Below are 45,557 nucleotides of genomic sequence, written 5' to 3'. Positions count from 1 at the left end.
GATGAAGGTGACGGAGTTCGAGCCGATCGACACCACGGCCAGCGTGCGGTGGTCCGGCGAGAAGCCCATGCCGTGCACCAGCACCTGGCCCTTGTAGAGCGGGCTGAAGTTGCCGGGCGACGGGTCGCCCAGGCGAATCACGCCGAGCAGCTTGTTGTCGACCGGGTCGGTGACCGACACCGTGTTGGAGAACTGCTCGGCGGTGTAGACGCGGTCGCGGTGGCTCATGGGAACGTCGGCATTGGCGGCTGCGCCCGGCGCCTGGCCGGCCTGTGCGCAGGCGGCCGTGGCGGCCAGCGTGGTGGCGGCGAGCAGATGGGAGAGGCTGTGCTTTTTCATGGTGTCGCTCTGGGGGTTGATGCGTGGGTCGATGCGTGGGTTGATGCCTGATATGCGCGGGAACGGGCGTGAGCCGCGAGAACGGCGGCAGGCCTACATGCGGCCGGCCTGCGTGGGCGCAGGGGTAGAGGGCGGCAGCGGCTGGCCGAGCGAGAGGCGCATGGCGGCAATCTCCTGCTGTTGCTCGACGATGATTTCCTGGGCGATGCGGCGCAGCTGCTCGTTGCCGCTATGGCGCAACTCGGCCAGCGCCATGTCGATCGCGCCCTGGTGGTGGGCGATCATCATGTCGGCGAAGTCGCGGTCGACGTCGCCGGAGGGCTTGATGTTCATGCCGGCCATCATCTTGGTCATGGCGGCGTCGTTCTCCGCAGCGAAGCCGGCCTCGGCCGGGTCGCGGCTGGTGCAGATGTCCATCAGCCCGGCCATCGCGGCCGCGCTTGGGCTGCCGGGCGGCATGTGTGTCGCGGCAAGAGCCGCCGCGGCGCAGGCGATGGCCGCGGTGCCGGCAGCCAGTGCGCCGGGGCGCAGCGGGCCGCGTCTGAATTTCATCTGCATCGGTGTCCTCTTGGTGGATGGCACTGAGCCGTCACAGAGGTAGACACCGCGGCCGGGGGCTTATTCCGGCGGGGCGAAAAGAAATGCGTCGCCGGGCGTGCCGCTGCGCTGCGGCACCGCCGGGCCGGCCGGTCGCGTCAAGCCCCGACGCGGCCGGCGCAAGCCTCGTTCACAACAGGTCAGCGGGCTGCGTCTGCCCGCACCGGCAGCACCCAGCCAGGCCGGATGAAATGGCAGGTGTAGCCGTCGGGCCGGTGCTCCAGGTAGTCCTGGTGCTCCGGCTCGGCCTGCCAGAAGTCGCCTGCGGCAGCGACCTCGGTGACCACCTTGCCCGGCCACAGGCCCGAGGCGTCGACGTCGGCGATGGTGTCCAGCGCCACGCGCCGCTGCTCGTCGCTGGTGTAGTAGATCGCCGAGCGGTAGCTCAGCCCCACGTCGTTGCCCTGGCGGTTCTTCGTGCTCGGGTCGTGCAGCTGGAAGAAGAACTCCAGCAGCTTGCGAAAGCTGATGCGCTCGGGGTCGAACAGGATCTCGATCACCTCGGCATGGGTGCCGTGGTTGCGGTAGGTGGCGTTGGGCACGTCGCCGCCCGAATAGCCCACGCGGGTGGAAAGCACGCCGTCGTAGCGCCTGAAAAGCTGCTGCATGCCCCAGAAGCAGCCACCGGCGAGCACTGCGCGTTCTTGACTCATGAGATCTCCTTGACTTGGTCCAGATAGGCTTCGTAGCCCTCTTGCGCCATGCGGTCCCGGGGAACGAAGCGCAACGAGGCCGAGTTGATGCAATAGCGCAAGCCACCCTGCGCCTTGGGGCCGTCCGGGAACACATGGCCCAGGTGGCTGTCGCCCTGCGCCGACCTGACTTCGGTGCGAACCATGCCGAGGCTGGCGTCCTTCAGTTCACTGACGTGCGCCGGCTCGATCGGGCGGGTGAAGCTGGGCCAGCCGCAGCCGGACTCGTACTTGTCCGACGACGCGAACAGGGGCTCGCCCGACACCACGTCGACGTAGATGCCGGGCGCCTTGTTGTCCAGGTATTCACCGGTGCCGGGGCGCTCGGTGCCGTTCTGCTGGGTGACGCGGTACTGCTCGGGGCTCAGCCTGGCAATGGCGTCCGGGTCTTTTCGATAGTCGGGCATGGGGGTCCTTCAGAGGTTTCGGGCTCCAGCTATCTGGGTCCGTGCGTGTCGATATTCAACCGGTGCATGGATTTCACCCGAAATCGCCAGGCCCCGCAGCGAACGCGGTGTTCCAGACCCCACGATGCCGACGCGGCCTGCCCCTTGCCATCGGCCCAGCGCCTGATGACCCCAGTGGTCCAGTCGACGGGGCTCACTCCACCTTGCGATTCAGACGTCGACCCGACCCGTGGCCGAACCCGCCTCCAGGCGATGGTGGATCGCGCGGATCAATGCCGTGTCGTCGCTGCACGCGTCGGCCACGACCATCACCACACATGCTTCGCCGTTCAGACGAGCGTGCGTGGCTGCGTCCAACGCGGCGCGCACGCACGCAGCGATGGACAAGCCCTCGTCATGGGCAGGGATGGCGATACCGAGCATGCGGCGGCCTTCGCAAAGTGTCGTTGGCCGCCAGCGCGGCCTGGGCAAGGTCGACCCGCCTGCCGAGGCACTTCGGCAGGTGCATCAGGCGGTCTCGCCCATTGGCAGCGGCGGATTGGCCTCACGGGCGAAGTCCCTCGGTTTGCCAAGCGCATCGATGAACAGCGCCGTGGCCTCGGTCGCCGCGGCGGCCTCCGCCAGGATCAGCGCAGCGTCCGGTGACCCGTCCGCCAGGGTGAGCGGGATCTGCGCCTCGACGAGCAAGGCCTCGGACGCGCCCAGCACCAGGATCGGCTTGCAATGCCAGTACTGATCCCGCAGGAATTCGAGCGTGTGGGCATCCGCGGCGAGCGCTTCCACCCCGGCCGCGCCGTCGGGCAGGACCAAACCATCGAACAGGAAGCCAGGCGAGTTCTCCATGGTGGCATCGGCGTGGAATGTCTCGCCGCCGGCTGCGGTGTAGGTGCCCAGCCGGGGGGCGATCAGCCGCGGCACGGCGCCTTGGGCGAACAGTCCCGCCACCAGGGCCTGAAGCGATGCGCCTTCCACCCCTTGGGCGACCAGCACGGCGACCTTGCGCGTGCGGACGCTCCCGTCTCCCGGCCGCGCCAGCAGCGACAAGGCGGGCGAGTTCTGCACTTCGGCCGCCGCGGGTGTCTCGATCGCTGGAGGCAGCGCCTCGGGCAGCGCCATGCCGAGGTCTTGGGCCACCTGCGCAGCGAGCGACTCGGACGCATTGCGAAGCATCGCGACTGTGCGCTCCCGGATCGCAGGGACGGTGACCTTGGACAGCTCGAAGCGAAACGCCCGAGCGATGTGCGCCTTCTCGTCGTCCGTCTGGCTCTCGAAGAACAGGCGCGCCTGCGTGTAGTGGTCGGCGAATTTCTCGGGCTTGATGCGCACCTTGTCGGCGCTCTCATTGGCATCGATGCGTCGCGCCACGCTGGCAAAGCCTTGCGCCGCGCCCGCCTGGAAGGGGCAGCCGCCGGCGAGCGAATTGGGCTCATAGGCCACGCGTCCGCGGTGGATGGCCTGACGGTGCATGCCGTCTCGCTGGTTGTTGTGAACCTGGGCAATGGGCGCATTGATCGGCAGTTCGTGGAAATTCGGGCCGCCAAGCCGGCTGATCTGGGTGTCCACGTAGGAGTGGATGCGGCCTGCGAGCAACGGGTCGTTGGTGAAATCCAGGCCCGGCACGATGTGGGCCGTGCAGAACGCGACCTGTTCGGTCTCGGCAAAGAAATTGTCCGGGTTGCGGTTGAGCACCATGCGGCCCACGATCTGCACCGGCACGAGCTCCTCGGGGATCAGCTTGGTGGCGTCCAGGATGTCGAAGCTGAACTGCTCGGCCTGCGCTTCAGTGAAGATCTGCAGGCCCAGCTCCCATTCGGGGTACTCGCCCGCATCGATCGCCTCCCACAGGTCGCGCCGGTGGAAGTCCGGATCCGCACCGGAAATCTTGACTGCCTCCTCCCACACCAGCGAGTGAGTGCCCAGCTTCGGCTGCCAGTGGAACTTGACCAGCACCGACTCGCCCGCCTCGTTGACGAGCCGGAAGGTGTGTACGCCAAAGCCTTGCATCATCCGGTAGCTGCGCGGAATCGCGCGGTCCGACATCTGCCACATCAGCATGTGCGTGGACTCCGGCATGAGCGACACGAAATCCCAGAAGGTGTCGTGCGCACTGGCCGCCTGCGGCATCTGGTGATGAGGCTCGGGTTTGACAGCGTGGATCAGGTCCGGGAACTTGATCGCGTCCTGGATGAAGAACACCGGCATGTTGTTGCCCACGAGGTCCCAGTTGCCCTCGTCCGTATAGAACTTCACGGCAAAGCCGCGCACGTCGCGCGCGGTGTCCTTGGAGCCGCGCTCGCCAGCGACGGTCGAGAAGCGCACGAATACCGGTGTCACCTTGCCGGCCTCCTTGAAGGGCGCTGCCTTCGTGTACCGGGTGAGCGGCTCGTAGCACTCGAAGAATCCATGCGCGGCCGAGCCGCGCGCGTGCACGATGCGTTCGGGAATGCGCTCGTGGTCGAAGTGCGTGATCTTCTCGCGCAGGATGAAATCCTCCAGCAGGACCGGACCGCGCGCGCCCGCCTTCAGCGAGTTCTGGTTGTCGGCAACAGGCACGCCCTGGTTGGTCGTGAGCACCTGCCCGCTTGAATCGACGCGCACGTGATCGAGCGTGCCGATCGTCGCGTTGACACCTTCCACGGCGGCGGTGCCGACCTTGTCCGACGCGTTGGCCTCCGAGAGCGTGCTGCCCGTGGGCAGGCGCGAAGGCGAGCTCACGTGCAGGCCCACCGGCGCTTCCTGGCCATGGTTTTCGTGTTCGAAGGCTTTGTTCGAGTTCTCGGGCATGGACGCGGCAAGCGCCTGTGTGTCGATCGCCCTCTGCGCGGGTGCGTCGCCTGACCCGGCGGCAGCAGGGGCCGGTTGCGAAGGTGCGCTGTCGGTGTTTCGGGCGGCAGCTCGTGCGGCCACGAGCTCGGGGGTGGGTCTTTTGGCCATGATGGAATGTGGGGTTCGAGTGGCATGCGGCAACGGCGCCGACATGCAGCGTAGAGACCGCGCCGCGCCTCGTGCTGTAGGACGCAATCCCTCTGCACGGCAACCCCCAAATTCAGGTTCAATCTTGATCTGGGTTAATGCAATGACCTCCGACATGACGCACGATGGCGCCCTCGCCCGACCTATGCTGACCAAATCCGTCCTCCTGAACCGCGCCACCACGCTGCCCGATGCCGAGCGCGACCGGCTGGAGTCGGCCATCTCGAGCGTTCGGACATTCAACGCGGGTGAGATTGCGGTCCACCAGGACAGGCCGATCAACATCAGCCTGCTGCTCGTCGAAGGCTTCATGACACGGCACGTGGACGCACGCGATGGCAAGCGGCACCTTGTCGCCGTGCATGTGCCGGGCGATTTCGTCGACCTGCATGCGTTCACGCTGAAGCGGCTTGATCACGACGTGGGCGCGCTCACGGATGTGCGCGTCGCGGTCTTCACGCATGAAGCGCTCGAACAGATCCAGCATGACGACAGCGACCTGGCACGGCGCCTGTGGTTCATCACGATGCTCGATGCCGCGCAGCATCGCCAGTGGATCTATCGGCTGTCCAGCCTCACCGCGCTGCAACGAGTGGCTCATTTCTTATGCGAGACCCATGCCCGGTTGCTGGCGGTGGGCCGGTCTCGCGACCATGGGTTCTCGCTGCCGATGACGCAGTCGGACATCGGCGAGGTGTGCAGCCTGACGAACGTGCACGTCAACCGTGTCTTGCGGGACCTGCGCGAGATGAGGCTGTGCCAGGTGCGCTCATCGCAGGTGCAGATCCTCGACCTCGCCGGGTTGGTGAAGGCGGCGCTGTTCGAACCTGGATACCTTTATTTGAATGCGCGCGTGGCCGCCGAGGCGGTTGGGCAAACTGGAGAGTCCCATGATGGATAACAAGACCGCGCTTCATCCGCGCGAAGACGCGGGCGTGGCCACGGCGATCGATGGCGTGGTGGTACTGGATGGTCCCGACGGCGTGGCCGTCACCATGACCGCGGATGCCGCCACCCGGACGGCCGACAGCCTGCACGCCGCGGCGAACGAAGCCCGTCGGCACACAAGGCAGGGCCCCGACGCTGCACACGCCGTCGTCGGCGGGTCGTGAGCCTTGCTGCATCCGCAACGCCCATCCCGGACGGCCTGTGACGGTGATTCACGAGCGTGTCTCGCGTGCGAAGGCCTCGGGCCTGCGCAAAGCCGTGCGGCTGTTTCTCTTCTGAAGGCAATGGCCAACGTCCGGAGGCGTACGCCGCATGGCTAAGGATTTCTTGCGCAAGATCGAGCATGCGGCTCTTCCGATCGAGGTTCGAAATCCCCAGGACATTCGCAATGCTGCCATCTTGCGCGCTGCGGGGATGCTGGAGGCGATCCTGCCGCCGGAGCCGTTCGACGCTCACAGCACAGGCACCATCCTGCGCATCACGCCGCTGGGACGCGCAGAGCTCAGGCGCGGCACCGACGCGGGAGGCCGCGCAGGCCACACATAGGCGGCACGACTGGTGGACTGCGGGCCTTGTCCGTGCGCACGACGGCCGATCGGTGGCTCCTGAAGACATCTCGCGTGTGATGCATAGCGAGCTTCAGCGAGTCAGCGTCCGGCGAACGGACGAAAAAAACCGGCCCCGTCAGGCCGGTTTTTCAGAAGACATTCCCGGGGTCAGTAACGACCGCCGCCAAAGCCGCCATTGCCGTAGCCGACGTCCGAGCGTTTGGCTGTGCTGTAACCGGCCGCGCTGTAGCCACCCGAGCTGCTTCCCTCTTCGCGGGGACGGGCCAGGTTCACCACGATAGAGCGCCCATCGACGGACATCCCGTTCAGGCCGGTGATGGCGGCCTGAGCAACCTCGGCAGAGCCCATTTCCACAAATGCGAAGCCCTTGGAGCGGCCGCTTTCGCGATCCATCATGACCTTGGCCGAAGAAACCCGGCCGAACTCGGCAAAGTTGCTTTCCAGAATGGAATCGGTCACGGAAAAGGGCAGGTTGCCCACGTAAATTTTGACGCTCATGAAAAGAGCCTTTCTGAATGAAGGTGCGCGACGATTAGCGCGACGGTGGAACCAGGATCTTCGGATCGGGAGTCCGCAGCAACTGGCACAAGTGAGTGGGATCTATGCCGGTAGCGCATCAGCACTCAGCGGGTGAGGCATGCACGTTTGCAGCCACGCCTGCGTGACCGCAAGAAGCCGGGCAGCTTCGCGCGAGGCAAAGGCCTTGTCGAGCTGGAATACCCGACATGAGCTGCCATCGCTCCGAGATCGATGGACCGAGAAAGAGGCGCGAAAGCGGCCGCAGTCGGTCGGATGTGTCGCGGGCGAAACGACGAACTTGCCCATGGAAATGCCGATATTTGGAATCTAATTTGTCCGGGACCGCAGGTTTGAATCAACGTGCGTGAGCCAACTAGGAACTCGGTTGGCTGCAGCTCTACAGACCAACAGGCGACGACAGTCGCGACACAGGGCCTGCAGGGTGAGGGTGACCTCATGAACAGGCGTTGCGAGGAGGCACTGAGGCTGCCGTTGCAACGGCAACTATTATAACCCCCAGCAGCAATAGACGCCGCTCATTAATATTTTTGGTATTAAAGGGACGCGTCAGCCAGCCGCGGACATTCCCAAGAACCAACGCTTGCTGCATCTTCGTTGCACACCCACCGGGTCGACTCACCATGGCGCGCCGCGGTTGCAGTGTGCGGAGCCAACGTGTGCATCTGGGGCGGCTGTGCCTGCAGGAGCCTCGCCGCCGGTGGCCACCCCAAATATGCGCTTGCTGCCAAGCCGCTACCCGCGCCCCCCCGCAATGCGGACCCGACCGCGCCTACCGGGCGGACGGAGCGGCATTGACGTAGCAGCCGCCGCCCTCACCCGCCGCAGCGCGTCGCGCGCCAGGAGATAGGCTTCGATCTGCTTTTCGCCCATGACGATCAGGCCTTGCCGATGCGACGCCTTGACAGGGGACTGGCGGTTCGCCGAAAAGATTGAGCCGAAACCGGAAGACATGTTGACTCCTTTCCTCAAGCGGAACGTTGGACTACGGGTTACAAGGGCCGTCGCCGCACCTGACGGGTGCTTCCCTACTGCGGTCTTGCAGGCTCACGCGAAGCCGAGGACGAAGCCGAGGACGCAGCCGCGGAGCGGCCGAAGGCTGCCGTCTTGATCCTTGGCATCTGGAACCTCCAGCGCGGCGGGCGCGACTCGGGAAAGTCGAACTTCGAGAGCTCTTCGCGCCCCTTCTGGGTGACCGCAAGCACCTGGGCAGCAGGGTGCGACCCCGACAGGGTCTGGGAACCCGAAGAAGAGGGAACCAGTGCGACGACGAGGCCGGCGGCCCGAAGCACCCTGACGCTGTCGATGTCCTCGTTGCGGTAGAACGAAACGGGCAGTCGAGAGCCCGCAATTTGCCTGAGCAAGTTCATGGTCATTTCAGTACCTCCTTGTCGGTCGACCAAATTTCGACGGCAAGTAAGATAGACCTTCCTGCGGCAGATTTCAAGAGGTCGGACGCAGCGAGTGGCAGCCTCTCGCATGCGAAAAAAAGACCGGCCGCCCAGGCGCGCCATCGCAGCGTGTGGCCCAAGGTCCGTCGATGCAGGTGAGGCCTGCGTCCGCGACAAGTCTTTGACGCGACTTTCTTTCGTGTGCGATTCGGTTCGGCGCAGGTCGTACTCGACAGCTTGCCATTGCGCTCGGCGCCCAGCGCGATCTTCTGGATGGTGTGCGGCCGGTAGCCGTGCCCGGTGAACATCTGCGTGCGCGTGTAGACCACCTTGACGGGTCGCTTGAATTCGCTCCCATGAAGCGACCACTGCCATTCGCAGATCCGGCGGCATTGGCAACGACGACACAGCGGCAAGCACCGAAGCGCGGCACTCGGGCGTGCCACGTGCACATGGGCACGGCTGGTCGACGACGCAATGCAGCCCATGCCCGCTCGCAGCCCTCAATCTGATCCGGTCCTTTGGGCCCGCAACTGATCACACAGGCGGCGCAGTTTGCCGAGCAGACTCCCCGCATGGAACATGCCCCGGATCAGCGAATGTCTTGCAGCGATGGCGCGGTGCCCCTGTCTGCGGCGAGCCGCGTCCCGCCAGCTGCCGAACGCGCGCTCCACGACGTGCTTGATCGACTGGGGCCATCGGTTTTCGCTGGTCTGCTCGACGCCGATGGCGTTCTTCGCTACGCCAACCATGCGGCGCTGCGAGCCGTCGGCTGCACGCCGGAGCAGGTGATCGGCCGGCGCTTCGACACCACGCCCTGGTGGCAGGGGTGCGATTTGTCACGACAGCGGCTGCAGGGGGCATTGGCAAACGCCTTGCGCGGAGAGGCCTCGCGCTTCGATGCGCGCATCGTCACGGACGGTGTTCACACACTCGTCATGGATTTTTCGCTGCTGCCTCTGTATGGCCCTGATGGACGGGTGGTATGGCTCATACCTTCTGCGTGCGACGTCAGCGAGCGGGAGCAGGCCCAGCGCCAATTGCTGTTGACCCGCCATGCCGTTGAACAGGCCAACGATGCGCTGTTCCTGGTGGGGCCCGACAGTGCCTTTCACGATGCCAACGCAGCCGCCTGCCGACTGCTGGGCATGGACCGCCGACAGGTGCTGCGACTGCGCGTGGCGGACGTCGACACTCAGATGGAGGGGGCGGCATGGCCCCAGTGCTGGCGCCAGCTGAGCGAGCGAGGTTCGCTGCGCTTCGAGACCAGCGTTCGCCACAACGAGGGTCATGAGATTCCGGTCTCTGTCTCCGTCAGTCTTGTGACGAGTGACGGCGAGACTTTCGCACATGTCTGCATGGACGACTTGCGGGAGCGCCGAACTGCCGAACGCCGCATTCAGCAACTGCTGCGCTTCGACGAACTGACGGGTCTTCCGAACCGCCAGGGCCTCTTTGAAAGCTTGGTCGCCACGTTGCAGACCAGCGCCCAAACGGCGGTCCTGGTCGTGGAACTCGACCGCTTCAAGCGCATCAACGATGGCCTCGGCCTCCAGGTCGGCGACGCGGTGTTGCGTGAAATGGCACAGCGAATAATCGCCACCGTGCGCGGCGTCGACCTGGTGGCGCGCCGGGGCGGCGATGAGTTCGTGATCGTGATGCCCGCCCCTTCGGATTCGACGCTTCCCACGGCGCAAGCGCTGCTTGGGGCCATCGCCCAACCCCTGACGATCGAAGGCCACGAGATCCACCTGACCTGCAGCATCGGCGTCGCGGTGGCACCAGAAGACAGCGACAGCGCCGATCCATTGATACGCCGCGCCAATGCCGCGCTGCAACAGGCCAAGCGGCTGGGCCGCAACCAGGTCTGCGTCTACGCCGGCGCGGAGCACGATGACGACCCCGAACGGCTGACGCTGGAGACTGCGCTGCGCCATGCGCTGCGCGACGAGCAATTCGAACTGCACTACCAGCCACAAGTCGACTTGAAGCACGGACGCATCGTGGGCGTCGAGGCCCTGCTGCGCTGGCAGCACCCGACGCTGGGCAATATCGCCCCCGATCGTTTCATCCCCATCGCCGAAGAGACCGGCCTGATCGTCGCCATCGGTGACTGGGTATTGCGTTGCGCGATAGAACAGGCAGCGGCCTGGCAGCGTGCCGGGCTGCCGCCGCTGCGCATGGCGGTGAACCTGTCTGCGCGCCAGTTGGTGCAGCCTGACCTGGCATGGCGCATCGAAGGACTGCTCGCCGCGGCCGGGTTGGACCCCCGACTTTTTGGTGTCGAGGTGACCGAAAGCACGCTGATCGTCAATTTCAATCAAGCGGTACAACACCTGCAAGCGCTCCGGGCGCTGGGCGTCGAGGTCTCGCTCGACGACTTCGGCACTGGCTACTCAAGCCTGGGTTATCTGCGCCGTCTGCCAGTGGACGTGGTCAAGATCGACCGCTCGCTGGTGCCGGACGTGGCGGCACCGGCTGACGATGTGTCGATCACGCGAGCCATCATCACCATGGCGCACCGGCTGCAGATGAAGGTGCTTGCCGAAGGCGTCGAGAGCGAAGGCCAGGCAGCCTCGCTGGCCGCCAACCGATGCGACCAGATGCAAGGATATTGGTTCAGCGCCGCAGTGACGGCTGCCCAGATCGAGACGATGCTGCTCGAGGGACGTCAGGTTGATCCTGTGCTGCTCGGACAAGGCTCCGCGCAGCGTACCTTGCTGCTGGTTTGCAGCGATGAGAGCAACGTCGCAGCGCTGCGCCGGCATCTGCTCACCGACGGCTGGCAGGTACTCGACGCCCCCGACGCCGAGCAGGCACGGCAGCTTATGTCACGGCAACAGGTGGACGCGGTCCTTTCGGAGCACCGTATGCCGAAAACGGCCGGCCTGTAAATGCTGGGTGGGGACAAGGAGCATTGCTTGCCGCCCAAAATCGACCCAGTGTTGGATTCCGCCGCTCTTTGACCCTAGATTGCCGCTCGCGCTGCGCGACGCTCTTCTCGACGGGCTCAATGTCATGGGCGGGTGCTGCCGCCTCTGGCAGCCAAGGCCGAACGAGCGTGCATCAGCCGCTGCTACGCCGCCGAGTCGCTGCGCCCTTGCCGATCCCCCTGCCCCACTTCACACAACGCGACCAATCCGCCGCGCTCAGGTCAAGGCCGGAAATACAGATCGGAGAAACTCCCGCGAATGTGTTCGCCCGTCGGTGCGTAATCGCGCACCTTCTTCGCCGCCACCGTGATAGCCGGGTTGGCCCCCAGCTCGATCGACGGAATGTCCCGATGCACCGCCTGCTGGAAGTCGATGAAGAGCTGCCGGCGCCGGGCCTCGTCCACCTCGACGGCGGCCGCTTCCAGCAGCCTGTCGACCTCCGGGTTCACGTAGTGCGCCGCGTTGGAAAAAGGCAGCCCGATCTTGAAGTTCTTCGACCAGAACACGCGCTGCACGCCCACCGTGGGGTCGAACAGGTTCGTCAGGCTCTCCAGCGTGATGTCGAAGGCGCGCTCGGTGTAGGCCTTGGTGACGTAGGTGGCGAAGTCGTAGCTTTCCACCGCCGCGTCGATGCCGATGCGCCCTAGCGACTGCCGCACGAAGTCGGCGGCGCGCCGCTCCTGGAAGGGGTTGTAGAGCACGCGCAGCTTCAGCCGGATGCCGCCCGCGCCTCGCTTGAAGCCCGCTGCGTCCAGCAGTGCCTCGGCCTCCTTCGGGTTGAAGGGGTAAGGCTGGATGCTCGCGTCGTGGTAGCGGCCGATGCCCTTGCCGATGGGCGATGCGGACAAGGTGCCGTAGCCGTACCAGACGGTCTTGGCGAAGGCGTTCACGTCGATGGCCTGCGCAATGGCGCGCCGCACCTCGATCTTCTGCAGCGCCGGCGTGTCCAGGTTGAAATAGATCTGCTGGTGGCTGCCCAGGTACGGCGAGATGCGCGTGTCGATCTGCACGCCCGGCAGCTTGCCGAAGCGCTCCACGTCCGACAGCGGAATGCCGCCCGTGCCGTTGGCCAGGTCGGCCGCGCCCGACTCCAGCGCGGCCGCACGCGCCGCCGAGTCGAGCACGAAGCGCACCACCACCCGGTCGAGATAGGGCTTGGGCTTGTCCCAGTAGTCCGGGTTGCGCTCCAGGATGATGTGGCTGCCCTGCACCCACTCCTTGAAGACGAAGGGGCCGGTGCCCACGGGCGCGCTGTTGTACTTGTTCGACGCGATGTCCGTGCCCTCGTACAGGTGCTTGGGCACGATCGGCGATTCGGTTGAGGCCAGCGCGGTCAGCAAGAACGGCGACGGCTTGCTCAGCACGATGACGGCCGTGTGCGGGTCCGGCGTCTTCACGTCCACCACGTTGGCGAAGGTGCCGCGCCCGCGCGGGTGCACCTGCTTGAGCGTGAGGATCGAGAACGCGACGTCGGCCGAGGTGAAATCTTTTCCGTCGTGCCACTTCACGCCCTTGCGCAGCGCGAAGGTGTATTGCAGGCCGTCCTTGCTCTGCGACCAGGCGGTGGCCAGCAGCGGCTTGGGCTTGAGGTCGTAGTCGTAGGTGAGCAGCCCCTCGACGATCTTCGGGCCGATCTCGGCATTGCCGCCGGCCGTGGTGGTGAGCGGCACGATCGATGCGGGCACCGGGTTGACCAGCCAGGTCAGTGTGCCGCCCGCGCGCGGCTGCGCCGCCACCGTCCATGCGGTGAAGACCGCGAGCACGGCAACCGCCGCGTGGCGCACGACCGAGCGTGCCCCTTTCCATTGCTTCATGTGAACCTGTCGCTGTTGTGTGGAGTCGAGAGTCGAAAAATCCCGGTGCCCTCACGCCGGGAGACGCGCGCGGCGCTCAGAACGCGGGAATGACCGCGCCCTTGTATTTGTCCTGGATGAACTTGCGCACCTCCGGCGTGTGCAAGGCCGCCACCAGTTTCTTCACCGCCGGCGAGGCCGCGTTGTCCTTGCGCGCCGCGATGAAGTTGGCGTAGGGCGAGTTCTGGCCACTCTCGATGAAGAGCGCGTCCTTGGCCGGATCGAGCTTGGCTTCGAGCGCGTAGTTGGTGTTGATCAGCGCCAGGTCGACGTCGGGCAGCGCGCGCGGCAGCTGGGCGGACTCGAGTTCGCGGATCACCAGCTTCTTCGGGTTCGACACGATGTCGCGCGCGGTCGACTTGATGTTCGACGCGTCCTTCAGCGTGATGAGGCCCTGCTTGGCCAGCAGGGACAGCGCGCGGCCCGAGTTCGACGGGTCGCTCGGTATCGCGATGACGGCGCCGTCGCGCAACTCCGACGTCTTCTTGATCTTCTGCGAGTACGCGCCGAAGGGCTCGATGTGCACGTCGCTGTTCGGCACTTCGACGATGTCGGTCTTGCGGTCCTTGTTGAAGGAGTCGAGGTAGGGCCGGTTCTGGAAGAAGTTGGCGTCCAGTTGCTTGTCGCTCACCGCGAGGTTGGGCTGCACGTAGTCGTTGAAGACCTTGACCTCCAGATCCACGCCCTGCGCCTTGAGCTGCGGGCGAATGAACTCGAGGATCTCGGCGTGCGGCACCGGCGAGGCGGCCACGCGCAGCGCTTCCTGCGCGTGCACGGAGGCCCCCAGGCCGGCGACAGCCAGCACCATCACGGACAGCGCGCGTTGAAATGGAATCGTCATCGTTAAGTTCCCTCGAAGAAAGTTGGTGTAACGCCGCGCAGGTTAGTGGCGTGGCGTGCGCCGCCCAAGCGATGAATTGGCGGTTGCTTATCTGTTTTGGGAGCAAGGCCGCGTGCAAGGCTCGCCACGGTCTGCGACGATGCATGGCAACGAAAACAATGGAAGCACCCGATGCCACAGACCCTTACCGCGGACATGGCCGCACGCTTCGCCGACATCGCACTCGGCCATGTCACCCGCGAGTACCCCAACAAGCCCGACCACACGCTGGCAGGGCCGCTGGACGCGCGCACCCCGAGCGACATGCACCCGGTGTTCTACGGCAGCTACGACTGGCATTCCTGCGTGCACGGTTACTGGATGCTTGCGTATCTGCTGCGGCGCTTTCCGGGCATTGCGCCGGCAGAAAAAATCGAGCGCCTGTTCGACCAGCAGTTCGTTCACGACAAGGTCGCGGTCGAATGCGCCTACCTGGCGCAACCCACGGCCCGCGGTTTCAAGCGCCCCTACGGTTGGGGCTGGCTGCTCAAACTGGCCTCGGAGTTGGCGCAGCATTCCACGCCGCGGTGGGCCATCGCACTGGCCCCGCTGGCCGAGGTGTTCGCGCAGCGCTACCGCGACTTCCTGCCCCTGTCCATCTATCCTGTGCGCGTCGGCACGCACTTCAATACCGCCTTCGGCCTTCGCATGGCCGCCGACTATGCGCAGGTGACGTCCGACACCGCACTGGCCGACCTGCTGCTGGGCACCGGCCGGCGCTGGTACGGCGATGACACCGATTGCCCGGCCTGGGGCGAACCCAGCGGCGACGACTTCCAGTCTTCCGCACTGATCGAGGCCGAATGCATGCGGCGCCTTCTGCCGGCCGCCGAATTCATTCCCTGGCTGGACCGCTTCCTGCCGCGCATCGCCACGCAGGCGCCGGCCACCCTCTTCCGCCCGGCCAGCGTTTCCGATCGCACCGACGGCAAGCTCGCGCACCTCGACGGCCTGAACCTCAGCCGCGCCTGGTGCTGGCGCAGCATCGCGTCGGCGCTGCCCGGCGGCGATGCGCGCCGTGCAGTCGCGCTGCAGGCGGCCGACGACCATCTCGCCGCGGGGCTGCCCCACATCGCCGGCGACTACATGGGCGAGCATTGGCTCGCGAGCTTCGCGGTGCTGGCGCTGGAGGCCTGAGCCTCAGGTCGTCGTTCCCGTTCGGCGTGAGTGCGCCCTGAGCAACAGCGCAAGGGCCGACTGCGGCTCGGTCCCGTTCACGCCGCGCCCGACCACACGGCGTTGCGCACCTCGACCGCCCTGGGCAGCACACCGAGCTTGACCAGCCGGTCGGCCGTGCGCTGCTGCGAATCCAGGATCGCGGGCGTCAGCGGCCCCACGTCGAAGCCGGCGTTGGCATTCACCTCGGCCACCACATCGAGCGGCATGCCGGTCGCCGCCGACAGCGACTTCGTGACCTCCCCCAGGTTTCGCCTGGCCCAGTCGCCGGCCTCGGCGGAGCCGTCGACCAGCGCCTTCACATGCTGGGGCCAGGCTTTTGCGAACTCGGTGTTGGCCAGCAGGAAGCCCGCGCTGTCCTTCAGCACATCGCCCTGGTAGGCCACCACACGGGTCTTGTTGCGCCGCTGGGCGATGGTGAAGTACGGGTCCCAGATGGCCCAGGCGTCGATGTCGCCGCCGTCGAAGGCGAAGGCCGCGTCCGCCGCGCTCAGGCCGATGCTGGTCACGGCCTTGATGTCCAGGCCCCGGCTCTCCAGCGCGGCGGCCACGAGGTTGTGCGAGCTCGAACCCTTGGCGTAGCCGATGCGACGGCCCTTCAGGTCCGCGATGCCGCGAATGGGCGAGCCGTCTTTCACCAGGATGCCTTCCGAGCGCGGCGTCGACGGCTGCGCCGCCACATAGGCCACGCGTCCCCCCGAGGCCTGCAGGAAGATGCAGCCCACGTTGCCGGCATTGCCGAAGGCGACGTCGCCGGTGTCCATGGCCTGCAGCAGGTTCAGGCCCGAGGTGAACTCGGCCCACTCGACGCGGATGCCCAGAGGCTCGAAGCGTTTTTCGAACACCTTCAGTTGGCGCGCCACCAGCGGAATGCCGGTCTTCTGGAAGCCCAGCGTCAGCGTCGAGCCCTTGAAGCCGCTGGCGCTCCAGGCGCGGGCAGAGAGGCCGAAGGAAGCGGCGCCGGCCGCGAGGGCGAAATGTCTTCGGGAGATCATGGTGCGAGGGGTGTGTGAAGTCAGAGCGCGCCGGCGCTCTCGGGGCCGATGCTGTTGAGCAGGTGGTCGCCCACCACGGTGAGCTTGTGGCGCACCGGGTCGTGCAGCGTGTGCACCCGTGCGTTGCGCCAGTGGCGGTCGAAGGCGTGCGGGTGCTGCGCCGAGCGCGTGCCGCACAGCTCGAAGAGCTTGCTCGACGCATGCAGCGCCACCTCGGACGTGAGCCACTTGGCCTCGGCCACCGCCAGCGACGCGGCCGCCCTGCGCGGCTTGTCGGGCTCGGCGATGGCGGCGTCCACCGCCAGGCCCGCGCGCAGCGTCATCGCCTCGGCGGCATGGATGCGGGTCTGGATCTCGCCGACCTGCGCGATCACCAGCGCGTCGGTCACCGCGCGCGGCGCGCCTGCCGGCTGGCTGATGGACGACTGCTCGCGCAGAAAGCGCACCGTGTCGTCCAGCGCCGCCTGCGCAATGCCCAGGTCGATGCCCACGTGGCTGAGCTGCGACACGGCGCCCATCGGCTGCTCGCTGTAGGCGCGGTGGATGGGCAGCACGCACAGCTCGGGCACCTCGACGCGGTCGAGCCGCACGCGCCCGCTGGCGGTGGTGCGCTGGCCGAAGCTCTGCCAGTCGTCCTCGATCGTGAGGCCCGGCGTGCCCGCCGGAATGATGGCGACCGTTTTCTCGCCCGCCTCGTTCTGGCCGATGACCGTGACGTAGTGGGCGAAGAGCGCGCCCGTCGCGTAGACCTTCTCGCCGCTGAGCACATGGCCGCGCGCGGCGCGCGCGATGACGGTGGGCTGCACGCCCTGGACTCCCTGGACGCCCTCAACAGGCGCCGCGTCGACGTTGGCATTGCCGAAGCGGCAGCCACGAAGGATCTCGCCGAGGAAGAAGTCCTTCTGCGCCGCGCTACCGACGGTCGAGAGCCAGAACACCGCGCTGTTGTGGTTCTGCTGGATCTGGCCGATCGACGCGTCCGCGGCCGACAGGATGGCGAACACCTGCGCCACCGTCGCATACGACACGCCCGCGCCGCCGTGGTCGCGCGGCACGTTCATGGCCCACAGGCCTGCGCCCGACACCACGTCGAGTTCCTGCTCGGGCAGGATGCGCTCGCGGTCCCGCAGCGCCGCGCCGTCGGCCAGCAACCGGGCGATGCGGCGGGCCGCGTCGAGCACATCGGCGTCGTTTCGCAGCAACTGCGCCACCCGTATCTCGCGCGCGGTGCGGTGGCCGGCGCCGCGCTTGCTCACCGAAGCCAGCACGGCGCTCATGCGTTGGCGCGATGCCGCGGTAGCCGCCCGAAGAACGGATGGCTCGGGTCGTTGAATCCGGGCAGCGACGCGTGCCCGGTGGTCACCAGTGCATCGACCAGCGCCTCGTCTTCCTCGGTGAAGCGGTACTGCAGCGCGGGCACGTAGTCTTCCCATTGTTCCAGCGTGCGCGGACCGGCGATGGCCGAGGTGATCAGCCGGTTGTTCAGCACCCAGGCCAGCGCGAACTGGCCGGGCGTGATGCCGCGCCCCTCGACGTGCTGCTTCACGCGTTGGGCGATTTCCAGCGATTCGGGCCGCCATTCGGTCTGCAGGATGCGCTTGTCGTCGCGTCCGGCGCGCGTGCCCGGTGGCGGCGCCTTGCCAGGCTCGTACTTGGCCGTGAGCACGCCGCGCGCCAGCGGGCTGTAAGACACCACGCCCAGGCCGTAGTACTCTGCCGCGGGCAGGTGCTCGGCCTCGATCTGCCGGTTCGCCAGGTTGTAGAGCGGCTGGCTCGCGGCCGGACGGTCGACGTTCAGCGCATCGGCCGTGCGCGCGAACTCCGCGATCTTCCAGGCGGGGTGGTTCGACAGGCCGTAGCTGCGCAGCTTGCCCGCGCGAATCAGGTCGCCCAGCGCGCGCACGGTTTCGGCCACCGGCGTGGCACGGTCTTCGCGGTGCAGGTACAGCAGGTCGATGTGGTCGGTGCCCAGGCGCTTCAGGCTGGCCTCGACCGACTGCACGATGCCGTGGCGCCCGGTGCTCTTGTTGTTGGGGCCCGCAATGTCGGGGTCGGCGTTGGCGAACTTGGTCGCCACCACCCAGCGGTTGCGGTGGGCGGCCACCAACTGGCCCACCACCGTTTCCGATTCACCCTTGTTGTAGGCGTTGGCGGTGTCGATGAAGTTCACGCCCTGCTCCAGCGCACGGTCGGTGATGCGCTGCGCCGTGGCACGGTCGGTCTGGCCGCCGAACATCATGGTGCCCAGGGTCAGAGGCGACACGAGGATGCCGCTGCGGCCGAGGGGTCGGTAGTCGATGGTGCTCATGAAGGAAAAACTTTCGCGGTGTCGGGTCGGTTGAAAGAAATGGCGTTCAAAAGCGCAGCCCCGCCTGCTTCATTAGCGGCAGGATGCGGTCGCCGAAGAATTCGAGGTCGGGCTTGAAGTCGAAGAAGCTCAGCTGCAGGCCGTCGACGCCCGCGCGCTTCAACTGCACGAACTGCTCGACCACCTGCTCCGGCGTGCCGATGACCTCGACGTTTCCGCCGATGGCGCGGCGCTTGGGCGCGTCGTTGCCCACGCGGCCGCGCCAGGCGTGCGCGTCGCTGTCGAAGCGGTTGAAGCTGGTCTTGGGGTCGGCGTCGAGGTGCGCGACGATGGCGTCGTGGTAATCCCAGGTCTCGCGCTCGGTCTCGCGGCTGATCACCATCGGGTTGAGCAGTGTGCGCACCTCGCGCCCCACGTCGCGCGCGGCCTGCTTCACACGCGCGGTGTGCGCCGGCAACGCCTCGATGGCGCTCGCGAAGGCCGAGCCGCTGGGGCTGGTGATGAAGACGATGTCCGAATAGCGCCCGGCAAAGGCAATGCCGGCGTCCGAGCCCGTGGCGTTCACCAGCACCGGGCGGCCGAAGTTCGGCTTGGGCGAAACGAAAGCGCCCTCCAGCTTCCAGGGCGACTCGCCCTGGAACGACCAGTTCTCGGTGTCGGCCCACAGGCGCTGCACCGCTTCCAGAAACTCGGCCGCCAGCTCGTAGCGCCGGTCGTGCTCGATGCGGTGCGAGCCGAACATCTCGTGCTCCACCGCGCGATGCCCGGTGACCACGTTGATGCCCCAGCGGCCGCCCGAGATGTGGTCGAGCGTGGCAGCGTACTTGGCCAGATGCAGCGGATGCAGCGGGCCATAGAGCACATGGATGGTCGAGATCAGCATGATGCGGCGGGTCACCGCGGTGAGCGCCGCCGTGGTCATGAACGAGTCGAGCGCGTTGCCGTCGAACACGCCGCCGTAGCCGCCCTTGGGCAGCCACTGCGACAGCGCGAACACCAGGTCGAAGCCGAGCGACTCGGCCTTGAGCACCAGGTTCTTGTTGTAGTCGTAGCGCCAGTCGGTGGTGCGCGGCAAGGTCGACGCGCTCCAGCCACCCGCCTGGATCGGCAGGAACAGGCCCAGCAGCACGGGCTGGCGAAAGGCCTGCGAGATCGGGCTCTCGCTGAATTCGGTAGGCGCGACGAAGCGCTCCCACCCGGCAATGGCGCCGGGCCGGTTGGAAATGGACATGGGGGAATTACCTCAGGGCTTCATCGATTCTGGCGAGCCGCCGCGCAATTGGCACGCCCGGAATTCGCATATCGACATTCATGAAAGTGCAATGCGCGCGGCGCTCAGAAAACCTTGCACTCTTCCAGGTGCGTGGTCGTGCCGTTGAGGTGGTAGTCGCCGATCACGCGCGCCTTCTGCTGCAGCGGGTTGTGATTGAAGATCGTGCGCAGGTTGCGCCAGTGCCGGTCGAAGTTGTGCTGCCGCGAGGTGGCCGAGGCGCCGCCCGCGTCGAACAGCCGTTCCGCCGCCTGCAGCGCGATGCGGCTGACCGCGAGCTGGGTCTTGGCCGTGGCCAGCGCGCCGTCGAGCACCAGTTGCACGGCGCTGTCGTCGTCGCCGCGCCGCAGTGCATCCGCCGAACGGTCGAGGCGCCGCGCGTTGTCTGCGATCAGCGCGTCCACCGCGTGGGTGTGGGTGGCGAGGTCGCCGACCACCCACTGCGTGAAATGGTCTTCGCGGGCGGACGCCGCCGGGCTGTGCGCGGCGGGCCGCGCGTGCTGGCGCACGTAGTGCAACGCATCGCTGAACACGTTGCGCACGATGCCGCCGGCCACCGCCACCAGGTAGAGCTGTCGCAGCGACGATGCATGGCGCCGCTGCAGGCTGCGCTGCTGCGGGTGCACCACCTCGTCGTCGTGCACCTGCAGGTTGTCGAACGCCAGGCTGCCGCTGGCCGTCAGGCGCTGGCCCATGCCGTCCCAGTCGTCCTTGACGTGCAGGCCCTCGCGGCCGGTGGGCACGATCACGGTGGCGTCGCGGCCCTGCTCGTCGTGCACCGCGATGCTCGCGAAATCGGCGAAGGCTGTGCCGGTGGCGTAGTACTTGCTGCCGTTGAGCACCCGCTTGCTGCCCTGCCGTTCCAGCGCGGTGGTCACGGTACCGGAGCGCGGCGTGCCCAGCTCGGTGAAGGCGCCGCCGAACAGCGCGCCGTCGAGCACGCGGGCCAGCTGGCGCTCGCTGTTCGCATCGGGCGGGGCGCTGGTCCAGAGCTCGATGGCGTTGTAGTGGGTGCGCAGCGCATGCGCCACGTTGGAGTCGGCCGCGGCGAGCGTGGCCACCACCTGCACGAGGTCTTCGATGGAGCCGCCCGGGCCGCCGCGCTCCGGCGGCACGCGCAGCGCACCGAGCCCCGAGGCACGGAACCGCGCGAAGGCCTCGAAGGGCAGCGTGCGGTCGCGCTCGCGCTCTACCGCGCCCTCGGCGATCGATGCGGCCAGCGCGGGCAGGCGCTGCAGCAGGGCCTGGAGTTCCGGTGCCTGCGCCGGGTAGGGCGCAGCTTGGAGGACGGCATTCATTGCAATTCCTGAAGGGATCGAGGGTGGCGAATATAGGCCCGCACGGGCGTTGCTTTTCGCATAAACAAACTCGGATTTGTCGTTTCGAATCCGCATCTCGATTTCGCGGTGCATCGAATTTCGAAGATCGAAAAAATGCTAAGTGCGAGCGTGAATTTCCAGGACCATCAGCTGGACTTTCAACGAATTCCATTTGCCGGTACGGCGCTCCATTTCATGCTCTCTCTGCTGCTTCCTTCATTGCTCAAGAAACTCCGTTTCGACCGCCGGCTGGTTCATCTGGCGCTGGCGGCCCTGCCGTTCACGGCGGCCGCACAGGCGCCCGTGCAAGGCGGCACGCTGACCTATGCGGTGTCGCAGGAACCCACGTCGCTCGTGTCCTTCCTCGACACCAAGACCGACAACCGCAACGTGAGCGCCAAGGTCACCGAAGGCCTGCTGCGCTACGACGCCAAATTCACGCCGCAGCCGCTGCTGGCCATCGCCTGGCAGGTGAGCGCGGACGGCCTGAAGTACAGCTTCAAGCTGCGCCCCGGCGTGAAGTTCCACGACGGGCGCGACTTCACCGCCGAAGACGTGCGCTACGCCGTGCTCACGCAAAAGAAGCAAGGCCCGCGCGGTCGCATCACGCTGGCCAACGTGGAGCGCGTGGACACGCCCGACCCGCTCACCGCGGTGATCGTGCTGTCCAAGCCCGCGCCCTTCCTGCTGAAGTCGCTGTCGTCGGCCGAGTTGCCGATCGTGCCGGCGCACCGCTACGCCGACGGCGAACCGCTGGGCAACCCCAACACCACGGCGCCCGTGGGCACCGGCCCCTTCGTGTTCGAGCAGTGGGTGCGCGGCAGCCACCTGGTGCTGCGCAAGAACCCGAACTACTGGCGCCAGGGTTACCCGCACCTGGACCGCGTGATCGTGAAGTTCGTGCGCGACCCGGCCGCCATTTCCACCGCGGTGGAAACGGGTGAAGTCGACGTGGCGCAAGGCGTGGGCCTGGCCGACCTCGAGCGCCTGGCCGCGAACCCGAAGCTCAAGGTGGACGACACCTACGACGGCTTCCTGAACAACGCCTCGTTCCTGGAGTTCAACATCGAGAACCCGGTGCTGGCCAACGTCAAGGTGCGCCACGCCATCGCGCAGGCCATCGACCGCAACTTCATCCGCAACACCATCTACTACAAGCGCGTGGAGGTGGTGAACTCGCCCGTGCCGCGCGTGCTGTCCGACTACTACGACGACAGCACCTTCCGCTACCCCTTCGACGTGGCGGCCGCCAACCGGTTGCTCGACGAAGCGGGCCAGCCCAGGCAGGCCAACGGCCAGCGTTTTTCGCTGCGCCTGAGCTACATCCCCGGCGCGGAGTTCAAGCGCACCACCGACTACCTGCGCTCGGCGCTGGCGCGCGTGGGCATCAAGGTCGAGGTGGTGGACGGCGACCTGCCCACCTTCCTGAAGCGCGTGTACAGCACGCGCGACTTCGACATCAACATCAACGGCCTGGGCCGCCTGTTCGACCCGACGGTGGGCGTGCAACGCTTCTACTGGGGCGACGGCGTGCGCAACCCGCTGATCTGGATCAACGGCGCGCACTACGACAACCCACAGGTCGACGAGCTGTTCCGCCAGGCTGCCGTGGAGCTCGACGCCGGCAAGCGCGCCGCGCAGTTCAAGCAGATCCAGCAGATCGTCGGGCGCGAGCTGCCCGTGCTGCCGCTGGTGACCGTGCCCCTGATCCAGGTGTACAGCGCACGCGTGCACAACCTCAACAACAGCATCGACCTGATGGCCGGCGACCTGGCCGACACCTGGATCGAGCCGCGCAAGTAAGACGCCACAGACCAGACAACGAACGCCCAAGGAACCGCCATGATCACCCAGGACCTCAAGCACCCCCATCTGCATTCGCTGACCTATGCAAGCGCCCGCGCGCAGGCCGAGGCGCTGGCCGACGGCCGCGTGTCGGCCGTCGACCTGCTCGAACACGTGCTCGCGCGCATCGACCGTTTCGACAACGACATCAACGCAGTGGTGGTGCGCAACGACGAGGGCGCACGCGCTGCGGCGCGCGAAGCCGATGCCGCCCTGGCACGCGGCGAGCGCCGGCCGCTGCTGGGCGTGCCGATCACCGTGAAGGAATCGTTCGACGTGGCCGGCTTCGTCACGAGCAGCGGCAACCCGGCCTATGCCGACAACGTCGCCAGGAAAGACGCGCTGGCCGTGGCCGCCTTGCGCGAGGCCGGCGCGGTCATCGTCGGCAAGAGCAACGTGCCGCTCGCGCTGGCCGACCTGCAGAGCTACAACGCCATCTACGGCGTGAGCAACAACCCGTGGGACCTCACGCGCACGCCGGGCGGCTCGTCGGGCGGTTCGGCCGCCGCGCTGGCGGCGGGCTACGTGGCCCTGGAGCTGGGCACCGACATCGGCGGCTCGATCCGCATTCCCGCGCACTTCAACGGCGTGTACGGCCACAAGCCGACCGCGGGGCTGGTCGCGCTGGGCGGCACGGGCGTGCCTTCGGGCCGCGTGGCCGACCGCGACCTGACCGTGGCCGGGCCGTTGGCGCGCACCGCAGCCGACCTGGCGCTGGCGCTGGACCTGCTGCTCAACCGGGAGCCGCTGGCCGCCAAGGCCTGGAAGGCCACGCTGCCGCCCGCGCGCCACACGCGGCTGCAGGACTTTCGCGTGCTGGTCATCGACCAGTGGCCCGGCAGCGAGCGCAGCCTGCACGAGCAGCAGGTCGTCGAGCGCGTGGTGGACCGCCTGCGCACACAGGGCGCGCAGGTGAGCCGCACGGCCGACGTGCCGGCCGGCCTGCTGCCCGACCTGGCGCTGCAGCACCGCGTGTACCGCAGCCTGCTGGGCTCGTCGCTGGCGTCGCCGCCGGCGCTGAGCGAAGCGGCGCAGCAGCGGCTCGAAGCGCTTTCGGCCGACGACGACAGCGCGGATGCCGCCTGGCTGCGCGCGCCCACGCTGCGCCATGCCGAATGGCTGCGCGACAACGAGGCGCGCCATGTGCTGCGCCACCAGTGGGAGCGCCTGTTCGAGGCGTTCGACGTGGTCGTGACCCCAGTCGCGCCGCTGCCGGCCTTTGCCCACAACCACAGCGAACCCAAGGACGCGCGCACCTACCCGGTCGATTTCGAGCACGGCACGCGCGAGGTGCGCTTCCTCGACCTGTTCCACTGGGCCGGCCTGCCGGTGCTGCCGGGCCTGCCGGCCACCAGCTTTCCCATCGGGCTCGACGCGCAGGGCCTGCCGGTCAGCGCGCAGGCCGTGGGCCCGTACCTCGAAGACCGCACGACCATCGCCTTCGCGCACCTGCTCGAACAGGTGTACGGCGGCTTCGTCGCGCCGCCCGGCTACGACGCGGAGCGCGCCGCGTGAAGCCGGTGCCTGCGATCCACCGCCGCCTGCTGCTCCAGGGCGGCGCCGGCCTCGGCCTCGCCAGCCTCGCTGGCTTCCAACCCGCATGGGCGCAAGCCCCTGCCGCGGCCACGCCCGTGCGCGGCGGCACGCTCACCGTGCTGATCGAGCCCGAGCCGCCCACGCTCACCACCATCGCGCATTCGGCCGGCGCGTCGGTGCTGATCTCGGCCAAGACCACCGAAGGCCTGCTGACCTACGACTTCGACCTGACGCCGCAGCCGCAGCTGGCCACCGCATGGGCGGTGAGCAGCGACGGGCTTCAATACACCTTCACCCTGCGCAAGGGCGTGAAGTGGCACGACGGCAAGCCCTTCACCTCGGCCGACGTGGCGCATTCCATCGGCCTGCTCAAGCAGTACCACCCGCGCGGGCGCGCCACTTTCTCCAGCGTGGCCGAGGTGCGCACGCCCGACGCCTACACCGCGGTGCTGGTGCTCTCGAAGCCCGTGCCCTACCTGCTCACGGCGCTGTCGGCCTCCGAGTCGCCCATCGTGCCGAAGCACCTGTACGAAACCGGCAAGGCCGACGCCAACCCGGCCAACAACGCACCCATCGGCACGGGCCCCTTCATCTTCAAGGAGTGGGTGCGCGGCAGCCACGTGACCTACGAGCGCAACCCCGACTACTGGGACAGCCCCAAGCCCTACGTCGACCGGCTCATCGTGCGCTTCATTCCGGACGCCGCCGCGCGCGCCGCGGCCATCGAGAAGGGCGAGGTGCACCTGAGCCCCGGCACGCCCGTGCCGCTGGGCGATGTGGAGCGGCTGCGCGCCAAGCCGAACCTGGTGTTCGAGCCCAACGGCTACCAGTACATCAACAACGTCTCGCGCATCGAGTTCAACCTGGAGAACCCCGCGTTGCAGGACCTGCGCGTGCGCCAGGCCATTGCGCACGCCATCAACCGGCAGGTGGTGCAGAAGACCGTGTGGTACGGCCAGGGCCGGCTCATTCCCGGCCCGGTACACCCGGCGCTGAAGAAGTTCTATGTGCCCGACCTGCCGGTGCTGCCCCACGATGTGAAGCAGGCCGAGGCCCTGCTCGACGCGGCGGGCCTCACGCGCGGCAAGGCCGGCGGCAACCTGCGGCTGAAGCTGGCGGTGGTGCCCATTCCCAACGAAGGCGGCCAGCGCACGGCCGAGTACCTCAAGCAGAGCCTGGGGCGGATCGGCATCGAGCTGACCATCGGCGCACAGGACTTCGCGACCTACGTGCGCCGCGTGTACGCCGATCGCGCCTTCGACCTGCATGTGAGCGTGATGAGCAACACCTTCGATCCGACGGTGGGCATCCAGCGGCTGTATTGGTCGAAGAACTTCAAGAAGGGCCTGCCGTTTTCCAACGGCTCGAGCTACAGCAACCCCGAGGTCGACCGGCTGCTCGAAGCCGCAGCCGTCGAGGTGGACGAGGGCCGACGCCGGCAGGCCTTCACGGAATTCCAGCGCCACATCGTGCGCGACCTGCCCGACATCACGCTGCTGGCGCTCGACAACTACACCATTGCCGACCGCCGCGTGCGCGGGCATACGGTGAGTGCGGACGGCATTGCGGGCAACCTGGCGGGCGCGTGGATCGCCGCATGAGCACCCGCTCTTGCTCCCTCTCCCCTTGGGGAGAGGGCGGGGGTGAGGGCATGGGCCTTCGCACTCGCTCTGCCTTTGCCATCGCCGTCGGCCCTCACCCCAACCCTCTCCCCAGGGGGAGAGGGGGCAACACCCGAGCGTGCCTTTTTTCCACACAGGAGCACAACCCATGACTTCATCCGCATCCCCCGCCACCAACCCCGACGTCCTCTGGTACACCCGCTGCCCTGTGCCTTCGCCGCTGGGCATCGCCGCGCGCCAGGGCTGGCTGGCCCAGACCTTCGCCGAGGAAGGCATCGCCATCGAATCGATCATCGACTCGAAGGACCGCAGCGTGCGCGAGAGCCATTTCGACCATCACCTGGCGTGGTCCTTCCGCCAGGGCGGCAACATCCCGCCGATCTGGGCGCGCGCCAAGGGGCGCGCCACGCGGCTGGTGGCCATCACCTGGACCGACGAGTTCCAGGCCATCGTCACGCTGCCGGGGCGCGGCATCGCGTCCATCGAGCAACTCGCCGGCCGGCGCTTCGCGGTGCCGCGCCGCGTGAACGACCTGATCGACTTCCACCGCGCGACCGCGCTGAAAGGCGTGGTCTCCGGGCTGTCGCTGGCCGGCCTCACGACGAAGGACCTGACGCTGGTGGAGCTGCCCATCGAGGAGTCGGTGATCCTTGCGCAGGGCGAGCCCAGCCTGTTCGGGCTGCGCCGCCGCCATCCGTATTTCCGGGAGGTCGAGGCGCTGGTCAGCGGCGAGGTGGACGCCATCTTCCTCAAGGGCGCCGAAGGCGTGGTGGTGGCGAACCTGATCGGCGCGCAGGTGGTGGCCGAGTTCGGCAACCACCCCGACCCGAAGGTGCGCATCAACAACGGCACGCCGCGTGTGCTGACGGTGGACGACGCGCTCTCGCAGCAGCGCCCCGACCTGGTGGTGCGCCTGCTGGACGTGGTGGCGCGTGCGGGCCGCTGGGCCGAGGCGCATCCGGACGAGACCCTGCGCTTCGTGGCGAGGGAGATCTCCACCAGCGAAGAGGCGGTGCTGGCATCGAACGGACCCGAGGTGCACAGGCACCTGGGCATCGGCCTCGACGCGCCGCTGGTCGCGGCCATCGGGCACTTCAAGGACTTCCTGCTCGAATGGGGCTTCCTGCCTGCCGACTTCGACCTCGATGCCTGGGTCGACCACGCACCGCTGCGCGCCCTGCAGGCGCAGGCGGCGCACAAGCCCGTCGTCCAACCCGCCGAGTCCGCCACGCTGGCGACCGCCGCGTGAGTGCCCCGCCCCGCATCCTGGTGACAGGCGCGACCGGGCGCCTGGGCCAGTTGCTCGTGCCCCGCCTGCTGGCGCGCGGCGCCTCGGTGCGCGCGCTGACGCGCCATGCGGCACGGGCCAACGAGTTGCGCGCGCAAGGCGCGGAAACGGCCGTCGCCGACTTCGACGACGCTGCCGCCTTGCGCCGTGCGCTGCGGGAGGTTTCGCATCTGTTCCTGCTGTCGCCGATCACGCCCACGCTGGCGGCGCAGCAGATCGCGGTGATTGAAGCCGCCGCGGCGGCCGGCGTACAGCGCATCGTCAAGCTTTCAGGGTCGCACTGGACCATCGAGCCGCCGGGGCGATCGCTGTCGGGCGACGCGCATGGCGAGATCGAGGCCGCGCTGGCGCGCACGGGCATCGCGCACCGCGTGCTGCGCCCGAACGCCTGGCTGCAGGTGATGCTGGCGCGCGTGGCTGCGGACCTGGCGGCCGGCGACGTGCTGCATGCGCCGCCGGGCGATCCACGCGTGGCCTTCATCGATGCGCGGGACATTGCGGACGTGGCGGTGGAAGCCCTGTTCGAGCAGAACGACGCACCCGAGGCTTCACCCGCGCCGTGGGTGCTCACAGGCGCCACGGCCGTGGGCTACGACGACATCGCGCGCACCGCTTCCACGCTCACGGGCCGCGCCATCGCCGCCACGCCGCTGTCCGCCCAGGCGCAGCAGCAGCGCCAGGCAGCGAATGCACCGTCGCCCTACATCGCCCGCGTGCACGCGCAGTTCGCCGAACTCATCGCCGCGGGCGAAGCCGCGCCTGTGACGGGCACGGTCGCCGATGTGCTCGGCCGCCCGCCGCGCACCGTGGAGGCCTTCCTGGCCGAGACCGTGGCACACGGTGCCGCAGCGTGAGGCACGCCACGCGCGGTCGTCGGCGAATGCGTTTGCATATGCGGAAGTCTTCGTAGCACGCCCGCGGCGGCGGCGCTATGGTGCCGCCGACCTCCCTTCAAGCGCACCCATGTCCCTCACTGCAGAAATTTCCCAACCCGCCGCGGCGGCCCCCTCCTCCCTGGCGCCTGCGATCTCCGCAGACACGCTGCACCAATGGCTGCAGGACGGCCGCGAACTCGCGCTGCTCGACATCCGCGAGCACGGCCAGTACGGCGAAGGGCATCCCTTCTTCGCGGTGCATGCCGGCTACAGCCGCCTCGAAACCGAGGTGGCGCGCCTGGTACCGCGCCGCGCCACCCGCACCGTGCTGTTCGACGACGGCGACGCAGGCTCGGCGCTGGCCCAGCGCGCGGCCGGCCGGCTCGCGGCTTTGGGCTACGACGACGTGTCGGTGCTCGCCGGCGGCGCACCGGCCTGGGCACGCGCGGGCCACACGCTGTTCAAGGGCGTGAACCTGCCCTCGAAGACCTTCGGCGAAATTGCCGAACACGCCTTCGAGGTGCCGCACATCAGCGCCCGCGAACTGGCCGAGCGCCAGCGCAAGGGCGAGCCGCTGGCGCTGCTGGACGGCCGCACGCTCGAAGAGCACCGCAAGATGACGCTGCCCGGCGCCATTCCCGTGCCCAACGGCGAGCTGGCCCTGCGCTGGCGCACGCTGGTGCCGGACGCGACCACGACCATCGTGGTGCACTGCGCGGGCCGCACGCGCAGCATCGTCGGCGCGCAGATCCTGCGCGACCTGGGCGTGCCGAACCCGGTGCTCGCGCTGGAGAACGGCACGCAGGGCTGGGCGCTCGCGGGCCTCGAACTCGAACGCGGCAGCGCCCGGGCGCTGCCACCGGCGCCCGATGCGGCGCAGCGCCTGGCCGCGCGGGAAGACGCTGCTGCGGCGGCCCGGCGCGCGCACGTGCCCGTGCTCACCGCCGCCGAGGCGCAGGCCTGGCTCGACGACGGCACCCGCACCACCTTCGTGTTCGACGTGCGCACGGCGGAAGAATTCGCGGCGGGCGGCCTGCAGGGCGCGCGCCATGCGGCGGGCGGCCAGCTGCTGCAAGCCACCGACCTGCAGGTCGGCGTGCGCCACGCCCGCGTGCTGGTGCTGGACGACGACGGCGTGCGCTCACCGGTGGTGGCCCTGTGGCTGCGCCGGCTCGGCCTGGATGCGGCGCTGGTCGAGGACGGCCTGGCCGCCGACCTGCGCGTGCCCGTGCGTGCACCCGTGCGGCTGCCGCCGGCGGTGACAGCCGCGGACCCCGAAGCGCTGTCCGCCTGGCGCGACGACACCGACGCGCCGCCCGCGGTGCTCGACCTGCGCCCCTCGCCCGCCTACCGGGCGCGACATGCGCGCGGCGCCGTCTGGTCGATCCGCCCGCGCGTGGCGGCCGACGCCTTGGCCGCGACGGGCGGCGACCTGCAGCACCCTGTGCTGCTGATCGCGCCCGACGAAACCGCCGCGCGCCTGGCCGCGCAAGACCTGCGCGAGGCCGGCTGGCAACATCTCTCGTGGGCGCGTGCGGAGGCGGTCGAATCCGCGGGCTGGGCACAGCAGGCCACACCCGCATCGCCGTCCGATGCCGAGGCCATCGACTACCTGCTCTTCGTGCACGACCGTCACGACGGCAACCTGGACGCCGCGCGCCGTTACCTCGACTGGGAACTGGGCCTCATTGCCCAGTGCGCGCCGGAGGAACTGGCCACGTTCCGCGTTCCCGCAGCTGCGCACCAAAGTTCGCACTGAAAAACGCATATCGATAGTCGAAGGTGTTCGTTGTGAGCGCGGGCGCGGCCTTGGAAGATTGCCGCTTGCCTCGTTACGCCTTTTCTTGGGCTCCCATTCGATGATTTCCCGCTCGCGCTCCCTCTTCCCTTCTTCCCGCATCGCCATCGCCCTGGCCACGCTGCTGTGCATCGGTGCGGGCGCGGCCCATGCCGACGCCACGCTGGACCGCATCAAGCAGCGCGGCAAGGTCTCTATCGGCGTGATGGTGAACGGCGGGCCTTTCGGCTCGATCGACCCCGCCACCCAGCAACTGATCGGCTGGAACCCCGACCTGGCGCGCGACCTGGCCAAGCAGCTCGGCACCGAGGTCGAGCTGGTGCAGGTGCAGCCCTCGAACCGCGTGCAGTTCCTGCAATCGGGCAAGGTCGACCTGCTGATCGCCTCGATGGAATACAACGCCGACCGCGGCGAAATCCTCGGCTACGCGCCCACGCCGTTCTACCGCGTGGGCGGCACCGCGGCCGTGCTGAAGACCAGCGGCATCGCGAAGTGGGAGGACCTGCGCGGCAAGACCGTCTGCGCCTCGCAGGGCAGCAGTTTCGTGAAGCCGCTGCAGGAGCAGTACGGCGCGCAGGTGCGCGGTTTCAAGACGTCGTCCGAATCGCTGCTGGCGCTGCGCGGCGGCAACTGCGTGGCTGCGGTGCACGATTCCACGCTGATCCAGCCCCTGTTGCGCAGCAACGCCGAATGGGCCGGTTACGCGGCGCCGATCACCGAAGAGATCCTGCCCGCGCCTTCCGTCGTCTGGACCCGCAAGGGCGAGGCCGACACCATCGCGGCGGTCGACAAGGTGGTGAAGCAGTGGCACCGCAGCGGCTGGCTGATCGAGACCGAGAAACGCAATCACATCGAGCCGCCGCAGCCGCTGCTGCCCGAGCTGCAGGCCAAGCTGCGCGCCGCGCCCTGATCGCCTCCTGACCGGACACGACCGGGCACGGCTCACGCCGACGCACGTCAGCCTTCGGGCAGCCCTGCAAGACGGCTCCCCGCACTTCCTTTTGCCGATTCCACGCCATGACGCCACGCTCCTTCACTCCCTTGCTGTCGATCCTTCTTCTGGCGGCAAGCGCCGGCGCGCACGCCGACGCCACCCTCGACAAGATCAAGCAACGCGGCAGCCTGACCGTCGGCGTCATCCTCTCGGGGCCGCCCTTCGGCACCATCGACCCCGCGACACAGAGGCCCGTGGGCTACAACGTCGAGCTGGCCGAGGGCGTCGCCAAGGGCCTGGGCGTGGGGCTGGAAACGGTGCAGGTGCAGCCGTCGAACCGGGTGCAGTTTCTGCAGCAGGGCAAGGTCGACATCCTCATCGCCAACATGCAGTGGACGCAGGAGCGCAGCGAAATTCTGTCGTTCGTTCCCACGCCCTTCGAGGAAGTGGGCGGCGCGGCCATCGCGCGCAAGGACAGCGGCCTTTCGAAGTGGGAAGACCTGCGCGGCAAGCCCGTGTGCGTGTCGCAGGGCAGCAACTTCACCAAGCCGCTGGCCGAACAGTACGGCGCGCAGATCAAGGCCTTTCGCGGACAGCCCGAATCGCTGCTGGCGCTCAAGGGCGGCAACTGCGTGGCCGCAGTGCACGTGAGCCCCACGCTGCGCGAACTGGCCGCCGGCAACGCCGACTGGAAGGACTACGCCATCGTCTCGCCGTCGGACCTGATTCCCTCGCCCTCCGTCATCTGGGTGCGCAAGGGCGAAACCGACACGCAGGGCGCCATCGACCGCATCGTGCAGAACTGGCACCGCACGGGCTGGCTCATCGAGGTCGAGAAAAAGAACGGCATGACGCCCACGCCGCTGCTGCACGAACTGAAGGCCAAGTTCGCGAAGGCACCGCTGTGACAGGCACATCCACGAACACCCCCAACCCCGCGCTGGCGCTCTCGCAACGCGCCTCGCGCGTGAAGCTCTCGGCCAACGCCGCCGCCAGCGCGCGCGCCGCCGCCTTGGCCGCGCAAGGGCGCGACGTGCTCACGCTGACCTCGGGCGAGCCCGACTTCGACACGCCCGCGCACATCAAGCAGGCCGCCGTCGACGCGCTCGCGCGCGGCCAGACCAAGTACACGGCCACGCCCGGCACCGCCGCCCTGCGCCAGGCCATCGTGGCCAAGTACCGGCGCGAGAACGACCTCGACGTCGCGCCCGCGCAGGTCGTGGTGGCCAACGGCGCGAAGCAGATCGTGTTCCAGGCCTTCGCCGCCACGCTGGACGCCGGCGACGAGGTGATCGTGCCCGCGCCCTACTGGCCTTCGTTCCCGGACATCGTGCGCGTGAACGACGGCACGCCGGTGATCGTGCCGTGCGACGAGGCCAGCGGCTTCAAGCTCACGGCCGCCGCGCTCGAACAGGCGATCACGCCGCGCACGCGCTGGCTCGTGCTGAACTCGCCCGGCAACCCGACCGGCGCCATCTACGGCCGCGACGAATTGCAGGCGCTGGCCGCCGTGCTGCGACGCCACCCGCGCGTGGCGGTGCTGTGGGACGAGGTGTACGAGCACATCTGGTTCGGCGACGCGCCGCCGCCGCACCTGCTGCATGCCGCGCCCGACCTGCGCGAGCGCACGCTGCTGGTCAACGGCGTGTCCAAGACCTACGCCATGACAGGCTGGCGCATCGGCTGGGGCGTGGGGCCCGAGCCGCTGGCGCGCGCGATGACGGTCATCCAGTCGCAGGCCACCTCGGGGGCGAATGCCATCGGGCAGGCCGCGGCCGCCGCCGCGCTGCAGTCGGCGGACCAGCACTTCGTGGGCGAGGCCCGCGCCGCCTATGCGCGCCGTGCCGCGCTCGTCACCAAGGCGCTGGCCACGGTGCCGGGGCTGGCGGTGCTGCCGCCGCAAGGCGCCTTCTTCGTCTACGCGAACTGCGCCGCGCTGATCGGGCGCGTGCGGCCCGACGGCGGCGTGATCGCCAGCGACACCGACTTCGTCGACTGGCTGCTCGACGCCGAGGGCGTGGCGGTGGTCGATGGCCCCTCCTACGGGCTGTCTCCCTACATCCGCCTGTCGATCGCGGCCAGCGACGCCGTGCTGGCGCAGGCGGTGCAGCGCATCGCGCGCGCGGTGGCCGCGCTGAAGGCGCCCGAATGAGCGACGCCGGCCTGCTCGCACAGGCCGTGGCGGCCATCAAGCCGCTGGGGCTGAACTACGCCTTCCTGCTCGACCTGGGCGAGCGGCAGGCCTTTCTGCGCGGGCTGGTCGTCACCTTCGAGCTGTGCCTGCTGACCATTCCGTGCAGCCTCGCGGCCGGCGTGGCGATGGCCGCGGCGCTGACTTCGGGCCGAGGCTGGCTCGCGCTGCCCGCGCGCGCCTTCGTCGAGGTCACGCGCAACACGCCGACGCTGGTGCAGCTGTACTGCGCTTTCCTGGTGCTGAACATGCTCATCACGCGCCAGCTCGAAGGTGTGGGCGGCAACCCGCTCACGCCCTTCGTCTGGGTGGTGATCGTGGTGGCGATCCACAAGGGCGCCTTCCATGCCGAGGCGCTGCGCGCGGGCATCGAGGCGGTGCCGCAGGTCACGCTCGAGGCGGCGCGCTCGCTGGGCTTTTCGCAGCGCCAGTTGCTGTGGCGCGTGGAGCTGCCGCTGGCCGTGCGCTTCGCGCTGCCCTCGCTGGTCAACAACCTGGTCGACCTGGTGAAGATGACGGCGGTGGCCTCGGCCATCGCGGTGGGCGACGTGACCTACGAGTCGATCATGATCTGGACGCAGCGCGACAACGTGCTCGAACTGTTGCTGCTGATCCTGCTGTACTTCGGCGCTCTGACCTGGTTGGTCAGCCGTGCCGGCAGCTGGCTCGAAGGCCGACTGAGGATGCCCGGCTATGGCCAATGAAGCCACGCTGAACGCACCTACGGTGCGCGCCGCATCCGGCGCACGCTTCGATCCGCGCCGGCACCCGTGGTGGACCGCGCTGGCGGCCGCGTTGCTGGTCGTGGGCACCTGGGTGGCCACGGGCACCACGCCGGTGGCGCTGGTGTTCCTGTGGCAATGGACGCCCGCGCTGCTCTGGGGCCTGCTCACCAACATCGAGATCAGCGTGCTGGCCATGGCGCTGGGCACCCTGGTCGGCCTGGTGGTGGGGGCACTGTCGCTCTCGCCGGTGCGCGCGCTGCGCGTGCTCACACGCTGGTACGTGCAGTTCTTCCGCAACGCGCCTGTGCTGGTGCTCATCTACTTCACCACCTACGTGTTTCCGTTCGAGTTGCACATCGTCAAGTGGACCGTGCCCTTCCCCGACTGGATCAAGGTGGTGCTGGGCCTGGCGCTGCCCACCAGCGCGGTGGTGGCCGAGATTTTTCGCGGCGCCATCCAGTCGATTCCGAGCGCGCAGTGGGAAGCGGCGCAGTCGCTGGCCTTCCGACGCACCGAGATCTTCCGGCTGATCGTGCTGCCGCAATGCCTGCGCCGCATGCTGCCGCCGTGGATGAACCTGTACGCCAGCATCACCATGAGCACCGCGCTGGCGTCGCTGGTGGGCGCGCACGACGTGGTCGACACCGCGCAGATCGCCAGCAACACCGTGGCGCGCACCGACTTCACGGTGCTCGTCTATTTCACGCTGCTCGGCGTGTTCTTCGCCTACTGCTACCCGATTGCCCGCGCCACGCGCGCGCTGGAGCGCCGCCATGGCCGTCACTGACACCCCTGCTTCCCCGCTTGTCGCCCTGCGCGGCGTGCAGCTTTCGTTCGGCGACAACGCGGTGCTGCGCGGCATCGACCTCGACGTGCAGCGCGGCCAGGCGGTGTCGATCATCGGACCCTCGGGCTCTGGCAAGTCGACCATCCTGCGCTGCATCACCGGGCTGCTGCGCCCGCAGCACGGCGAGATCCGCGTGGGCGACACGCGCGTGGACACGCTGCGCACCGAGGCCGAGCTGATCGCGCTGCGCAAGCGCGTGGGTTTCGTGTTCCAGCAATACAACCTGTTCCCGCACCTCACGGTGCTGCAGAACCTGGTGATCGCGCCCACCCGCGTGGCCGGGCGCGACCGCGCCACCGCCGAGCGCGAGGCGCGCGCCCTGCTCGACAAGGTGCGCCTGTCGCACAAGGAGGCGGCCTACCCCGGCGAGCTCTCGGGCGGGCAGCAGCAGCGCGTGGCGATTGCGCGCGCGCTGGCCATGCGGCCCGAGCTGATGCTGTTCGACGAGGTGACTTCCGCGCTCGACCCCGAGACCGTGGGCGAGGTGCTCACCGTCATTCGCGACCTGGTGCGCGACGGCCTGACCTGCGTGCTGGTGACGCACGAGATGCGCTTTGCCGAGGAGATCAGCGACCAGGTGTATTTCACCGAGGCCGGCGTGATCGTCGAGCACGGGCCGGCCGCGCGCATCTTCGGCGCTCCCGAGAGCGAACGCACCCGCGCCTTCCTGCACCGCGCGCTGGGCGAAGGCCCCCGCGCCGCGCCAGTGCCGCCGGCCCTGCCGGCCCCCTTCCCCGAGGTGCTGGCCTTCGACCGGCTGCGCTTCGCACTCTGAACCCACCTTGCATCCTCCAAGAACCATGACAACAGCAACCTCCACCCTCTCCGGCTCTTCTTCCGCGGACATTGCCGCCCAACGCCGCGCCGCCGTCGACCAGGCACTGGACGACGTGCGTGCCATCGCGGCCGCCGTGCCCTTCGACCGCGCCGTGCTCGCGCGCATCACGGAGCGGCTCGAACAACTGGCCTCGCACACCGCGCTGTTCACGCGCACCGACTTTCCGCCCCCGGCCATCCACGAAGGCGTGGGCGCCTCCACGCGCTACCGGCTCAACCCCGCGGACGGTGAAGACGGCGTGGCGCTCTACCTGAACTCCATCAACCCCGGCAAGACCTCCATTCCCCACAACCACACGACCTGGGCCACCATCGTGGCGGTCGAGGGCCAGGAAGAGAACCGCGTATACCGCCGCACCGACGACGGCAGCGACCCCACAGTGGCCCGGCTGGAACTCGACCGCGAAGTCACGGTGCAGCCCGGCACGTCCATCGGCTTCCTGGCCGACGACCTGCACAGCATCCACGTGATCGGCGAGCAGCCCACGCTGCACTTCCACCTGTACGGCCGGCCGCTGGAAACGCTCTCGCAGCGCATCGGCGTGAACCTGGAGACCGGCGCGGTCGTCAACTACAACGCCACGCAGCTCAAGCCGAGCAAGGTGGCGGCATGAGCGAAGGCAAGAGCGCAAGCAAGCTGGGCGCCGGCACCCGCCTGCTGCACGCCGGCGCGCCGGCGCTGCGCGACGGCAGCGGGCCGGTCAACGTGCCCGTGGTGCGCACCAGCACCGTGCGCTTCGAGAACACCGCCGCGCACGCCGACTACCATCACCGCCGCACCGCCGGCGAGCGCGTGGCCTCCTACGGCCGCCATGGGCTGGACACGCACCGCGCACTCGAAGACGCAGTGACCAACCTCGAAGGCGGGCATCGCGCCTTCCTCACGCCCTCGGGCCTCTCGGCCATCACGCTGGTGCTGCTCGCGCTGCTGTCGCCCGGCGACCATGCGCTGGTGGCCGACGGCGTGTACGCGCCGCTGCGCCGCGTCGACAGCACGCTGCTCCAGCGCCTGGGCGTGGAGATCGAGTACTTCTCGCCCGCGCACGACGACCTGGCCAGCCGCATCCGACCCAACACGCGCCTGCTGTATCTCGAATCGCCGAGCTCGCTGCTCTACGAGGTGCTCGACCTGCCGGCGCTCACCGCGATCGCGCGCGACCGCGGCGTGACGGTCGCCACCGACAACACCTGGAGCGGCGGCTGGTTCTACCAGCCGCTCGCACTGGGCGCGAACATCTCCATTCAGGCGGCCACCAAGTACATCTCGGGCCACTCCGACCTGATGCAGGGCATCGTGGTGGTCGACAGCCCGGCGCTGGCCGCCAAGCTCTCCACCGCCTACGAGGCGCTCGGCCTGACCATCGGCGCCGACGACGCCTACCTCGCGCTGCGCGGCCTGCGCACGCTGCCCGTGCGGCTCGCGCAGCACCAGCGCCATGCCACCGAGGTGGCCGAGTTTCTGCAGCAACAGCCGCAGGTGTCGCGCGTGTTCTATCCCGCGCTGCCCTCCGACCCGGGCCATGCGCTGTGGAAGCGCGACTTCAGCGGCGCCAGCGGGCTCGTGTCCTTCGAGTTCCGCCATGCCACGCCGGCCGCGGCCAACGCCTTCGTCGATGCGCTCGCGCTCTTCGGCATCGGTGCGTCCTGGGGCGGCTACGAAAGCCTGGCCCTGGTCGCCCAGCCCGAGCGGCTGCGCGAGCACCGCCAATGGACCGGCGACGCGCCGGTGGTGCGTCTGCACATCGGGCTCGAAGACCCGGCGGACCTGATTGCCGACCTGTCGCAGGCCTTTGCGGCCGCCACGCCGTTGCGCTGATTCCTCTCGACAACTAGACACCTCCCTCTCTTTCTTTCTCTCATGTCCTCGAACTCCAACCCATCTTCCGCGGCGCTCGATGCGCGCGTGCGCGTCGCCGTCGACGTCGGCGGCACCTTCACCGACGTGGTGCTGCTGCGCGGCGCCGAGAAACACACGCTCAAGGTGCTCACCACCCCGACCGCGCCAGAACAGGCCGTGCTCGGCGGTGTCGAGGAAGTGCTGCAGCAAGCCGGCGCCGGCTGGGCCGACGTCGACCTGCTGATCCTGGGCACCACGCTGGCGACCAACGCGCTGATCGAGCGCAAGGGCGCGCCCACGGCGCTGCTCACCACGCACGGTTTCCGGGACCTGGTGGAGATCGGCCTCGAAGACCGCTTCGCCCAATACGACGTGTTCCTCGAAAAACCCGCACCGCTGGTGCCGCGCCACTGGCGCCACGGGGTGGTCGAGCGCGTGGACGCGGCCGGCCGCGTGATCACGCCGCTGGACGAAGCGCAGGTGGCCGTGCTCGCGAAGCAACTGCTGGCCGACGGCATCGAGAGCGTGGCCGTGTGCTTCCTGCACGGCTATGCCAACCCAGCGCACGAGCGCCGCGTGCGCGAGCTCCTGCGCGAACACGCGCCCGGCCTGTGGGTGTCGCTGGCCTCCGACGTGTGCCCCGAGATCCGCGAGTACGAGCGCCTGTCGACCATCAGCGCCAACGCCTATGTGCAGCCGCAGGTGGCCGGCTACCTGCGCCGCCTGCAGGAAGGCGCCACCGCGCGCGGCCTGCGCGCGGAGCCCTTCCTCATGACGTCGGGCGGTGCCATCACCACGCTGCAGGCCGGCATCGACGAGCCGGTACGGCTGGTCGAATCGGGTCCGGCCGGCGGCGCGGTGCTGGCGCGGCAGGTGGCCGAGCAGATCGGTGCCACGCGCGCGCTCTCTTTCGACATGGGCGGCACCACGGCCAAGATCTGCTTCATCGACGACTACCAGCCCCAGATCAGCCGCAGCTTCGAATTCGGCCGGGTGCACCGGCACCTGAAGGGCTCGGGCCTGCCGATTCGCATCCCGGTCATCGAGATGGTGGAGATCGGCGCGGGCGGCGGCTCCATCGCGCGCGTGAACCACCTGGGCGTGGTGCAGGTGGGCCCCGACAGCGCGGGCTCCTCGCCCGGCCCGGCCGCCTACGGCCTGGGCGGCGAGCTGCCCACAGTGACCGACGCGCACGCCGCGCTCGGCGCCATCGACCCGGCGCGCTTCGCGGTGGGCAAGGTGCAGCTCGACCCGCAGCGTGCACGTGACGCGCTGCTGCAGGGCCTTGCCGCGCAGACTGGTCTCGACGTCGAATCCGCCGCGCAGGCCGTGATCGAGATCGTCACCGAGAACATGGCCAACGCCGCGCGCGTGCATGCGTCCGAACTCGGCAAGGTGGCTGAAGAAAGCACGCTCATCGCCTTCGGCGGTGCGGCGCCGCTGCATGCCGCCTTGCTCGCGCGCAAGCTGGGCGTGGCGCGGCTGGTGATTCCCAACTCGGCCGGCGTCGGCTCGGCGCTCGGCTTCCTGTGGGCGCCTGTGGCGTATCAGACGGTGCGCAGCCTTGCGCAGCGGCTCGACCGCATCGACCACGCCGCTGTCGACAAGCTGCTCGGCGAGCTGACGGCCACCGCCGACGACGTGGTGCTGCGCGCCGCGCCCGGTGCCGCGCTGGTGCGCCATCGCCAGGCCTTCATGCGCTATGCCGGCCAGGGCCACGAGATTCCGGTCGAGCTGCCCGAAGGCCCATTCGATGCGGCCGCGAGCAAAGCGTTGCACCAGCGCTTCGAGGAACGTTATGCCGCGCTGTACGGCCGCAGCCTGCCGCACATCGCGGCCGAAGCGGTGAGCTGGTCGGTCGCGGTGGAAGCCGGCGGCCGTGCGGCACCCGAGCCCGATGCGGTGGTGGCCGACACGGGCCGCGCAGCGCCCTCTGGCACACGCCGCCTGTACGACGCCGACGCGGGCCAGTGGGCCGAAGTGCCCGTCTACGAACGCACCGCGCTGGGCGCGGGCAAGTGGATCGAAGGCCCGGCGCTGATCGTCGAAGACGAGACGACCACGCACGTGATCGCCGGCTTCGAAGCGCGCGCAACGCGGCTGGGCGCACTGGTGCTGGACGACACGGCCTCCGTGCGCCACGCCGACGCAAAGATCACCGAAGAGGCCGTCGCATGAGCACGCACGGTCTTGCTCCTTCCCCCTCTGGGGGAAGGCTGGGATGGGGGCACGACGGCGCCCGCTTCACCGCGGCGCTTCATCGAGCGCCGCTTGCCCCCACCCCTGCCCTCSCCCAGAGGGKGAGGGAGAAATACGGTCTTGCTCCTTCCCCCTCTGGGGCAAGGTTGGGATGGGGGCACGACGGCGCTTGCTTCACCGCAGCGCTTCATCGAACGCCGCTTGCCCCCACCCCTGCCCTCGCCCAGAGGGTGAGGGAGCAACAACCATGAGCACCGCACCCGCACGCCAGCAATTGCGCCAGCAGCTGGTCTGGAGCCGCCTGCTCGCTGTGGTCGAGGAACAGGCACAAGCGCTCATCCGCACCGCCTTCGGCACACCGACGCGCGAGGCCGGCGACCTGTCGGCCGGCGTGTTCCTGCCCGACGGGCGCATGGTCGCGCAGGCGGTCACCGGCACGCCAGGCCATGTCAATTCGATGGCCGATTCGGTGCTGCACTTCCTGCGTGCCTTTCCCATCGACACCATGCGCGACGGCGACGTGTTTGTCACCAACGACCCCTGGAAAGGCACGGGCCACCTGTTCGACGTGGTCATGGTCACGCCGGTGTTCCACGACGGAAAACCCGTGGCGCTCTTCGCGTCCACCGTGCACGTGGTCGACATCGGCGGCGTCAACGCCGGGCCCGATGCGCTGGAGATCTTCCATGAAGGCCTGTTCCTGCCGCCGCTGCGCTTCGCGAGCCAGGGGGTGATCGAGGAGTCGGTGATCGACATCGTGCGCGCCAACGTGCGCGAGCCCGGCCAGGTCGAGGGCGACTTCCACGCGCTGGTGGCCTGCAATGCCGTGGGCGCCGTGCGGCTGCAGCGCCTGCTGCGCGAGTTCAGGCTGGCCGACCTGCAGGCGCAGGGCGACTACATCATCGAGCGCTCGCGGCTGGCCATGCGCGAGGCGCTGCGCGAATGGCCCAAGGGCACCTGGCGCAACCACATGACGGTGGACGGCTACGACACGCCGCTGGAACTGCACGCGGCCGTCACCATCACCGACGACGGCATCGAGGTCGACTTCGCGGGCACCTCGTCCAGCATCGCGCGCGGCATCAACGTGCCCAAGGCCTACACCGACGCGTACACCTCCTTCGGCATCCGCTGCCTGGTGGGTGCGGACGTTCCCAACAACTCGGGCTCGCTCGCACCCATTCGCGTGGTGGCGCCCGAAGGCTCCATCGTCAACGCGCTGCCGCCGGCCGCGGTGGCGGCGCGCGCGGCCATCGGGCAGATGCTTCCCGACCTGGTATTCGGCGCGCTGCGCCAGGCGCGGCCCGACCGCGTGCCGGCCGAAGGCGCGTCGTCGCTGTGGAACATCCGCCTGTTCGGCGGCCAGCCCATCGAGGGCGGACCCAACGACGCGCTGCGGCGCGCGCGGCGCTTCAACATCGTGAGCTTTTCCACCGGCGGCACCGGTGCGCGGCCGGGCAAGGACGGTCTTTCAGCCACAGCCTACCCGAGCGGGGTGCGCAACGTGTCGTTGGAAATCCTCGAGACCCAGGCCCCACTGCTGTTCCGCCGCAAGGAGTACCGCAGCGACTCCGGCGGTGTCGGTGCGTCGCGCGGTGGCCTCGGGCAGGTCATCGAGATCGAGAACGCCGACGGCGACCCGATGGTGCTCTCGGCCACCTGGGACCGCATCCGCTTTCCCGCGCGCGGCGCGCTCGGTGGCGGCGACGGTGCACCGGGCGCCGCGCGGCTCAAGCATTCGGGCACCGTGCTGCGCGGCAAGGGCCGGCAGGTCATTCCGGCCGGCGAAGTGCTCGTGGTCGAGACGCCCGGCGGCGCGGGCCTCGGCGACCCGGCAGAACGCGACCCCGCACGGGTGGCGCGCGACCTGAAGGCCGGGCTGGTCACGCAGGCCGCCTCCACCCCTTCCACCCCCCACAAGGATCTCGCAGGAACCGCTGCATGAGCACCACCCCCACCCCCAAGGCGCTGGCCAGCAGCCAGCTCATCCGCAACCAGCTCGCATGGAACCGGCTGCTCTCCGTGGTCGAGGAACAGGCGCAGGTGCTGATCCACACCGCCTTCGGCACCTCCACGCGCGAGGCCGGCGACCTGTCGGCGGGCGTGTTCCTGCCCGACGGCCGCATGATCGCGCAGGCCGTGACCGGCACGCCGGGCCACGTCAACTCGATGGCCGAATCGGTCAAGCACTTCCTGCAGCGCTTTCCCATCGACACGATGGACGACGGCGACGTGTTCCTCACCAACGACCCTTGGAAGGGCACCGGGCACCTGTTCGACATGACGATGGTCACGCCCATCTTCCATGGCGAAGGCGAAGCGAAGAAAGCCGTGGCGCTGTTCGCCTCCACGCTGCACGTGGTGGACATCGGCGGCATCGGCTCCAGCCCCGACGGCCTGGAGATCTACCACGAGGGCCTGTTCCTGCCCATCCTGCGTTTCGTGCGCCAGGGCACGGTGGACCCGGCCGTGCGCGCGATCATCCGCGCCAACGTGCGCGACCCCGAGCAGGTCGAGGGCGACCTGTACGCGCTGGTGGCCTGCAACGAGGTGGGCGGCCGGCGGCTGCGCACGCTGCTGCGCGAGTTCAAGTTCGACGACCTCGAGGCGCTGGGCGACTTCGTCATTGCGCACTCGGCCCAGGCCATGCGCGAGGCGCTGCGCGACTGGCCGCGCGGCACCTGGCACAACACGCTGGTGGCCGACGGCTACGACGCGCCCATCACGCTGCAGGTGTCCGTGACCATCGCCGACGACGGCATTGTGGTCGACTTTGCCGGCACCTCGGGCACGGTGGCGCGCGGCATCAATGTGGTGAAGGCGTACACCGACGCCTACACCTCCTTCGGCATCCGCTGCCTCGTGGGCTCGGACGTGCCGAACAATGCGGGTTCGCTGGGCCTCATTCGCGTGGAAGCGCCCGCGGGCTGCATCCTGAACGCGCTGCACCCCGCCGCGGTCACCGCGCGGCACGTGGTAGGCCAGTTGCTGCCCGACGCGGTGTTCGGCGCGCTGCGCCAGGCCCGGGCCGACAAGGTGCCGGCCGAAGGCGCCTCGTCGCTGTGGAACCTTCAGCTGGTTGGCGGCGAGGTGCTCGCGGGCACCAGCCAGGCCAACGCCGAAGCCGTGCGCCGCGGCTCGCGCTTCAACGTCATCAGCTTTTCCACCGGCGGCACCGGCGCGCGGCCTGGCAAGGACGGCCTTTCGGTCACCGCCTACCCGAGCGGCGTGCGCAACGTGTCGCTCGAAATCCTGGAGACGCAGGCGCCCATCGTGTTCGAGCGCAAGGAATTCCGTACCGATTCCGGCGGCACCGGTGCCGCGCGCGGCGGCCTGGGCCAGGTGATCGAGGTGCGCCATGCGCAGCCTGACGCCGCCTTCCTGATCGCGGCGGCCTTCGACCGCGTGACGAACCCCGCGCGCGGCGCGCTCGGCGGCGGCAATGGTGGGCCGGGCGCACTGCGGCTGGCCTCGGGCGGCACGCTGCGCGCCAAGGGCCGACAGATCGTGCCGGCGGGTGACCGCCTGATCGTCGAGACGCCCGGCGGCGGCGGCCTGGGCGAGCCTTCGAAGCGCGACCCGGCGCTGGTGGCGCGCGACCTGCGCGAAGGGCTGGTGTCGCCTGAGGCTTCTTCGGCCGGCGCCGTACGCGACGGCATCGAGCCTGTCGTCGCCTGACTTTTTTCCTTTTTTCTACCGACCCTGTTTTTCCAATCATGTTTTTCTCGCCTCCCTCCTTCCGGGTTCGCAGCGCCCTCCTCGCCGCGCTGCTCGCCGTGGGCCTCGCAGCCCACGCCGCGCCGCCCAACCACAGCGGCACGCTCACGCTGCTGTCGACCAGCGAGCCGACCGCACTCGTCACCATCGGCAACGTGGCCACGCCCATCCTGAGCGTGAGCGCCAAGGTCACCGAAGGCCTGCTGAAGTACGACTACGACGTCAACCCGCAGCCGCAGCTGGCCACCAAGTGGGCGATCAGCCCCGATGGCCTGACCTACACCTTCACGCTGCGCCAGGGTGTGAAGTGGCACGACGGCAAGGACTTCACCTCCGCCGACGTGGCCTATTCCATCGAGCTGCTGAAGAAGATCCACCCGCGCGGGCGCAACACGTTTGCCAACCTGACGGCCATCGACACGCCCGACAAGTACACCGCCATCCTGCGGCTGTCCAAGCCCGCGCCGTACCTGATCCGCGCGCTGGTCGCGACCGAGACGCCCATCGTGCCCAAGCACATCTACGAAGGCACCGACCCGGCCAGCAACCCGAACAACAACGCGCCCATCGGCACCGGCCCGTTCAAGTTCAAGGAGTGGGTGCGCGGCAGCCACATCGTGTACGAGCGCAACACCGACTACTGGGACAAGCCCAAGCCCTTCGTCAACCAGCTGATCGTGCGCTTCGTGACCGACCAGGCAGCAGCGGCCGTGGCCTTCGAGACCGGCACCGTCGACCTCGGCTACCGCACGCCCGTGCCGCTGGCCGACCTGGAGCGCCTGAAGAAAGTGCCTGCGCTGCGCTTCGAGACCAAGGGCAACAGCTATTCGTCGAACGTGACGCGGCTGGAGTTCAACCTCGACAACGAGTACTTCAAGAACGAGAAGGTGCGCCAGGCCGTGGCCCACGCCGTGGACCGCAACGTGATCGTGAAGGTGGTGAACTACGGCTACGGCCAGGTCAGCTACTCGCCCATCGCGCCCGGCCTGAAGGCCTTCCACGACCCGGCGCCCTCGCCCTATGCCTTCGACGTGAAGAAGGCCAACGCGCTGCTCGACGAAGCGGGCTTTCCGAAGAAGGCCGGCGGCGTGCGCTTCAGCGTGCCGCTGGACTTCAACCCCATCGGCGCCGACGGCCCGCGCCTGGCCGACTACCTGCGCTCGGCGCTGGCGCGCGTGGGCATCGCGGTGACTGTGCGCGCGCAGGACCCGAGCGCCTTCATCAAGCGCATCTACACCGACCGCGACTTCGCCTTCACGCACAACGGCGCGAGCAACCTGTTCGACCCGACCGTGGGCGTGCAGCGGCTGTACTGGTCGAAGAACTTCATCAAGGGCGTGCCGTTTTCCAACGGCACGCATTACCAGAACCCGGTGGTGGACAAGCTGCTGGAAGACGCGGCCGTGGAGAACGATGCCACCAGGCGCCTGAAGCTGTTCAAGGACTTCCAGGACACCGTGGCGCGCGATGTGCCGGACCTGAACCTCTATCAGCCTGTGTTCATCACCATCGCCAACCAGCGGGTGCATGACCATTCGTTGACGGCGGATGGGGTGGAGTCGAATCTGGCGGATGTTTGGGTGGACGAGGCGAAGAAGTAAGGCGCTTGCAGCGGGCTGTCTTGAGGCTGTCGGCCGGGTCTCGCCCCGGCGGGCGACTTACTTTCTTTGCTTCGCCAAAGAAAGTAAGCAAAGAAAGGCGACCCCTGCTGGCTGCGTCCCTTCGCTTCGCTCCGGGCAACCTGCGGTGCTCACGTTCCGCAGGGTCTCGCCCAAACTCGCTTCGCTCAAACAAGGGCGAGCCCTGACCCGCGAAACGCTGCGCTCCTCGGCGCATCCAGAAGGGGTTGGGACACCGACACGCCTTCGCTGCGCTCGGCTCCAAACAGCCAGCAACCAAGACCGAAGACCCGATAACAACCCCCGCAGGCGCGCAGCGCCTGCGGGGGCCTGGTGGCCGAGCGAAGCAAAGGCCCGGGTGGTTCCCACCCCCTCTGGCTGCGCCGAGGAGCGCAGTGTTTCGCGGATCAGGGCTCGCAGCTGTTTGAGCGAAGCGAGTTCTGCGAGACCCCGCGAAACGCGAGCACCGCAGGTTGCCCCGTAGCGCAGCGAAGGGGTCG

39 protein-coding genes are annotated in these 45,557 nt (G+C 68.5%); 23 read left to right on the top strand and 16 right to left on the bottom strand.

What is annotated here, in order from left to right; translation table 11 throughout:
* The 6 genes from AC1DJH_RS31870 to AC1DJH_RS31845 form a co-directional block, all read right to left on the bottom strand.
* On the bottom strand, window positions 1-339 hold a 339-nt coding region (locus tag AC1DJH_RS31870; RefSeq protein ID WP_478188433.1), incomplete at its 3' end, for a YncE family protein.
* Between the two features lie 93 nt (window positions 340-432).
* On the bottom strand, window positions 433-768 hold the full coding sequence (locus AC1DJH_RS31865; RefSeq protein WP_478188437.1) for a DUF305 domain-containing protein: 336 nt from the start codon (window positions 766-768) through the stop codon (window positions 433-435).
* 308 nt (window positions 769-1,076) lie between these two features.
* Complete coding sequence (gene msrA, locus AC1DJH_RS31860) at window positions 1,077-1,589, bottom strand: peptide-methionine (S)-S-oxide reductase MsrA (RefSeq protein ID WP_478188432.1); 513 nt, start codon at window positions 1,587-1,589, stop codon at window positions 1,077-1,079.
* On the bottom strand, window positions 1,586-2,035 hold the full coding sequence (msrB, locus tag AC1DJH_RS31855; RefSeq protein ID WP_435486045.1) for a peptide-methionine (R)-S-oxide reductase MsrB: 450 nt from the start codon (window positions 2,033-2,035) through the stop codon (window positions 1,586-1,588). The genes msrA and msrB overlap by 4 nt, the downstream gene beginning before the upstream one ends.
* A gap of 210 nt (window positions 2,036-2,245) precedes the next feature.
* Window positions 2,246-2,458, bottom strand: a complete 213-nt coding sequence (locus tag AC1DJH_RS31850) for a hypothetical protein (RefSeq protein ID WP_478188431.1) — start codon at window positions 2,456-2,458, stop codon at window positions 2,246-2,248.
* 84 nt (window positions 2,459-2,542) lie between these two features.
* Complete coding sequence (locus tag AC1DJH_RS31845) at window positions 2,543-4,969, bottom strand: catalase (protein WP_478188436.1); 2,427 nt, start codon at window positions 4,967-4,969, stop codon at window positions 2,543-2,545.
* Between the two features lie 142 nt (window positions 4,970-5,111).
* Here AC1DJH_RS31845 and AC1DJH_RS31840 point away from each other — a divergent pair, with 142 nt between their 5' ends.
* From AC1DJH_RS31840 to AC1DJH_RS31830, 3 genes are all read left to right on the top strand, one after another.
* Window positions 5,112-5,909, top strand: coding sequence for a Crp/Fnr family transcriptional regulator (locus tag AC1DJH_RS31840; RefSeq protein WP_478188430.1), 798 nt, complete (start codon window positions 5,112-5,114; stop codon window positions 5,907-5,909).
* Window positions 5,902-6,120 carry a hypothetical protein gene (locus tag AC1DJH_RS31835; protein WP_435487880.1) on the top strand — a complete coding sequence of 73 codons (219 nt, stop codon included), beginning with the start codon at window positions 5,902-5,904 and terminating at the stop codon, window positions 6,118-6,120. The genes AC1DJH_RS31840 and AC1DJH_RS31835 overlap by 8 nt, the downstream gene beginning before the upstream one ends.
* Window positions 6,121-6,268: 148 nt before the next feature.
* A complete protein-coding gene (locus tag AC1DJH_RS31830; protein ID WP_478188429.1) occupies window positions 6,269-6,502 on the top strand; it encodes a hypothetical protein in 234 nt (77 codons plus the stop codon).
* A gap of 170 nt (window positions 6,503-6,672) precedes the next feature.
* Here AC1DJH_RS31830 and AC1DJH_RS31825 read toward each other — a convergent pair whose 3' ends face one another.
* The 3 genes from AC1DJH_RS31825 to AC1DJH_RS31815 form a co-directional block, all read right to left on the bottom strand.
* Window positions 6,673-7,023, bottom strand: coding sequence for an RNA recognition motif domain-containing protein (locus AC1DJH_RS31825; RefSeq protein WP_478188428.1), 351 nt, complete (start codon window positions 7,021-7,023; stop codon window positions 6,673-6,675).
* A 102-nt stretch (window positions 7,024-7,125) separates the two neighbouring features.
* Window positions 7,126-7,350 (bottom strand): hypothetical protein, encoded by a 225-nt coding sequence (locus AC1DJH_RS31820; protein WP_435487882.1) that lies wholly within the window; start codon window positions 7,348-7,350, stop codon window positions 7,126-7,128.
* A gap of 740 nt (window positions 7,351-8,090) precedes the next feature.
* A complete protein-coding gene (locus AC1DJH_RS31815) occupies window positions 8,091-8,438 on the bottom strand; it encodes a hypothetical protein (RefSeq protein WP_478188427.1) in 348 nt (115 codons plus the stop codon).
* Between the two features lie 590 nt (window positions 8,439-9,028).
* Between AC1DJH_RS31815 and AC1DJH_RS31810 the strand changes: the two genes are divergently transcribed.
* Entirely contained in the window at window positions 9,029-11,347 is a 2,319-nt protein-coding gene (locus tag AC1DJH_RS31810; protein ID WP_478188426.1) for an EAL domain-containing protein, read from the top strand.
* 260 nt (window positions 11,348-11,607) lie between these two features.
* Here AC1DJH_RS31810 and AC1DJH_RS31805 read toward each other — a convergent pair whose 3' ends face one another.
* Both AC1DJH_RS31805 and AC1DJH_RS31800 read right to left on the bottom strand, forming a co-directional pair.
* Window positions 11,608-13,200: an ABC transporter substrate-binding protein gene (locus tag AC1DJH_RS31805; protein ID WP_478188425.1), complete on the bottom strand. Its 1,593-nt coding sequence runs from the start codon at window positions 13,198-13,200 to the stop codon at window positions 11,608-11,610.
* 76 nt (window positions 13,201-13,276) lie between these two features.
* A complete protein-coding gene (locus tag AC1DJH_RS31800; protein ID WP_478188424.1) occupies window positions 13,277-14,080 on the bottom strand; it encodes a MetQ/NlpA family ABC transporter substrate-binding protein in 804 nt (267 codons plus the stop codon).
* 171 nt (window positions 14,081-14,251) lie between these two features.
* Between AC1DJH_RS31800 and AC1DJH_RS31795 the strand changes: the two genes are divergently transcribed.
* A complete protein-coding gene (locus AC1DJH_RS31795) occupies window positions 14,252-15,256 on the top strand; it encodes a DUF2891 domain-containing protein (RefSeq protein ID WP_478188423.1) in 1,005 nt (334 codons plus the stop codon).
* A gap of 77 nt (window positions 15,257-15,333) precedes the next feature.
* Here AC1DJH_RS31795 and AC1DJH_RS31790 read toward each other — a convergent pair whose 3' ends face one another.
* From AC1DJH_RS31790 to AC1DJH_RS31770, 5 genes are all read right to left on the bottom strand, one after another.
* Window positions 15,334-16,290: an aliphatic sulfonate ABC transporter substrate-binding protein gene (locus AC1DJH_RS31790; protein WP_478188422.1), complete on the bottom strand. Its 957-nt coding sequence runs from the start codon at window positions 16,288-16,290 to the stop codon at window positions 15,334-15,336.
* 20 nt (window positions 16,291-16,310) lie between these two features.
* Window positions 16,311-17,567: an SfnB family sulfur acquisition oxidoreductase gene (locus AC1DJH_RS31785; RefSeq protein ID WP_478188421.1), complete on the bottom strand. Its 1,257-nt coding sequence runs from the start codon at window positions 17,565-17,567 to the stop codon at window positions 16,311-16,313.
* Window positions 17,564-18,589, bottom strand: a complete 1,026-nt coding sequence (locus tag AC1DJH_RS31780; RefSeq protein ID WP_478188435.1) for an aldo/keto reductase — start codon at window positions 18,587-18,589, stop codon at window positions 17,564-17,566. The genes AC1DJH_RS31785 and AC1DJH_RS31780 overlap by 4 nt, the downstream gene beginning before the upstream one ends.
* A 55-nt stretch (window positions 18,590-18,644) precedes the next feature.
* Window positions 18,645-19,829: an LLM class flavin-dependent oxidoreductase gene (locus AC1DJH_RS31775; RefSeq protein ID WP_472124512.1), complete on the bottom strand. Its 1,185-nt coding sequence runs from the start codon at window positions 19,827-19,829 to the stop codon at window positions 18,645-18,647.
* Between the two features lie 104 nt (window positions 19,830-19,933).
* Complete coding sequence (locus tag AC1DJH_RS31770; RefSeq protein WP_478188420.1) at window positions 19,934-21,166, bottom strand: acyl-CoA dehydrogenase family protein; 1,233 nt, start codon at window positions 21,164-21,166, stop codon at window positions 19,934-19,936.
* Between the two features lie 216 nt (window positions 21,167-21,382).
* On the opposite strand from AC1DJH_RS31770, the gene AC1DJH_RS31765 reads away from it, so the two are divergent.
* From AC1DJH_RS31765 to AC1DJH_RS31680, 18 genes are all read left to right on the top strand, one after another.
* Window positions 21,383-22,990, top strand: a complete 1,608-nt coding sequence (locus AC1DJH_RS31765) for an ABC transporter substrate-binding protein (protein WP_478188419.1) — start codon at window positions 21,383-21,385, stop codon at window positions 22,988-22,990.
* A gap of 39 nt (window positions 22,991-23,029) precedes the next feature.
* The gene (locus AC1DJH_RS31760; RefSeq protein WP_478188418.1) at window positions 23,030-24,547 is read left to right on the top strand and encodes an amidase; all 1,518 of its coding nucleotides are present in this window, start codon (window positions 23,030-23,032) and stop codon (window positions 24,545-24,547) included.
* A 5-nt stretch (window positions 24,548-24,552) separates the two neighbouring features.
* Window positions 24,553-26,169 carry an ABC transporter substrate-binding protein gene (locus AC1DJH_RS31755; protein WP_478188434.1) on the top strand — a complete coding sequence of 539 codons (1,617 nt, stop codon included), beginning with the start codon at window positions 24,553-24,555 and terminating at the stop codon, window positions 26,167-26,169.
* 169 nt (window positions 26,170-26,338) lie between these two features.
* Window positions 26,339-27,439: an ABC transporter substrate-binding protein gene (locus AC1DJH_RS31750; RefSeq protein WP_478188417.1), complete on the top strand. Its 1,101-nt coding sequence runs from the start codon at window positions 26,339-26,341 to the stop codon at window positions 27,437-27,439.
* A complete protein-coding gene (locus AC1DJH_RS31745; protein ID WP_478188416.1) occupies window positions 27,436-28,332 on the top strand; it encodes an NmrA family NAD(P)-binding protein in 897 nt (298 codons plus the stop codon). Before AC1DJH_RS31750 ends, AC1DJH_RS31745 begins: the two co-directional genes overlap by 4 nt.
* A gap of 109 nt (window positions 28,333-28,441) precedes the next feature.
* The gene (locus AC1DJH_RS31740) at window positions 28,442-30,112 is read left to right on the top strand and encodes a rhodanese-like domain-containing protein (RefSeq protein ID WP_478188415.1); all 1,671 of its coding nucleotides are present in this window, start codon (window positions 28,442-28,444) and stop codon (window positions 30,110-30,112) included.
* Between the two features lie 100 nt (window positions 30,113-30,212).
* Window positions 30,213-31,061, top strand: a complete 849-nt coding sequence (locus AC1DJH_RS31735) for a transporter substrate-binding domain-containing protein (RefSeq protein ID WP_478188414.1) — start codon at window positions 30,213-30,215, stop codon at window positions 31,059-31,061.
* Window positions 31,062-31,168: 107 nt separating this feature from the next.
* Window positions 31,169-31,993, top strand: coding sequence for a transporter substrate-binding domain-containing protein (locus AC1DJH_RS31730; RefSeq protein ID WP_472124489.1), 825 nt, complete (start codon window positions 31,169-31,171; stop codon window positions 31,991-31,993).
* A complete protein-coding gene (locus AC1DJH_RS31725) occupies window positions 31,990-33,237 on the top strand; it encodes an aminotransferase class I/II-fold pyridoxal phosphate-dependent enzyme (RefSeq protein WP_472124486.1) in 1,248 nt (415 codons plus the stop codon). Before AC1DJH_RS31730 ends, AC1DJH_RS31725 begins: the two co-directional genes overlap by 4 nt.
* Window positions 33,234-33,980, top strand: coding sequence for an amino acid ABC transporter permease (locus AC1DJH_RS31720; RefSeq protein WP_472124483.1), 747 nt, complete (start codon window positions 33,234-33,236; stop codon window positions 33,978-33,980). The genes AC1DJH_RS31725 and AC1DJH_RS31720 overlap by 4 nt, the downstream gene beginning before the upstream one ends.
* Window positions 33,970-34,788 carry an amino acid ABC transporter permease gene (locus tag AC1DJH_RS31715; RefSeq protein WP_472124480.1) on the top strand — a complete coding sequence of 273 codons (819 nt, stop codon included), beginning with the start codon at window positions 33,970-33,972 and terminating at the stop codon, window positions 34,786-34,788. The genes AC1DJH_RS31720 and AC1DJH_RS31715 overlap by 11 nt, the downstream gene beginning before the upstream one ends.
* Window positions 34,775-35,623: an amino acid ABC transporter ATP-binding protein gene (locus tag AC1DJH_RS31710; RefSeq protein WP_472124477.1), complete on the top strand. Its 849-nt coding sequence runs from the start codon at window positions 34,775-34,777 to the stop codon at window positions 35,621-35,623. The genes AC1DJH_RS31715 and AC1DJH_RS31710 overlap by 14 nt, the downstream gene beginning before the upstream one ends.
* A gap of 25 nt (window positions 35,624-35,648) precedes the next feature.
* On the top strand, window positions 35,649-36,299 hold the full coding sequence (locus AC1DJH_RS31705; RefSeq protein ID WP_472124475.1) for a cysteine dioxygenase family protein: 651 nt from the start codon (window positions 35,649-35,651) through the stop codon (window positions 36,297-36,299).
* Window positions 36,296-37,501, top strand: coding sequence for a cystathionine beta-lyase (gene metC, locus AC1DJH_RS31700; protein ID WP_472124472.1), 1,206 nt, complete (start codon window positions 36,296-36,298; stop codon window positions 37,499-37,501). The genes AC1DJH_RS31705 and metC overlap by 4 nt, the downstream gene beginning before the upstream one ends.
* A 42-nt stretch (window positions 37,502-37,543) precedes the next feature.
* Window positions 37,544-39,700, top strand: coding sequence for a hydantoinase/oxoprolinase family protein (locus AC1DJH_RS31695; protein WP_472124470.1), 2,157 nt, complete (start codon window positions 37,544-37,546; stop codon window positions 39,698-39,700).
* A 268-nt stretch (window positions 39,701-39,968) separates the two neighbouring features.
* Window positions 39,969-41,666 carry a hydantoinase B/oxoprolinase family protein gene (locus tag AC1DJH_RS31690; RefSeq protein ID WP_478188413.1) on the top strand — a complete coding sequence of 566 codons (1,698 nt, stop codon included), beginning with the start codon at window positions 39,969-39,971 and terminating at the stop codon, window positions 41,664-41,666.
* Window positions 41,663-43,399, top strand: a complete 1,737-nt coding sequence (locus AC1DJH_RS31685; RefSeq protein WP_472124464.1) for a hydantoinase B/oxoprolinase family protein — start codon at window positions 41,663-41,665, stop codon at window positions 43,397-43,399. The genes AC1DJH_RS31690 and AC1DJH_RS31685 overlap by 4 nt, the downstream gene beginning before the upstream one ends.
* Before the next feature lie 38 nt (window positions 43,400-43,437).
* Window positions 43,438-45,039, top strand: a complete 1,602-nt coding sequence (locus tag AC1DJH_RS31680; RefSeq protein WP_472124461.1) for an ABC transporter substrate-binding protein — start codon at window positions 43,438-43,440, stop codon at window positions 45,037-45,039.
* The last annotated feature ends 518 nt before the right edge of the window (window positions 45,040-45,557 follow it).

The sequence above is a fragment of the Variovorax sp. 10N412 genome (genome assembly GCF_056394985.1).
Note: the sequence above shows the minus strand (reverse complement) of the source record. Positions and strands in the feature narration are given on the sequence as shown.

Bases quoted from the DNA above. Each gene is read 5' to 3' on its own strand.
- AC1DJH_RS31865 (WP_478188437.1), bottom strand. From the start codon at position 768: ATGGCCGGGCTGATGGACATCTGCACCAGCCGCGACCCGGCCGAGGCC.
- msrA (WP_478188432.1), bottom strand. From the start codon at position 1,589: ATGAGTCAAGAACGCGCAGTGCTCGCCGGTGGCTGCTTCTGGGGCATG.
- msrB (WP_435486045.1), bottom strand. From the start codon at position 2,035: ATGCCCGACTATCGAAAAGACCCGGACGCCATTGCCAGGCTGAGCCCC.
- AC1DJH_RS31850 (WP_478188431.1), bottom strand. From the start codon at position 2,458: ATGCTCGGTATCGCCATCCCTGCCCATGACGAGGGCTTGTCCATCGCT.
- AC1DJH_RS31845 (WP_478188436.1), bottom strand. From the start codon at position 4,969: ATGGCCAAAAGACCCACCCCCGAGCTCGTGGCCGCACGAGCTGCCGCC.
- AC1DJH_RS31840 (WP_478188430.1), top strand. From the start codon at position 5,112: ATGACCTCCGACATGACGCACGATGGCGCCCTCGCCCGACCTATGCTG.
- AC1DJH_RS31835 (WP_435487880.1), top strand. From the start codon at position 5,902: ATGGATAACAAGACCGCGCTTCATCCGCGCGAAGACGCGGGCGTGGCC.
- AC1DJH_RS31830 (WP_478188429.1), top strand. From the start codon at position 6,269: ATGGCTAAGGATTTCTTGCGCAAGATCGAGCATGCGGCTCTTCCGATC.
- AC1DJH_RS31825 (WP_478188428.1), bottom strand. From the start codon at position 7,023: ATGAGCGTCAAAATTTACGTGGGCAACCTGCCCTTTTCCGTGACCGAT.
- AC1DJH_RS31820 (WP_435487882.1), bottom strand. From the start codon at position 7,350: ATGGGCAAGTTCGTCGTTTCGCCCGCGACACATCCGACCGACTGCGGC.
- AC1DJH_RS31815 (WP_478188427.1), bottom strand. From the start codon at position 8,438: ATGACCATGAACTTGCTCAGGCAAATTGCGGGCTCTCGACTGCCCGTT.
- AC1DJH_RS31810 (WP_478188426.1), top strand. From the start codon at position 9,029: ATGGAACATGCCCCGGATCAGCGAATGTCTTGCAGCGATGGCGCGGTG.
- AC1DJH_RS31805 (WP_478188425.1), bottom strand. From the start codon at position 13,200: ATGAAGCAATGGAAAGGGGCACGCTCGGTCGTGCGCCACGCGGCGGTT.
- AC1DJH_RS31800 (WP_478188424.1), bottom strand. From the start codon at position 14,080: ATGACGATTCCATTTCAACGCGCGCTGTCCGTGATGGTGCTGGCTGTC.
- AC1DJH_RS31795 (WP_478188423.1), top strand. From the start codon at position 14,252: ATGCCACAGACCCTTACCGCGGACATGGCCGCACGCTTCGCCGACATC.
- AC1DJH_RS31790 (WP_478188422.1), bottom strand. From the start codon at position 16,290: ATGATCTCCCGAAGACATTTCGCCCTCGCGGCCGGCGCCGCTTCCTTC.
- AC1DJH_RS31785 (WP_478188421.1), bottom strand. From the start codon at position 17,567: ATGAGCGCCGTGCTGGCTTCGGTGAGCAAGCGCGGCGCCGGCCACCGC.
- AC1DJH_RS31775 (WP_472124512.1), bottom strand. From the start codon at position 19,829: ATGTCCATTTCCAACCGGCCCGGCGCCATTGCCGGGTGGGAGCGCTTC.
- AC1DJH_RS31770 (WP_478188420.1), bottom strand. From the start codon at position 21,166: ATGAATGCCGTCCTCCAAGCTGCGCCCTACCCGGCGCAGGCACCGGAA.
- AC1DJH_RS31765 (WP_478188419.1), top strand. From the start codon at position 21,383: ATGCTCTCTCTGCTGCTTCCTTCATTGCTCAAGAAACTCCGTTTCGAC.
- AC1DJH_RS31760 (WP_478188418.1), top strand. From the start codon at position 23,030: ATGATCACCCAGGACCTCAAGCACCCCCATCTGCATTCGCTGACCTAT.
- AC1DJH_RS31750 (WP_478188417.1), top strand. From the start codon at position 26,339: ATGACTTCATCCGCATCCCCCGCCACCAACCCCGACGTCCTCTGGTAC.
- AC1DJH_RS31740 (WP_478188415.1), top strand. From the start codon at position 28,442: ATGTCCCTCACTGCAGAAATTTCCCAACCCGCCGCGGCGGCCCCCTCC.
- AC1DJH_RS31735 (WP_478188414.1), top strand. From the start codon at position 30,213: ATGATTTCCCGCTCGCGCTCCCTCTTCCCTTCTTCCCGCATCGCCATC.
- AC1DJH_RS31730 (WP_472124489.1), top strand. From the start codon at position 31,169: ATGACGCCACGCTCCTTCACTCCCTTGCTGTCGATCCTTCTTCTGGCG.
- AC1DJH_RS31720 (WP_472124483.1), top strand. From the start codon at position 33,234: ATGAGCGACGCCGGCCTGCTCGCACAGGCCGTGGCGGCCATCAAGCCG.
- AC1DJH_RS31715 (WP_472124480.1), top strand. From the start codon at position 33,970: ATGGCCAATGAAGCCACGCTGAACGCACCTACGGTGCGCGCCGCATCC.
- AC1DJH_RS31710 (WP_472124477.1), top strand. From the start codon at position 34,775: ATGGCCGTCACTGACACCCCTGCTTCCCCGCTTGTCGCCCTGCGCGGC.
- AC1DJH_RS31705 (WP_472124475.1), top strand. From the start codon at position 35,649: ATGACAACAGCAACCTCCACCCTCTCCGGCTCTTCTTCCGCGGACATT.
- metC (WP_472124472.1), top strand. From the start codon at position 36,296: ATGAGCGAAGGCAAGAGCGCAAGCAAGCTGGGCGCCGGCACCCGCCTG.
- AC1DJH_RS31695 (WP_472124470.1), top strand. From the start codon at position 37,544: ATGTCCTCGAACTCCAACCCATCTTCCGCGGCGCTCGATGCGCGCGTG.
- AC1DJH_RS31690 (WP_478188413.1), top strand. From the start codon at position 39,969: ATGAGCACCGCACCCGCACGCCAGCAATTGCGCCAGCAGCTGGTCTGG.
- AC1DJH_RS31685 (WP_472124464.1), top strand. From the start codon at position 41,663: ATGAGCACCACCCCCACCCCCAAGGCGCTGGCCAGCAGCCAGCTCATC.
- AC1DJH_RS31680 (WP_472124461.1), top strand. From the start codon at position 43,438: ATGTTTTTCTCGCCTCCCTCCTTCCGGGTTCGCAGCGCCCTCCTCGCC.